Source organism: Microbispora sp. H13382 (assembly GCF_014161445.1).
GTDB lineage: Bacteria > Actinomycetota > Actinomycetes > Streptosporangiales > Streptosporangiaceae > Microbispora.
Genome location: NZ_JABBXA010000014.1, coordinates 112727 through 170397 on the forward strand (window position 1 = coordinate 112727; position 57671 = coordinate 170397).

At 67.2% G+C, this 57671-nt stretch carries 41 protein-coding genes and 1 pseudogene (2 of these 42 running past the window's edge); 25 read left to right on the forward strand and 17 right to left on the reverse strand.

Annotated elements, in window-relative coordinates; genetic code table 11:
- Both HHX41_RS25895 and HHX41_RS25900 read left to right on the forward strand, forming a co-directional pair.
- Positions 1-49: the 3' portion of a hypothetical protein gene (locus HHX41_RS25895; RefSeq protein WP_182908062.1), read on the forward strand. 149 nt of this gene lie to the left of the window's left edge; only the last 49 of its 198 coding nucleotides appear in the window; its start codon lies off the left edge, out of view; it ends in the stop codon at positions 47-49.
- A gap of 167 nt (positions 50-216) precedes the next feature.
- Entirely contained in the window at positions 217-981 is a 765-nt protein-coding gene (locus tag HHX41_RS25900; protein ID WP_182908063.1) for a hypothetical protein, read from the forward strand.
- Between the two features lie 175 nt (positions 982-1156).
- On the opposite strand, the gene HHX41_RS25905 is transcribed toward HHX41_RS25900, so the two are convergent.
- Positions 1157-1810 carry a DUF4145 domain-containing protein gene (locus HHX41_RS25905; protein WP_182908064.1) on the reverse strand — a complete coding sequence of 218 codons (654 nt, stop codon included), beginning with the start codon at positions 1808-1810 and terminating at the stop codon, positions 1157-1159.
- 382 nt (positions 1811-2192) lie between these two features.
- Here HHX41_RS25905 and HHX41_RS25910 point away from each other — a divergent pair, with 382 nt between their 5' ends.
- From HHX41_RS25910 to HHX41_RS25930, 5 genes are all read left to right on the forward strand, one after another.
- On the forward strand, positions 2193-3200 hold the full coding sequence (locus tag HHX41_RS25910; RefSeq protein ID WP_182908065.1) for a hypothetical protein: 1008 nt from the start codon (positions 2193-2195) through the stop codon (positions 3198-3200).
- A 7-nt stretch (positions 3201-3207) separates the two neighbouring features.
- Positions 3208-3321 (forward strand): helix-turn-helix domain-containing protein, encoded by a 114-nt coding sequence (locus HHX41_RS25915; protein ID WP_182908066.1) that lies wholly within the window; start codon positions 3208-3210, stop codon positions 3319-3321.
- A 154-nt stretch (positions 3322-3475) separates the two neighbouring features.
- Positions 3476-4261 carry a hypothetical protein gene (locus HHX41_RS25920; protein ID WP_220504418.1) on the forward strand — a complete coding sequence of 262 codons (786 nt, stop codon included), beginning with the start codon at positions 3476-3478 and terminating at the stop codon, positions 4259-4261.
- Positions 4262-4576: 315 nt separating this feature from the next.
- Entirely contained in the window at positions 4577-4993 is a 417-nt protein-coding gene (locus HHX41_RS25925; RefSeq protein WP_182908068.1) for a hypothetical protein, read from the forward strand.
- Between the two features lie 362 nt (positions 4994-5355).
- Positions 5356-6846 (forward strand): gamma-glutamyltransferase, encoded by a 1491-nt coding sequence (locus HHX41_RS25930; protein WP_182908069.1) that lies wholly within the window; start codon positions 5356-5358, stop codon positions 6844-6846.
- Positions 6847-7111: 265 nt separating this feature from the next.
- Here HHX41_RS25930 and HHX41_RS25935 read toward each other — a convergent pair whose 3' ends face one another.
- The 3 genes from HHX41_RS25935 to HHX41_RS25945 all read right to left on the reverse strand — a co-directional run bounded on the left by HHX41_RS25935 (position 7112) and on the right by HHX41_RS25945 (position 9571).
- Positions 7112-7837 carry a hypothetical protein gene (locus tag HHX41_RS25935; protein WP_182908070.1) on the reverse strand — a complete coding sequence of 242 codons (726 nt, stop codon included), beginning with the start codon at positions 7835-7837 and terminating at the stop codon, positions 7112-7114.
- A 696-nt stretch (positions 7838-8533) separates the two neighbouring features.
- Entirely contained in the window at positions 8534-8896 is a 363-nt protein-coding gene (locus HHX41_RS25940) for a hypothetical protein (protein WP_220504419.1), read from the reverse strand.
- Positions 8897-9010: 114 nt separating this feature from the next.
- Positions 9011-9571, reverse strand: coding sequence for a flavoprotein (locus HHX41_RS25945; protein WP_182908071.1), 561 nt, complete (start codon positions 9569-9571; stop codon positions 9011-9013).
- A 111-nt stretch (positions 9572-9682) separates the two neighbouring features.
- Between HHX41_RS25945 and HHX41_RS25950 the strand changes: the two genes are divergently transcribed.
- The 7 genes from HHX41_RS25950 (at position 9683) to HHX41_RS25980 (ending at position 14622) form a co-directional block, all read left to right on the forward strand.
- Positions 9683-10933 carry a helix-turn-helix domain-containing protein gene (locus HHX41_RS25950; protein WP_182908072.1) on the forward strand — a complete coding sequence of 417 codons (1251 nt, stop codon included), beginning with the start codon at positions 9683-9685 and terminating at the stop codon, positions 10931-10933.
- 58 nt (positions 10934-10991) lie between these two features.
- Positions 10992-11285: a hypothetical protein gene (locus HHX41_RS25955; RefSeq protein ID WP_182908073.1), complete on the forward strand. Its 294-nt coding sequence runs from the start codon at positions 10992-10994 to the stop codon at positions 11283-11285.
- A gap of 189 nt (positions 11286-11474) precedes the next feature.
- The gene (locus HHX41_RS40975; protein WP_259401304.1) at positions 11475-11627 is read left to right on the forward strand and encodes a hypothetical protein; all 153 of its coding nucleotides are present in this window, start codon (positions 11475-11477) and stop codon (positions 11625-11627) included.
- Positions 11628-11671: 44 nt separating this feature from the next.
- Complete coding sequence (locus HHX41_RS25965) at positions 11672-12418, forward strand: hypothetical protein (RefSeq protein WP_182908075.1); 747 nt, start codon at positions 11672-11674, stop codon at positions 12416-12418.
- Between the two features lie 69 nt (positions 12419-12487).
- Positions 12488-13405, forward strand: coding sequence for a phosphotransferase (locus HHX41_RS25970; RefSeq protein WP_220504420.1), 918 nt, complete (start codon positions 12488-12490; stop codon positions 13403-13405).
- Positions 13402-14052, forward strand: a complete 651-nt coding sequence (locus tag HHX41_RS25975) for a bifunctional 2-polyprenyl-6-hydroxyphenol methylase/3-demethylubiquinol 3-O-methyltransferase UbiG (RefSeq protein ID WP_182908076.1) — start codon at positions 13402-13404, stop codon at positions 14050-14052. The genes HHX41_RS25970 and HHX41_RS25975 overlap by 4 nt, the downstream gene beginning before the upstream one ends.
- Positions 14053-14070: 18 nt before the next feature.
- A complete protein-coding gene (locus HHX41_RS25980) occupies positions 14071-14622 on the forward strand; it encodes an HAD domain-containing protein (protein ID WP_182908077.1) in 552 nt (183 codons plus the stop codon).
- 250 nt (positions 14623-14872) lie between these two features.
- Here the strand turns inward: HHX41_RS25980 and HHX41_RS25985 are convergent, their stop codons facing one another.
- The gene (locus tag HHX41_RS25985) at positions 14873-15391 is read right to left on the reverse strand and encodes a DUF2199 domain-containing protein (RefSeq protein ID WP_182908078.1); all 519 of its coding nucleotides are present in this window, start codon (positions 15389-15391) and stop codon (positions 14873-14875) included.
- A 569-nt stretch (positions 15392-15960) separates the two neighbouring features.
- Here HHX41_RS25985 and HHX41_RS25990 point away from each other — a divergent pair.
- The 7 genes from HHX41_RS25990 to HHX41_RS26020 all read left to right on the forward strand — a co-directional run bounded on the left by HHX41_RS25990 (position 15961) and on the right by HHX41_RS26020 (position 32517).
- Positions 15961-20217, forward strand: a complete 4257-nt coding sequence (locus tag HHX41_RS25990) for a neuraminidase-like domain-containing protein (protein ID WP_182908079.1) — start codon at positions 15961-15963, stop codon at positions 20215-20217.
- 13 nt (positions 20218-20230) lie between these two features.
- A complete protein-coding gene (locus HHX41_RS25995) occupies positions 20231-26365 on the forward strand; it encodes a SpvB/TcaC N-terminal domain-containing protein (RefSeq protein ID WP_182908080.1) in 6135 nt (2044 codons plus the stop codon).
- Between the two features lie 344 nt (positions 26366-26709).
- The gene (locus HHX41_RS39830) at positions 26710-26907 is read left to right on the forward strand and encodes a hypothetical protein (RefSeq protein ID WP_220504421.1); all 198 of its coding nucleotides are present in this window, start codon (positions 26710-26712) and stop codon (positions 26905-26907) included.
- 659 nt (positions 26908-27566) lie between these two features.
- Positions 27567-28490 carry an NlpC/P60 family protein gene (locus HHX41_RS26005; protein ID WP_182908081.1) on the forward strand — a complete coding sequence of 308 codons (924 nt, stop codon included), beginning with the start codon at positions 27567-27569 and terminating at the stop codon, positions 28488-28490.
- Complete coding sequence (locus HHX41_RS26010) at positions 28487-28702, forward strand: helix-turn-helix domain-containing protein (RefSeq protein ID WP_182908082.1); 216 nt, start codon at positions 28487-28489, stop codon at positions 28700-28702. The genes HHX41_RS26005 and HHX41_RS26010 overlap by 4 nt, the downstream gene beginning before the upstream one ends.
- Positions 28703-29113: 411 nt before the next feature.
- Positions 29114-31519, forward strand: a complete 2406-nt coding sequence (locus HHX41_RS26015) for an aminoglycoside phosphotransferase family protein (RefSeq protein ID WP_182908083.1) — start codon at positions 29114-29116, stop codon at positions 31517-31519.
- Positions 31516-32517 (forward strand): aminoglycoside phosphotransferase family protein, encoded by a 1002-nt coding sequence (locus HHX41_RS26020; RefSeq protein WP_182908084.1) that lies wholly within the window; start codon positions 31516-31518, stop codon positions 32515-32517. Before HHX41_RS26015 ends, HHX41_RS26020 begins: the two co-directional genes overlap by 4 nt.
- Before the next feature lie 66 nt (positions 32518-32583).
- On the opposite strand, the gene HHX41_RS26025 is transcribed toward HHX41_RS26020, so the two are convergent.
- The 10 genes and pseudogenes from HHX41_RS26025 to HHX41_RS26070 all read right to left on the reverse strand — a co-directional run bounded on the left by HHX41_RS26025 (position 32584) and on the right by HHX41_RS26070 (position 43930).
- Positions 32584-34677: a DEAD/DEAH box helicase gene (locus tag HHX41_RS26025; protein ID WP_182908085.1), complete on the reverse strand. Its 2094-nt coding sequence runs from the start codon at positions 34675-34677 to the stop codon at positions 32584-32586.
- Entirely contained in the window at positions 34674-35999 is a 1326-nt protein-coding gene (gene brxD, locus HHX41_RS26030) for a BREX system ATP-binding protein BrxD (RefSeq protein ID WP_182908086.1), read from the reverse strand. Before brxD ends, HHX41_RS26025 begins: the two co-directional genes overlap by 4 nt.
- Positions 35996-37564 (reverse strand): hypothetical protein, encoded by a 1569-nt coding sequence (locus tag HHX41_RS26035; RefSeq protein WP_182908087.1) that lies wholly within the window; start codon positions 37562-37564, stop codon positions 35996-35998. Before HHX41_RS26035 ends, brxD begins: the two co-directional genes overlap by 4 nt.
- Entirely contained in the window at positions 37565-38440 is an 876-nt protein-coding gene (locus tag HHX41_RS26040) for a PP2C family serine/threonine-protein phosphatase (protein ID WP_182908088.1), read from the reverse strand. It lies immediately after the preceding gene.
- A 31-nt stretch (positions 38441-38471) separates the two neighbouring features.
- Entirely contained in the window at positions 38472-39143 is a 672-nt protein-coding gene (locus HHX41_RS26045) for a VWA domain-containing protein (protein ID WP_182908089.1), read from the reverse strand.
- Between the two features lie 10 nt (positions 39144-39153).
- Entirely contained in the window at positions 39154-39684 is a 531-nt protein-coding gene (locus HHX41_RS26050) for a hypothetical protein (RefSeq protein ID WP_310742175.1), read from the reverse strand.
- Entirely contained in the window at positions 39681-41477 is a 1797-nt protein-coding gene (locus HHX41_RS26055; RefSeq protein WP_182908091.1) for a hypothetical protein, read from the reverse strand. The genes HHX41_RS26050 and HHX41_RS26055 overlap by 4 nt, the downstream gene beginning before the upstream one ends.
- 180 nt (positions 41478-41657) lie before the next feature.
- On the reverse strand, positions 41658-42257 hold the full coding sequence (locus HHX41_RS26060; RefSeq protein ID WP_182908092.1) for a hypothetical protein: 600 nt from the start codon (positions 42255-42257) through the stop codon (positions 41658-41660).
- Positions 42258-42268: 11 nt separating this feature from the next.
- A pseudogene (locus tag HHX41_RS42390) lies at positions 42269-43289 on the reverse strand (ADP-ribosylglycohydrolase family protein).
- Positions 43290-43291: 2 nt separating this feature from the next.
- Entirely contained in the window at positions 43292-43930 is a 639-nt protein-coding gene (locus HHX41_RS26070; RefSeq protein WP_182908093.1) for a DUF4352 domain-containing protein, read from the reverse strand.
- Positions 43931-44136: 206 nt separating this feature from the next.
- Here HHX41_RS26070 and HHX41_RS26075 point away from each other — a divergent pair, with 206 nt between their 5' ends.
- Together HHX41_RS26075 and HHX41_RS26080 are read left to right on the forward strand one after the other, a co-directional pair.
- Entirely contained in the window at positions 44137-45993 is a 1857-nt protein-coding gene (locus tag HHX41_RS26075) for a serine/threonine-protein kinase (RefSeq protein WP_182908094.1), read from the forward strand.
- A gap of 56 nt (positions 45994-46049) precedes the next feature.
- Positions 46050-47903 (forward strand): N-6 DNA methylase, encoded by a 1854-nt coding sequence (locus HHX41_RS26080; protein WP_220504422.1) that lies wholly within the window; start codon positions 46050-46052, stop codon positions 47901-47903.
- A gap of 119 nt (positions 47904-48022) precedes the next feature.
- Here HHX41_RS26080 and HHX41_RS26085 read toward each other — a convergent pair whose 3' ends face one another.
- A complete protein-coding gene (locus HHX41_RS26085) occupies positions 48023-50683 on the reverse strand; it encodes a DEAD/DEAH box helicase (protein WP_182908096.1) in 2661 nt (886 codons plus the stop codon).
- Between the two features lie 165 nt (positions 50684-50848).
- Between HHX41_RS26085 and HHX41_RS26090 the strand changes: the two genes are divergently transcribed.
- Entirely contained in the window at positions 50849-54277 is a 3429-nt protein-coding gene (locus HHX41_RS26090; RefSeq protein WP_182908097.1) for a helicase-related protein, read from the forward strand.
- A 103-nt stretch (positions 54278-54380) separates the two neighbouring features.
- A complete protein-coding gene (locus tag HHX41_RS26095) occupies positions 54381-56255 on the forward strand; it encodes a DUF262 domain-containing protein (RefSeq protein WP_182908098.1) in 1875 nt (624 codons plus the stop codon).
- A gap of 149 nt (positions 56256-56404) precedes the next feature.
- On the opposite strand, the gene HHX41_RS26100 is transcribed toward HHX41_RS26095, so the two are convergent.
- Positions 56405-57671, reverse strand: partial view of an MBL fold metallo-hydrolase gene (locus HHX41_RS26100; protein ID WP_182908099.1) — the 3' portion only. The gene runs 782 nt beyond the window's last position; the window shows 1267 of its 2049 coding nt (coding positions 783-2049); the start codon falls outside the window, past its right edge; its stop codon occupies positions 56405-56407.

A 57671-nucleotide genomic window follows, 5' to 3' on the forward strand; every position in this document is an offset into this window, starting at 1 on the left:
TCGTGTCGCGGTCAACGGGTGCCTCACCCTCTCCGTACGGGTGGGCTGATGCGCAGCCGGCTCACCGGTGAGGGTTTCGCCGAAGAAGAACTGATCGACGAGCAGGAGCTGTGCGCACGGTGGGGGCTGTCTAAGGCAGCTCTGGGGCAGCGGGTGCGACGTGGAGATCTCCCTGGCCCAATCCGTACACGCCCGAAGAGGTGGCTGCGGTCTGAGGTGGACGCCTGCCTGCCGCAGGCCCATCTGGTCGACGATGCTGTAGAGGACGCCAGGCGTGAGCTGGCCGAACCTGTGCCGCATGATGCCCAGGGCCGCTTCACCTCTCGAGGTCCGACCTCCTCAAAGGAAGCTGCTCAGCCCGCTGTGCTGGCGCGGATGGAAGTCTGCCTCCTTGCGCGTGAGCTGGTCGACCAAGCGGCCCGACTAGTGATCGTCCAGAGCGCCTGTACCCCTGAGGAGGCGACTGACGAGGAGTACTTGGCCGAAACTATCCGGCAGGTGAGCACGATCATCGAGGACCTGCAGAACCGGGCCGTGGCTTATCTCGACAAGCAGGGATGGGACCAGGCCAAGATCGCGCAAGCTCTCGATCAGCAGGGCCGTCTGATCGCTTCCCGTCGTACGCCGCCACGGCCTCGCATAGAGCCGAAACAGCTCGACCACTGGCTGGCGCGATACCGGGCGGTACGGGCGGATTCCGATTGGCCCGAAGCGGAAAGTCCCTCAGCTGGGTTGCGCCGTGTCGGCATCCACGCCGAGTTACGGCATCTCGATGCTGACCCGAGATCTCCAGCGGACGAGCTGGTTCGTGTGCATAAGAGAAGGGTCGAACTCTACGCGGAGCTCATCAGGAGCACTAAGAAGAGTAAGAACCCGGCAGAGTACGAGAACCTGCTTAAGGCGATGAAAAATGCCAAAGAGGCAGTCAGGGAGGCCCAGTTGGACCTTCGTCATGCTCGTCCCTCGCCAGAAGTCGACTGAACAGGTCATCGCAACCGACACCCGCCCATGTGACCCCTGGCCGGGCGACGTCATCCCCCGGGGGACCGCCGACTCGCCAAATGAGACGACGTCTAACCATGGCTAATAGTACAGGTGTACGCCCTGGCCGAGAGCGCCAGGGCGTAAGCCCTTGCCCCCATCTCCTGCGGAACGACTAGACCTTGGGCTGGACTTGCTGTGCACTACGTCGCGCCGACTGTGCGGCCACCTTGCCAGGAGCGACAAAGACGCCATCAAGGACCATATCCATAAGTTCCAGGATCGCTTCCGCTTCTTGAGAGCTGAGCGGATCATCTACTAGGTCACCGTGGGCAACCTCATTTCCGGCGAAACGAACTTCATGCGCTGCATCTTTAACGTGCTCGTAGATGAAGCCCCGCTCGTAAAGCACATCGATCTTGTCCTTTAGTGACCCTTGAGTGATGCCCTTGGCCTTCGCTGTGGACTCAACAACCGCACGAGCCAGGGCAACGGCCCCCCGGTAGCTCTTCACGGTTAAACAAGCATGTGCCTCTACCGCGACCGATGCGATACGTACAGGGACGTACTGAGGATAGGTTCTGAACAACGACTCGGTTGGGTACCAGCCGGCCGCAACGAAGGTTTCGCTGCCCGAGCTCGTAGCTTCGGTCACAAAGCCCTGTGCAAGGCTGGGGGCGTTGCAACCGGGACAACGGAATACCCGCCACCCCATCGTCGTCTGGTCGCCAAGCTCGTCGGCGATGACCTCGCTGACGAGCGGCTCGTGGGAAACGGGGATCATGACGGCCTTGTGGCCGCACCACCCACACACTGCCATCTGACTCATGACGGCGAGCATAGAGGCGGCACGACTCGCACGCCTCGGTTCCCCGCGGGAAGGTATTGGGAAGGATCAACCGGAGTTAACGGCTGACGGCCGGACACAGCCGGACGCCGTCAACTGATCCAGAATGCGGAAAAGCCCAGGTCATCGGCTGATGATCTGGGCTTCCGTATGGCGCGGCCGAGAGGACTCGAACCCCTAACCTTCTGATCCCTAGGGAAGGGCAGGCTCCATCGTCGATGGCTCGCCGCCCTGCTCGACTGGTAGATGCGCGCCGGTGGGGTGTGATCGTGTAAGGCGGCGTTGCTGTACACCACCTTCGCGGACGCAGCCGAGCACAGGAAACTCATTGAGGCCGTCCACCGGGGCTGTTACGTTCTGCTTCGTGATTGTCCTCGACAGCAACCAACTGCGACACGTGTTGCCAGGGAAGCCCCTTTACGGATTGCTGTCGGCTGTCGCTAGGCGTGCCGGACACACGCTTGCGACGACAGACGTGGTGCTCGCGGAAGTCGTAAGGCAGCGAAGGGAAGATCTTGGCGCGGCGCTGAAAGCGTGGACCGAAGCGGGGTTCGAAGCGCGGAGGCTGATGATCACGGATAGGCACCAGATAGGGGGCCTTGCAGTGCATCCTCAACAACTGCACGGCCGCCGCCGACGGATCACGTATGAGCAGTCCGCGGAGCTAGAAACACGGCTCCGGGCCGCCTTCCTGGTGTTGAACACCCTTCCCGAGGATGCCTTGTTAGCGATCCTTATGGAAGCGCAGCATCTTCCTCCATGCGAGCATGGCAGGGGGGCACGCGACGCTACGATCTACCTCACCACCCTACGGGCCGCTGTAGCGCCGGAGATTTCGGCCTCGGGGGAAGCGTTGCCGCTCATGTTCGTATCCCAAGACGGAGACTTCTCCCGTTTCGATCTCCCCGAGGGCCGGGAGCTCGACGCACTGCGGGAGGTCAGGGTACTTCATCAGAGGACGGTCGTCGCAACCCTCAACGCGCTTGGATTCCCCAAGTCCTCAGCTAAAGCGGACGATGTGGTAGCTCGCCCAGAGTTCCAGCAAGCCCTCATCGATGCGATCACAAATTCGCCGATCATGCCTCCCCGCCTGCTTCGACAGGCCCAGGAGGCCGCAGAGGTTCGCATCCGTCGGCTAGCTGGCGGACCGGCTGAGTCTTGTACTGGCGACGGAGTCACAGTGACCAGCATGACTGGCGAATGGTCGATCAGGTTCGTTGAACAGGTGATGCCGCCGAGGCTAGACGGGAGGCCGGGAGGATACCGAGGGTTCCCGATGAGGGCCGAAGGCACGGCGCTCCTCGTCGATGGCCCGCCGCACCCTCCGAGCGTAGAGCTGAACTCGCTTGTGCTGTCGTTCCCAGATCGGTAGGGAAAGAATGGCCGAGCGGGGCATGTTCGCCACTGCCGCGTTAGTGCCGTTGCTGGCCGAGCGGCAGATCACCCTGTCACGCGAGCAGGTCTACCGACTGGTGACGGGCACCTCGGAATAGCGCATCTGGGGGCTTGCGGCAAGACCCAGGTTGTGCCGCAGAAGCGCTGGCTGGGATCCCTGCAGCCGGTTCGGCGACATCCCCTCCTCGGCTTCAAGGGAACTGGGCCTTCGCGACGAAACCGCAGCTCGCCCAGCGGATCGCGGCCCGCGCCGTGGCGGCGGGCGTTCCCATCGCGTGGGCGGCGGGCGATGAGGTGTACGGCCGCGATCCCAAGCTGCGGGCCTTCCTGGAACAGCAGCAGATCGGGTACGTGCTGGCGGTCGGAGTGGACTTCCCCGTCGCCACAGCCGCCGGCCCGCACCGCGCCGGCCATCTGGCCGCGCTCGTGTCCGCCGGCTCCTGGGAGCGGCGCTCGTGCGGCGCGGGGTCCAAGGGGCCGCGCGTTTATGACTGGGCGATGGTGGCCACGACCAGCGCACGGCATGTGCTGCTGATCCGGCGTTCGGTCAGCGACCCCTCCGAGTTGGCGTTCTTCTACAGTCACGTGCCCGAGGGCCGCGCGTTGATGCTGTCCGTCCTGGTGAAGATCGCGGGCGTCAGATGGGCTGTCGAGGAGGACTTTCAGCAGTCCAAGGGCCAGGTTGGGCTCGATCACGCCCAAGTCCGCCGGTATCGGTCCTGGCGGCGGCACGTCATCTTGGCGATGGCCGCGCTCGCAGTCCTGGCCGTCGTCGCCGCGGTTGAGCGAGGTCGTCATCCCGTTCCCGTCGTGCCGTGTACCAGCACCGACGCCCCGCCCGGCGACTACGGGCTCATCGCGCTGACCGTGCCCGAGGTCCGTCGCCTGCTCACCGTATTCACACAGCTCACAGCCGTAGTGACACCACGGATCGCTGCCCTGCGGCGGCAATTCGAGTTGCAGTGGAGCATCTGGCGACGCCGCCATCAGGCCCGTGCCCGGTGGCACCACTACCGCAGGCGCCTTGCGCTCACATAGCCCGAGATCACAGAGTTACACGACGCACGTCGATCGGGGGCCAGATCACAAAGTACTGCTGTCGTACTAGCCGCTGATGAAGCGTTCGGTGGTGGCGTGGCGATCCCCCTCGCCCCATCCGGCGATGTCGTAGCCCTCGCGTGTAACAGTCGACCGGCATTGAAGTATAAGGTGATCCCCAAAATCATGCTTCGCCCTTCGTCGTGACCATGAGAGGAAAGAGGAAACCCAATGGGTTGGTTTAGCGATTGGTTCTCAGGTCGCCCTGTGCCAGGGTCGCGACGGTCTGCCTCGGCTCCGCGTACACGTATACACATGAAGATCGACCCAAACGCGCAGCCAACGCGCGAGGAAGAGCAGATGCTGGCTCGCGTCGAGGCTAGCAATCAGCGCCACCGAGCCGCTGATGCCGCATCTCTCGTAGACGGGCGCCACTACACCGAGTGGGTTCCTCTCCTCGATCAGTACCGGACGCAGAAACGCGATGATGACGCACTAGCCCTGCTCGCACGGATCTTCCCCGCGGTTGAGGCGCAGGCCCGGATACTCGGAGGGTCCCCTGCGCCTGGATACTACGAGCGCGCGGCGATCATTCACCGCCGGAAGAAGGACTACGCAGCCGAAGTGGCGATCCTTGAGCGATACGTCACACTTTGCCCGCCTGGCTTTGTTCATGAAGGGTTTGCTACTCGTTTGGACAAGGCCCGCAAGCTACTCTCGGGCCAGAGGTGAGGTGATCAGACTGTATTAAGCTGGACGGCCAGTCTCGCCTAACCAGCTTGGTGCGGCGCTCGTTCCAGTGAAGCAATTGGTCAAATGCTTCTTATCGCGCCGATAGTGCTGGCCTGACCATGAGGTAGCCCGGACGGTCGTGCGCCGTTCGGGTATCGCGTTCTGCTGTGAGTTTGACATCGCATAATCGATGTCTCTGTTTGGGAACGCATCTGCCCCGACGTAACTATTCGGAGATGGTGTGGAGTCGTCAGAGTGGTATAGCGGTTGAGCTTGGATGGTCTAGAGATCCCCCACGGGTTCACCGAATACTTACGCCCCGACAGCCGTCTGCGCTGCTCGTCCGTGACAAAGTGATCACCATGAAGAGCTCGATGGGGCCTCCACAAGGTAGCCATGACGGTGTGCTGAAGTACGACGATGCCTTCGATGTTCCGATCTTGGTGCGCTCGGCGCCGGCCCGGCGACCGTTCCCGCAGTGGCGGAGGGCGAGTACGCCCTGGCCGACGCCGGGTGCGGTGCCTCCACCAGGTTGGTATCTGGTGACCGCCTTGTGGAGAGAGATCATCAAGCACAGTACCGAGGTTGGTCGGGACATCGTTCCCTGGCTCAGAGAGGTGCCGCAGCTGGCCGGGCAGGAATTACTCGCCCGGATCTCCCCGTTACAAGCTTACCTATCACTGACCGACGCAGGGCAGGTTCCGTTTCCTGGCAACACAGGTCGCAGGCTGAAGACCAGCGTCGTCTACGATCACGGCACCGAGCGCAGCGCCAAGAGCGCTTTCGGTTATCGGATCGGAATGACCATGGCGCAATGGGCATGCTGCGGACTGATGGGATTGGGCGAGACCACACACATCGAGTCGGCTCAGGACCCGGCGTTCACCGCGCTCGCCAACACAGCCGGGCCGTGTCCGGATTTGTGCGGCCGACATCCGACCGACTATCGGCCGTGGTGGCTAGTGGAAGCCAAAGCCGGATACAAGCTCGGCCTTGACGCTTTGGCCAAGGGGCAGCAACAACTACACCATGGCAGCAAGCTAATGTCCCAGGAACACCGGTTGATGCTGTGTGGCACCTCGCTGCACGAGCACGTCTTCATGACAATGGATGACCTGACTAGCGGGGCAGCCGATCTGTTAGATACTGGGGTCAGGCCAGATTCGGAGGACAACCTTAGCGAGGACACTGACGCGCTGCTGCGCGTAACGCAGACTCAGCTGCTGACCTATCTCCACCTGCGTTATGGCAGTAGCAGCTTGCGGTTGATTCCGCTCAGTTCGCAACGGACTGCGCGGCCACGTACCCGTCCCGGCGCGCTAACCCCTCTGGAAGACGACCCTGCCACGGCCGAGGCACGTCAGCGGCTGCGAGCGCATCCCCCTGCCAACAACCGGGAGCTGCGGCAGCGCACTGAGGTCACGGACTTCGTGGCCAGCGCTGTCGGCGCGACTGGGGTACACGTGGGGATGTCGCGACGGCTGTTCGCCGCATGCCAGCGATTATTCGAAGAACGTATCCGAATAATCGACGAATTCCCTGACGTCTTCAGCCGTCGAGGCAAGCCGAGCGTTCCTGAAGAATGGTTGGCACCTGACGACGAAGAATGGGTGCGGATTGAGCGTGAACAACGGATCCGTCACCGCGAGCGCGAATACGAGAATCGTGAGCACATCCGAGTAACGGTCAGGGATGCCTACCACCAAGCTGACCAGCTTGAGTGGCCAGAGCTTTTCGGAGGCGTCGAACCAGCCCTCGACCTCGGCGCTGAGCTGTTGGAAGGGGCAACAGCCGAAACGTACATCGGCATCCGGCCAGATGACCCCTTGCTGACCTCGTTAAGGTCCAGGTAATTGCGACTTCATTGCCCAGCGAGAGACAGGCTGGTCACGTGTTGCGAGGAACTGGAGACGGGTCTTGCGCGGCTCGCGGCCACGCCTCCCGCTTAAGGACGCCCTTCACTGTGCGGTGCAGTGGCGGGCCGGGACCGGCCGGAAGAGGCCGCACGCCCGCGCGGCCCCGAATCTGTCCAATCATCAACGGGTCTGTCCCGTCTAGCAAGGTCTGCGGTTCATCACGCTTCTTGTGCGATAGTAAGGGGAGACGAGAGGACTTGTATTATAAGCTGAGCGTGCGACCCACGTCGATGGCGTCATGAATGCTCTTGGCTAGGGTTCTCTCGACAGATTCTGCTTGCAAGGCGAGTTGCTGCATCCCTTCGGCGTCGTCTGTGTGTGCTAGTAGAGCAAGGTATCTGTCGTTGTTGTTCAGGGCTTCCCTGGCTCGTAGGGCAGCATCGGCCGCTTGCACATTGTGGGCATAGCGTTCAAGAGTAGCCACTCGCTCAGTTACCGCAGCAACAGATCGTTCGAGTGCTTGTTGCTGTGGTCGGAGGACGGCCTGTAGCTCAGCGGTCATCACCACCCCTTGGCGGATCTGACGCTGTTCGTTCTCGAGTCTGCTGTGAAGATCGACCAGCCTGGCGATTTCCCAGATCTGTTGTGGGAGGATAAGGTCGTTTGCGATAGGGTCCAGCATGTGGAGGCGTCGTACCTGCGACTCGTACACGATGCTGGCCGCCTTTAGAGCCCGGTGGAGAAGACGGCGGGATGGAGCGGTGAGTTCACTCCCAACAACAAAGTGATTACGTAGCGGGCCAAGGCTTCGATCTAGTCTATTTCCAACAAAGGTCAGATCCGTACAGGCGTCGATGATCTGATTGTGCTGTACTTCCGTGAGTGCGGGATCGATTATGAGCTGTAGTCGGCGCACGATGTACCCCCTCACCCTGGCGCGGGCGCGAGCATCGGCATCGATAGCCCTGGGCTGCTGCCTCCTGGCCACATTCACCCCTCTTATTGAATAGTTACGCGGTGGCGAAATAATGAGGAGATGACGGTATCAGAGGACCGACGGTCATGTTAAGTGATGGCCATTTGAATCGGCTCGTCAGGCCACTCAGGCAGTGCATCGAGGTCCATTTCAAGTTCCGCTGCACACTTGGCGATGTTCGTACAACCGACCTCTGATCGGGGATGGTGTGGGCCACCGACATGCCATAAGTGATCATGAGGCCCAACACGATGAGGGCCGCCGACGGGCGCGTCGAGAGCCGCGCCCGTTTCGCTGCGATAGCCGATCCATAGTGTGGTCGACGCGGTCGTGTCGGACCCGGGTGTGGGTGTCGCCGTCGCGGCTGCCGCTCGAAGCACCTACGGGGTGAGAAATACCAGGGTGCCTATCATGGCGATCCGACCACCCCCGCACCACCGCCCCCACAGTTCGTTGCCGCACCGTGCCACCCCCGCTGCGGCCTACAACAACCGGCCCAAGGCGTAACCAACCCCGTCGTCATCCTGCGGATCAGCGGCTGGCTCTTTCGCATCGGCATCGGACGAACTCACGCCCGAACCCACGTCATCTTGCTCGTCAACGATCTCCACGTCCCGCTGGTCGCCGCCACCGCCGGACAACTCCTCCGCGAGCTGACCATCGACCCCCCCACGGAGTCGCCGTGGTGCCCGGCTCTGCGGTGTCAGGTTACGGCGGCGTGACGGTTTCAGATTCATCGAGTGATTGAGCGCGTCTGTCGAGGTTCTGGACCCACTTGACCGCGACCGCTGCGACCTGGATCAGCTCAGCGCGCAGGCGGTTGGGGTCGTCCTCGGCGAACGCTTCGAGGACCTCCTCGTACAGGATGTGTCGCCAGGTCAGTAGGCCTTCGGTCGCGGCGTCGGTTACGGCCTGTTTGGCGAGGTCGGCCTCGGGCGCGTACGCGGGCCCGGTGCCGTCGGGGTGTTCCTGCAGGCCCCACATCGCGTCCTGGGCGGCTCGTTCCGCTGCCACGTCGCTCAGGACTCGTTGTAGCGACCCGGGCGCGCCGTAGTCGCCGGGCTGCATCATCGTGTCGGTGTCCCTTCTGTAGAGGCGATCCGGGTGTCGAGCCACGGAGTTGACTGACTGACGGGGTCGAGCAGTTGGATGAGAGGCGCGAGGACGGGGCAGTGAAAACCGCTTTTAGCTGGATGAAGAGTCGAAGCCTTCGCGTATGGCGTGCAGTGCTTCGTAAAGATCGTCCCAGGGGAAGGAGGCCGCTCCTGATGCGCCTGAGTTGGGGGCGGGGAGACGGTCCCAATCGAGGATCACCCGTACGCCCCACTCTTTGAGCCGGGCCACGCTGCTGGGGAAGGCGGGGTGCCTCGCGAGCGCGTGGTTGGGCCAGGGGACGGCGACGATCGGCAGGCCGAGACCGATGGCTTCGTTCAGCAGGCCCAGTGCCAAGGTGTCGCTGATGCCCTGGGCCCACTTGTTGGTCGTGTTGAAGGTCGCCGGAACGACCGCCATGGCGTCGGCCGCCGGCAGGACGTCCGGTTCCTCGGGCCGCTTGTAGTCGTGCCGTACGGGATAGCCAGTGAGCATGCTGAGCCGATCGGCGTCGATGAACTTCGTTGCAGACGGCGTTGCGATGACGCAGACCGTCCAACCGTCCGCCTGTAGGCGCTCGACGAAGGCGGGAAGGTCACCCGCCGGCCGACCTCCGCACGCGATCACGTACAGAACCGGCTTGCCTTCTGCCATCTCCCGCCGTTCCCCATTCCTCTGCGATCACCATCGGTTACTATCCGCTGACCCACGGACACGGTTACCGTGGTCGAGGCGAACACTACGTCCCCAACGTGAGGTCGTACCATGGCGACTGAGCACGTGGAAAGTGGAGAGCTGGACCAGCGCATCGGCATGCGCGTCCGAGCGCTTCGGTTGCGTCGAGGCCTCGGACTGCGCGCCTGCGCAGAGTTGTGCGGACGAACCGAGGAGTGGCTCCGCCAGGTCGAGCGCGGCGAGCAGCGCTTGGACAAGCTCTCCACGCTCGTCGCTCTGGCGAACGTGCTCGGTGTACGCGATCTCGGTCTCATTGTCGAAGACCGGCTTCAGGGCATGACGTGCGCCGTCACCGAGGGCGGCAGGATCCGGCACGAGGCCGTTCCCGCCATTCGCCAGGTGCTGTCCACGCCGATCTATCCGCCGCAGCCCGTGGACGACCTGCTCGCCGAGAGCGAGAAGCTGCGGAGTCGGCTGACCGTCGCCTGGTGGGCCTGGCACGGGTCGGCGCGGCCGTACACCGCTCTGGGCGCGGTGGCGCCCGGCCTGCTACAAGACGCACTGAACCTGCACCGAGCGGCCGCGCCCAACATGCGGCGCAGCACGTGGGCGCTTCTCGCCGAGACCTTCCAGCTCGCGCAGCGTTTCCTCTACTGCGTCGGGGAGGCCGAGCTGGCGGCCCGCGCAGCCGACCGTGCGATGGTCGCCGCCGAGGAGACCGACGATCCGCAACTGATCGCGATCTCCGCCTGGACCTCCACGATGGCCGCACTCGGGCGCGGACAGACTGACGAGGCCTTCGAAGTGGCGTCGACCGCGGCGACTTACCTGGAACCGAGGTCGAGCTCCTCGCAGGCCGTGCTGTCGGCGTGGGGTTCCTTGCACCTGTTCGCCGCCATCGCCTGCGCGAAGAACCACCGCGGCGCCGACGCCTGGCGGCACTGGGACCTCGCTCACAGGGCCGCCTCCGCTCTCGGCCCTGCTCACCACAACCCTCTGACGATGTTCGGCCAGGCCAACGTCGCCATCTACGGCGTCGCGATAGAGGTGGAGACAGGGCGGTCCAGCGCGGCGATCGACCGGGCCAAGGCCATCACCGTCTCCGCCATCCCCTCGACGAATCGGCGGGCCCAGCACCTGCTGGACCTGGCGCGAGGGCACATGCGGCAGCGGGATTTCGACGCAGCCCTCACCTGCCTCCGGATGTCGGAGACACAGTCGACGGAGACCGTCGTCTTCAATCCGCTCGCACGGCAGACCATCGGCGAGATGATCGAGGCGAGGCGCCGTCCTCCGGCTCTGTTGCTGGACCTCGCGACAAGAGCCCGCGTCATCGCCTGAATGCCACCCCCAACCGCTGGTTGGGTTTGCCCACGTGAGCCGGCCGTACGGTCGCGTCATGAGTACGCAGCTTGCCGATCTGGCGGTGGTCCGCGACGCGCTCCAGTCGCTCGCCACCGCACTCGAAGTCCGGGGCTTCGCCGCGCGGCTCCGTAGCGGTGAGGGGTCCTCGCTCCACCTCTTCGTGATGAACCCTGAGGCTCCCGTCCTCACGGAACACATCATGATCGTGCCGGATGCGGAGGGGGAGTGGAGCTTCTGGTTCCCCTGGCCCGAACGGATCGCCCTCGTCACGAACGTCACCGAGGCCGCCGACCGCATCGAGCGTGTGCTGGCCGAGGTCGACCGTTAGCCGGAGCACACCCGTATGGTCTCGCACGGTGCACCTCGCGGCGCTCCCAAGGACGCGCAGCTTCCCGCGCCGTTCCACGGCGTCCACGTCGCGCCACCGCAGACAGGCTGCGAAAGGCTCGTGTGGAGGAAACCGACGGCGCGGTGCACACACCTGCGGGTACGACGGCACACCTGTGAGTGCCAGCCGGTGATCTACGAGCTGTGCGTTTCCGGCGGCCTGGTGTTCATCCGCCGCACCGTCCGCAAGCCGACCGGTCTGTCCGTACGCGAGACGGAGTGGCTCCTGACGGCCAGAGCCATGGAGCTCTGGCAACGCCTGCTCAGTGGGCAGGCCCGATAGCTCCCCCTCCACCAGGAAACCCACGTCAGAAGGAGAGTGCCTCAATGACTCTGAGCGCCCAGCTCGACGCGTTCGCCGTCGAATTGCCGGTCGCCTTCGACCCGCGCTGGAACCGTATCCCCGGGATCACCGTCGACGGAGCCACCATCACGGTCGACCCCGAGAAGTACTTCTTCCGGTTCGAGAACTCCACCTGGCTCCTGTGTGACTGGAACCTCGTCGCCGGCCAGCTTCTCGGCATCGAGGAGTCCGCGGAGACCGCCGTCGAACAGCTCGCCCTGGAGTTCGTGCAGGAGCACGGCTTCTCCACCTCCGACGCCGGCCGGGTGCTGGCCACGGCCTGGGAGGTCTATAGCTACCTGTTCCGCGAGGAGCACCTGCCCACCCTCGGCCTGCCTCAGATCACCGCCGGCCACCTGCGGATGCTCCGCGAGGCCGCCACCTTCATGGCGCTCAACAAGGTCGAGCTGGACGGCCACATCTCCAACGTCGGCCCGTGCTGGTTCTTTCCCGCCGCGACCTCCGTCGTCTACGAGCTGAACGAGGAGGAGGGCGGCATGCTCGACGAGGTCTACCACGGCACCTGGTTCAACGAGTACCGCCGCATCGAGTCGATCAAGGCGCACGCCGCGCTCGGCGGGCGGCTGGTCCACGGCTGCCAGTCCGTGCCCAACCAGTCCGGCGGCGCCTGCGTGCCGTACGGCGCCTCGATGCAGACCTTCCGCACCGAGCTGACGAGCTTCCGCGAGGAGTGGCTCGCCACGGTCTACGCCTGCCGCACCGCCAGCTGACCCTTCCTGTACGGCCCGCGCTTCGGTGAGCGTGGGCCGTACGCCCCAGATGCCGAAGGAGAAACCCTCGTGGACGAGCTGACCGTCACCCGGCTGTGCGCCGAGCTGTGCGCCAAGGCGAGGTTCCCGGGTGAGCCGAAACGTGAGCCGATGCGTGCCTGGTCGCTGTCGGCGGTGGAACGCCTGCACTTTCCCGACGGCTCCACGGCCATCTTCAAATTCGCCGCCGAGCCGTTCACCGAAGAGGACCGGGCCCTCAAGCTGGCCGCTGTCCATGGCGTGCCCGTCCCCGACCTGTACGCCTCCGCCGTCAGCGGCGGCATCCTCGGCATGCTGATGCAGGACCTTGGCGAACCGGTCCGGGAGGCAGCGGACGACGACGGGGTCAAGGCGGCGGTCGTCCTCCACCAGGTTCGCCCCTCGGAGATCCTGCCGACGACCCTCGACGCCGACGAACTGGGGGCCCTGCCTTTGCGCGCGCTCGCACACCTGGACTATCTGCGGCAGGTCCGGCGCTGGAAATCCACTCTCGACATCGCCGAGATGCTCTCCGCCCTGGACAAGGTTGCTCCCGCTCGTGCTCAGGGGGCGGAGCTGGTGCCGTTCGGGCTGTGCCACTCGGAGTTCCATCCCAGCTCGTTGCATGTCGGGCGGGCGGGATGGCGGCTGCTCGATTTCGCCCGCGCCTTCAACGGCCCCGGCCTGCTCGACCTGGCATCCTGGCCCGGAACTCAACAGCCCCCCAACGTGCAACGGGTCCGTCGGCTGATCGAAGCCTACGTCGCCGCTGGCGGATCGCAGGAGGCCTTGGCGCCACGGGGTGGACTGTCCGCCGAAGCATGGGCCCTCGGCTGGCACCGGGTCTGGATCGTGGAGTGGTTCATGGACCAGACCGTGCACTGGATCAACGACCCGACCAGCGATCCGGTCTACATCAAGGCGGTACGGCGTCACCTCCGCGAAGCCGTACGACTGCTCGCGTCATGAACCGCCAGGCATGGCAGGAGCACGCCCGGCAACGTCAGGCCGTCGAGCCGGCACTGCCGGCGGCGGCTCCGTCTCGCATGTACTGGACGCCGGAGCCTCGCGGCGGGCCAGGCGCCGAGATCCTGGGACACCTCGCCTGTGCGCGCGTCCTCGAGTTGGGGTGTGGCGCGGGCCATCACCTCGCTCACCTCGTCGGAGTCCATCGCTCCACCGGGGTCGGCGTCGACATCTCGGAGAGACAAATCGAACGGGCGCGCACGCGCTATGGGCACCTGCCGGGGATCTCTTTCGTCGCCGACGACGCGGTTGAGTTCCTGGCGACGCCGTGCCATCCGTACGACGTCTGCTACTCCGTCTTCGGCGCCGTGGGACTCACCTCGCCGAATGTGCTCGTGCCGTTGATCGCGCGGGCGCTGCGGCCTGGCGGAGCGTTGGCCTTCGCCGTTCCGCATCCCAGACGCAGTGACCGGGACAGCACGTTGTTGTTGCCGTCCGGCGGCAGAATGCCGATCCGCCGCTGGGAGCCGAGTGCGCTCGGATGGGTCGCGCTGATGTCGGCAGCCGGTCTCCGGGTCAAGGACCTCCAGCACCTGGGTGAGTCGCCGGCAGGCCCGAACACCTTGCTCGTTGTTGCCCGTAAATCATGACGGTTCGAGGAGGCTGTCGTGCCCGAGGTTTATCTGCTCATCGACGTGGATGGCGTGCTGATCCCGTTCCCCGACAGCGAGGAGAACGGACCGGCTACTCACGTGAGGCACAGCGTCGTCCCCACCGGCTATGACGCGGGCTCACCCGTCCCCATATGGCTGAATCCCACGCACGGCCCCATGCTGGCTGAGCTGGTCAGCGAGTTGGCTCTGACACCGGTCTGGTGCACCAGCTGGCGTTGCGACGCCAGCCCCTTGATCGGCGCCAAGCTGGGCCTGGAGCCGTTCCCGCATGTCGAGCTGGCGCGTCAGGACATCACGACGAGCCACCCCAACGGCTACCTCTGGAAACGGGACGACGTCTCAATCTGGCTCGGCACCGCTCAGGCCGTCTGGATCGACGACGACTTCACCCCTGCCGACCACGCCTGGGCCGCAGCCCGGACGGCAGTGGGTATCCCCACCTTGCTCGTCCAGCCGGCTCCCAGGGTCGGGCTGCTGCCGGCGCATCTGGAGACGATCCGATCGTGGATGACCGAACTCGTCAGCATGCCCTCCGGCCCTTCATAGCTCGAGGCCTGCGCGATTGATACGAGCGTCGCGTGACCAGGGCGAAGTGCGTCCAGCAGCCGGGCTCGCGGTACTGGAATACACGCAGCTCGTATCCCGCCTCCGCGCCGTCACCGTTCTACCGATGAGTGAAAGGTGCGCCACCCTGGGCCAAGCAAGTCCGTGGCTTGGTCCCGGGTCTTGCGCACGGCGACAGCATCGGCCGCGGCGCCGTGCCCCCGTTGGCCCATCCGGGCCGCGGTGGGTGACCCTACTTCTGATGACCGGGGTGGAGGAGCAACTCGGCCAGTTCCCGGACGCGGGCGGAAGTAATGCCGGTCCGCTGCTCGACGGCGAGGGGATGGCCGGTGGGCTCCAACTCGACGGCCGGGCGCAGCCCGACCGGACGAGTGTGGAGGTTGGCCTTGAGGTTGAGCGTCGTCGGTTCGTAGACCGGCAGCTCGGAGGAGAGCCAGCCGAAATAGGGAGGTTCGGACTCCCGGCCCGGGGTCTCCCACATCCGGCTCATCCGGGCGAAGTTGTTCCGGCTCAGTGAGACCCATACGCCCCAGGTGAAAGTCTCGTCCGTGTCAATGACGGGGATCTCGATGAGGCCGTGGACGAAGAAGTGCTCTCCTTCGATCACACACTGGTCGGAGGAGAGCACGCTGTCGGGCACGCCGGTCATCTCAGGGCTCCAGTAGGCGGGCGCGGGCATGTGGTAGCTCAGCGGGAGCTCGTCGTGGTGCCGGCCGCAGCAGGAGCAGAGGAAACCGGAATCAATCGACACGGGCGTCAGCGTAGCGAAACCGCGGGATCGGAAGTCTCCTCTATGCCATTCGCGAGGTGGTTTCGGGTTCTGGCGAGCGCGGCCCCGGTTAGCCGGCACACGAGAGTTATAGGCCAGGGCATGCCGTTCCCGTACTGCCGGAGACGGACTGTAGTGGGAAAAATCCAAGGGGTATCGATCTTCAGGGGAGCTTATGTTGTGACGGTCATGGGATGGGTGTACTTGGACCGAACTGGGCCGTCCGAGGACTTCACCAGCGGGCCGGCCGATATCGGTTGTCGGTGGAGGCACCGGTCATGCAGGCCGTGGAAGTACTCGTGCCTGGCGTGTCCACCGTGACCCGACACCGGCCACTGCTTCGACCAAGAAGCCCCGGACATATCCGCAGTTCACAACCGCAGACGGAGTATTGGCACCCTTCAACCTTGCGATGGTCACAGCCGCCGCTCTGATCGCGTAGCAACAGAGCGCGAAACCGTATTTCCGAGCGGGACACCATCGTTCACGGGGCGATTCGCGGTTTCTGGGTTAGCGTGGGGGAACTCACGTATGGCCGATCGGAGCCGCAGATGAGCCGCAGGACACTGGACGAAGCCGGTCCGGAAGACTCGGATCCCGCTGGCGTGGCCGCGCGGGTGGAGGCGGCGCTGGGGCGGGCCCCGGTCAACAGGGGCAGCGCGTGGTTCCCGGCCGGCGCGGAGGACGCGCCTGGTCACGAGGCATGTGACGGCTGCGAGTCGGCCACGGGCCCCGCCGCCTACCTGTCCGATCTGCTCGACCTGCTTCTGGACGCATTCACCGACACGGTCGGCTTCCATAGCCTGGAGGAAATCGAGCAGCGGTTCGCGCGCCCCTTCGGCGATCTGGTCATCGGGTGCCCCGACGCCGTCGTGCCACAGGTGGAGATTGCGGTCGAGGTGCTGGAGAGGCTGGTGACCAGGCCGCCGTTCCCCGGGTACGACCGCGCCACGATCTATGGCTTCTTCGACACCGCCGATCAGCGCGGTCGGTGGCTGTACCCGTTCCCGCACGTGCTCTCCGACCTGCTGGACGCCTACCTGGCCGAGTTGGGGATCTCCCGCGCCGACCTGGACAAGGCGATCACCAAGGCGTACCCACTGCCCGGCGACTCGCCCGCCGACCTCGCCCCGCTCGGCGCGCTGCTCGGCCCGCTGCACCTGACCGAACCCGAGTTCAAGGCTGGTCTCGGCATCGTGAACCGGAACTGGCGGCCCGGCCTCGCCGCCGTGGACTGGCTGGAACGGCAGGTCGCCGCGCTGGCGACGTACGGGCTCGACCCGGCGGACCCCGAGCGGGCGGCCGGCTTCCGCGAGGCCGCCGAGCGGGCCTCGGCGGCGGTGAGGAGGGTCAGGGGCTTCCTGTTTCCCGCGGTCCGCGCGAACCTGATCAGGTACGCGCTGCGCCATCTTGAGGCCCACCCCGACCCGACCCTTCCGGTCGCCGACGCCGACCAACTGGGCGACTTCCTGCACATCGATCTGTCGGCCGATCCATGCGTGAGCACGACCCGCGTCCGGGACGCGATCGAGTCGCTGCAGTCCTTCCTCATGGCCTTCCAGCTCGGCAGGGAGAATCCGCTGCTCACCAACATGCTCGGCGACGACTTCGCTGAGCGCTCGCGCTGGCTGCGCGGTTACGAGCAGTGGCACGCGGCACAGAGCGTGTTCCTGTACCCCGAGAGCTTCCTGCTGCCCGGCCTGCGGCCGTCCGCCGGCGGGCCGTTCGGCGAGTTCCTCAGCACGGTGAGCACAGCGGCCGTTACCTCGGAGTCGGTCCGCGCGGCCGCGCACGCCTATCGGGACGCGACGGCGCCGCTGCTCGCGGGCCCGCCCGCGCGTTTCCTGCTCGACCACCCGCTTGACCAACCTCAGGGGTTCGCGCTGGAGGACTTCAGAAGCTTCCAGGCCGCGCAGTACACGGCGGTGGCCGAGCCGGTGCGCGCCGTGCTGGACGAGTGGTACTTCTGGCTGCCGCTCGCCGGCGCGCGGGCGCTGGCCGAGGCGGGCTGGCACGAGGACGCCGCCGCCTGGCTGCACACCGTGTTCTACCCGTACGCGGGCGCGTTCGCGTCGGTCCCGGGGCGGAACGTGCCGAGGCTGGTCTGGGTTGGCCTGACCGAGCCGGGCGACGAGTCTCGGCGCACGGAGGAGTGGTTGCGTGACCCGTTCTCGCCCTTTGCGGTGGCGGCCACGCGCGACGGCGCGTACCTACGACACGCGGTGTACCAGTACGTGGAGAACCTGCTGGCCTGGGCCGACGCGGAGTTCGCGCAGGACACCGGCGAGTCGGTCAGCCGGGCCAGGGAGCTGTACGAACTGGCTGGCGACGTGCTGGCGGCGGGCGAGCTGCCGCCCGAGGACGCCCGCGAGCGCGCCTGGCGGGCGCTGGAGTCGGAGATCCTGGCCGCGTTCGCCGCGCCGGAGCTGCGGCGGCTGCGGCCGGTGCTCGCCGGGCTGCGCGCCGACGGCGTCGTGCCAGAACCGCCCGACTTCGACGACTTACGCGACGCGCTCCACCGTGACGTGCCGTTCGAGAGCGCCTACGCCGACGTCCTGGCGGTGTCGCGGCGGATCCTGGCTCGCGCCCGTCCGTCCCGTACGCTCTCCCAGGCGCGGGCCGAGTCGGCCGCGCCGATCGCGCGGGTGTCCGGCGCGGCCGAGCTGGCCGTCGCGGCGGCGCGCCGGCTCGGCTTCGGGTTCTGCGTTCCGCCGAATCCCGCGGCGAGCGCGCTGCGCTGGCGAGCCCTGAGCAACCTGGACAAGATCCGCACCGGCCGGAACATCGCCGGTGTCCGCAGAGAGCTGTCGGAGGACGTCCTGCCGACCGCGCCGCCGCCGTTGTACCGCTTCAGCCATCTCATCGAGCGGGCCCGCTATTACGTGTCGGTCGCCCAGCAGCTCCAGGCCCAGTTGCTCGCTTCCTTCGAGCGGGGCGACGAGGCACGCTACACCATGCTCAAGGCCAAGCAGGATCTCCAGGCGGCGCAGGCGGCCCTGCGCCTGCGCGCCCTCCAGCTCCAGACCGCCGTCCGCGAGCGGGAGCTGGCCGTACGCCAACGCGATAAGGCGGCCGACCAGCAGTTTTACTACGCAGCGCTGCTGAACGCCGGGTGGAACCTCTTCGAGCAGCGGCAGGTCTACTACGAGCACTCCGCCACCTCGGGTTACGACACGGCCGCCGCATTTGCCTGGGCGGACTGGCTCTCGCTGAACGCCTCCTCACCCTTCTCTCAACGCGCCGCCTCCGACGCGGCGATCGCCACCGAGTACGGCACTGTGGCCGCCTACGAGCGGCGCGAGCAGGAGTGGCGGCAGGCTCGCCGCCAGGCGGAGTACGACCACAGACTGGCCGCCGAAGGCATCCTCGTCGCCGGCGACAACCTGGGCGTGGCCGACCAGCAGTACCGGATCGGCCGGCTTGAGGAGCAGTTCGCGACGCAGGGGCTGAACTTCCTCAACGAGAAGTTCACCGGCCGCGAGCTGTACGACTGGATGGCGCGGGTGCTGGCCGGCTCCTACCGGCAGCACCTGGACCACGCGACGGCGCTGGCCAGGATGGCGCAGCGGGCGCTGGAGTTCGAGCGCCAGGAGTCCATCACGATCATCGCTCCGTTCTACGGCAACAGGGGGAAGCGCGACCTGCTGTCGGCGGAGCGGCTGCTCGGCGACATCAACCGGCTCGACCAGCACCGGCTGACCACCGAACAGCGCAGGCAGGAGCTGACCAAGACCATCTCACTGGCCCGCTCGGCCCCGATCGAGTTCGAGAGCCTGCGCCGCGACGGTGTGATCACATTCGCGACGCCGATGGCCTGGTTCGACCGTGATTTCCCTGGCCATTACCTGCGGCTGGTCAAGAGCGTGAGCTTGACGGTGGCCGCGCTCACCTCACCGGTCGAGGGGATCAGGGCTACTCTGTCCAACACGGGCGTCTCGCGGGTGATGACCGGCCCGCCGTTCACCGAGCCGCGAACCGTCCACCGGTTCCCCGAGTCGATCTCCGTGAGCGTGCCCGTGAGCGGCACTGGGCTGTTCGAGCTGCGGCTGGATGATCCGATGCTGCTCCCGTTCGAGGGCGGCGGGGTGGACACGGCGTGGACGTTGGAGCTGTCGCGGACGTTCGACTTCGACACGCTCTCCGATGTGTTCCTGACCATCAGATACACCGCGCTGGCCGACGCTGGCTACCGGCGGCAGGTCGTGGCTGGCATGGGCAGCACGGCGGAGACGACCCTGGTGAGCCTGCGCCACCGTCAGCCGGACGCCTGGTACCACTTCCACAATCCGGTGTTCGGGGGGGACGAGCGGCCGTACGAGCTGCGGTTCGAGGTCGGGACGGAGGACTTCCCGCCCGCTCTCGACCTGACCGGGCTGCGCCGGCTGACCGTGGACTTCGCGCACACCGCCGCCGTGACAGCCCCGGTGGAGCTCGAGTTCGCGCCGTACGGCGAGCAGGTCGCCTATCTGGCCGACGCGGACTATAAGTCGCAGCCGGCGGGCTCTCCTGCCCCGGCCGGCCACGGCCCCCTGCCGTTCGGCGCGTTCACCCACCGGCGCGACGCCGGGGGCGCGGTGACCGAGCAACGCACGGCGCTCGGCGACCTCCGCCCGTTCGGGTGGTGGATGATCCGGTTGAAGAACGGCGGGGCCAAGCTCAGCGGCAAGCCGATCCTGCCGGCCGACTACCCCGGCTTGTTCCTGGACGCCCAGCCCGTTCCCGGCCAGTACCTGCTGGAGACGGGCCCACTGCGCAACGTGACGCTCGCCTTCAGCTACGACGCATCGCTGCGCCACACGTTCAGCTGAGAGGAGAGCGGGCGTGGCCGGATCCGGTGTGGCCGAGCAGGTGCTTCCGCTGCCCCGAGGGGGCGGCGCCGTCCGGGGAATCGGCGAGACCTTCCAAGCCGACGCGCAGAAGGGCACGGGACGCTTCAGCGTCCCGATCACCTTCCCCGCTGGCCGCGGCGGCTTCCAGCCGAGGCTCGCCCTGACGTACGGCACGGGCGAGCCGAACGGCCCCTTCGGCTTGGGCTGGAGCCTGAACACCGCGGCGATCAGCCTGCGGACGGCCAAGGGCATCCCGCGCTACCGCGGTACCGACGAGTACCTGCTGTCGGGTGCGGAGACCCTGGTCCACGTGGGCGACGAGCCGCGGGGCCGCCGCTACCGGCCGCGCGTCGACGGGCTGTTCGCCCGGATCCTCCAGATCGGCGATCACTGGGAGGTGACCGCCAGGAACGGCCTGACCAGCCTGTACGGCACCGACGACACCTGCCGGATCCGCAACGGCGACCGCCCGGACGAGGTGTTCGCGTGGCTGCTGAGCGAGACCCGCGATCCCAACGGCAACCACGTCGGCTACGCCTACCGGCGCGAGGACAACCAGCTCTACCTGGTCGCGATCCGCTACGCGCGCTACTCCGTCGAGTTCGAGTACGGCGAGCGCCCCGACCCGTTCTCCACCTATCGCAGCGGATTCGAGATCAGGACGACGCGGCGCTGCGAGCAGATCCTGATCAAGGCAGACGACGTTCTGATCCGCTCCTACCGCCTGCGGTATGTGACGGACGACATGCCGCTCAACCTGGTCTCACTGCTGGCCGGGATCACGATGACCGGTCACCGGACGGACTCGCGGGGCCGGGTGCTGACCCGGTCCATGCCGCCGCTGACGTTCGGTTACACCGCCTTCCGGCCGGGACACGCCAGCTTCGAGACGTTCAGCGCGGACGGCGGGGACGGGCCGGACCGGGCTCTCGACCATGAGGAGTACGAACTGGTCGATCTGCACGGCGGCGGGCTGCCCGACGTGGTGCACACCTCCGCCGAGGGCGTGCGCTACTGGCGCAACCTCGGCGAATGCCGGTTCGCCCGGCCGCGCCCGATGACCGACGCCCCAGCGGGAATCACGCTGGCCGACGACGGCGTCCGGTTCGCCGACATGGACGGGACCGGCTCGGCCGACCTGCTCGTCACCAAGGGCCCGCTCAACGGTTACTTCCCCACGGAGTTCGAGGCCCGCTGGGCGACGATGGTCCGCCCCCGCCGCGCCCCGGCCATCGACCTGACCGACCCCGCAGTGGCGCTCGTCGACATGGACGGCGACGGCCGGGTGGACGCCCTGGACACCGGCGGCCACCACATGGTTGTCGCCTACAACCGGGGCGCCGACGGCTGGGCCGAGGAGGTGACCCACGTCGCCCGCGGCCCGCTGCCGGACTTCACCGACGTCGTGCTCTCTGCCCCGGACCGGCGCGTGCGGCTGGCGGCCATGAGCGGAGACCTCCAGGACCTCGTCACCATCCACGACCGGCGCGTCGAGTACTGGCCCAACCTCGGTTACGGACGATGGGGCCGGCGCATCACCATGCGGGGGTCTCCCGAACTGCCGCGCGACTACGACCCCGCGCGCCTGTTCCTGGCCGACATCGACGGCGACGGCTACGCCGACCTCATCTACGTCGGCTTCGACGAGGTGCGCTACTGGATCAACCAGAGCGGCAACGGGTGGAGCGAGCGCCAGGTGGTCCGCGGGACGCCGGCCGTGCGTGACATCGACGTGATCAGGACCGCGGACATGAAGGGGACCGGCACCGCCGGGTTGCTCTGGACCGCGGATCGGCAGGGCGGCGGCTACCGGTATCTGGATTTCACTGAGGGGACCAAGCCGTACCTGCTGAACGTGGTCGACGGCCATGTGGGGGCCACGACCAGGATCGAGTACGCGCCGTCCACAGCGTACTTCTGCGCGGACCTGGCAGCGGGGCGGGCGTGGGCGACGCGGCTGCCGTTCCCCGTGCAGGTCGTGGCGCGCGTAAAGACGGTGGACCGGCTGTCTGGCGGGAGGCGGACGATCGCCTACCGCTACCGCGACGGCCACTGGGACGGGCGCGAGCGCGAGTTCCGCGGGTTCGCGCGGGTCGACCAGACCGACAGCGAGACGTTCGAGGAGCACCCGAGACCCGGCCCGCAAGCGGCAGCGGACGGGGTCCCGCGCGAGGCCGGACGCCACTTCTCGCCGCCCACGATGACCAGGACCTGGTACCACGTCGGCCGCGGCTCCGGGCGGCCGGCCGAGGCGCGCGCGCTGTGGGGCGCGGTGCTGCGGACAGAGCTGGCCGAGCTCGGCGCCCCCGACCGTCCCTATGTGATCACCGAGCACCGCTATCAGGTGCGGACGGTCGCGCCAGATGTGCACGTCCCGGTGCAGGGCGAGAGCGTGACCCGCCAGACCGAGCGCTCCGACACCGCCAGGGTGACCCGCCTGATCTTCGAGCACGACGATCACGGCAACGTGACACGCCAGATCAGGGTGGGCGACGCCGCGGACCCGCTGGTCGTCGTCACCGACACCGCCTACGCCGATTCGCCGGGCGGCCACGTCAAGGACCGCCCGGCCGAGACGCTGATCCGTCTGCCGTCGGCCGCGGACCGCGCGATCCTGCGGGACTATCTGGACGGCGGGCGGGAGCCGGACTGGACGGCGTTCTGCACGGTGGACGCCGAGGTGCTGGGCCGCACGAGGCACCACTACGACGGAGTTGACTACGTCGGACTGCCGGTCGGCGAGGTGGAGCGGGGCAATCTGACCCGTACTGAATCGCTGGTGCTGACCGACGCCTCGATCGCGGCGCTCTACCCCGACCCGGCGTCGGGCGGCCACCCGCGCCCGCCGGAAGCGCTCGCGGACCTGGCCGGGCTCGGCTACGCGCGCGAGGCCGACGGCTGGTGGGCGCGTACCGTGCGCAACCGCTGGGACCGGCGGTTCGGCCTGATCGTCGGCGTGCTGGACGCGATGGGCAACGAGACGACGATCGACTACGACGAGGACCACCACCTGTTCCCCGTCCGGGTCACCGATGCCGCCGGTCACGCGGTCTCGGTGGAGTCGATCGACCTCCAGGCGCTCGCGCCGCGGCTCGTGCGCGACGCGAACGGGAACCTGACGGAGTACGCGTTCGACCCGCTCGGCCTGCTCACGGCGACGGCGGTCAAGGGCAAGCCGCTCACCGGCGGCCGGTGGGAGGGGGACACGCTGGGCCGGCCCACCACCCGGTACGCCTACGACCTGCACGCCTTCGACCGCGACGGCTCGCCGATCGCGGCCGCGGTGTGGCAGCGCGCCGAGCACGGCGGCGACCGGCTGGTGCGGAGCCTGGAGTACTACGACGGCATGGGCCGGTCGTTGCAGCGCAAGGTCACGGCGGAACCGGCGGCGCCGGGCGGGCCAGCGCGGTGGGCGGTGAGCGGGCGGCAGGTGTACAACGACAAGGGCTGGCTCGTGGAGCGGTACGAGCCGTTCTTCAGCACGACGTCCGCCTACGAGCCGGTCACCGGTGCCGGCGTGCCGACCGTGCTGGGATACGACCCGCTGGGGCGGCCAACCGTCCAGGTGAATCCGGACGGCTCGTTCCGCCGGGTGGTCATCGACGGCCCGTGGCGGACCGAAAGGCACGACGAGAACGACACCGGGGCCCGGCGCTACGAGGCCGACGGCAGGCTGGTCGAGCGGACGAACGCGGAGGTGGCCGCCCTCAAGATCGGCGATCACTTGGACACACCCAAGGTCGAGATTGCCGACGTCTGGGGACGCCTGACCGAGTCGATCGAGGACGGCCAGCCCACCCGGTACGCCTACGACCCGCTGGACCGGCTCCTGACGGTCACCGACCCGTACGGCAGGCAGGTGCTGAGCTATGGCTACGACCTGCTCGGCCGCCGGGTGCGCACCCGGCACCTGGACGCGGGGACGCGGATCGTGGTTCTGGACGCCGCCGGCTCCGTGGCCGAGTCCGGGGACTCCAAGGGAGCGCGGACGATCACCTCGTACGACGTGCTCGGCCGACCGGTCCAGGTCAGGGCGCGGGACGGCGCCAGCCGCCCGTTCACGCTGCGCGAGTGGCACCTCTACGACCGACTCGATGGCGTCACCGCCGAGCAGGCGCGCCGGGCCAACCAGCTCGGCAGGCTGGTGCGCAGCTACGATGGCGCCGGCCAGATCACCGTCGAGAGCTATGACCTCAATGGCGAGCCTGCCAGGAAGAACCGGCGGATGCTCCCCGCCGCCCTGTTGCCGGCGCACTGGCCAGACAGCGGCCAGGAAGACCTGCTCGAACCCGGCCCCGGCTACCCGGTCGGCACAGGCTACGACGCTATGGGCAACCTTACCGAACTGGCCTACCCGGACGGCTCGGTGGCCCGCTACGCCTACAACGAGGCCGGCCTGCTCGAACGGATTACCCTCGGCGATCGCGTGTGCGTCGCCGGCGTCGACTACAACGCCCGCGGCGAGCGCACCGTGATCCGCTACGGCAACGGCGTCGTCACCGGCTACGCCTACGAACCGCTCACCTGTCGCCTGCTGCGGCTGACCACCCGCGACGCCCTGGGCGGCACGATCCAGGACCTGGAGTACGCCTACGACCCGATCGGCAACGTCATCGGCATCATCGACCACGTGCCGACCGGCCCGGGACACGTGAACAACACCAGGGAGCACAGCTACGACGCGCTCTACCGGCTCACCTCCGCCGAGGGCGCCTCCTACCGGCGGCACTACGACTACGACCGGGTCTCCAACATCGTCGCCGAGTCGAGCCTGGATCCGCCCTGGACCAGTGTCCACACCTACAGGCCGGGCACGAACCTGTTGCTCACGCGGGACGCCACCGCGTTCGACCACGATGCCGGCGGCAACATGACCCGGATGGGCACGCTGCGGCTGGACTGGGACCACGCCGACCGCATGGTGGGTGCGGGACAGACAAGCTACGCCTACGACAGCGCCGGCCTGCGGGTGCGAAAAGTCGCCGAGGCACGCGAGACCAGATACCTCGACGGCGTCTTCGAAGAGCGCACCGACAGGACGGTCGCCCACGTGGTCGACGCCGGCCGGCGGATCGCCGTGGTCACCACGACCGCCGGCCATGCGTCGATCACCTTCCACCACGGCGACCATCTGGGTAGCACCAACGTGACCACCGGCGAGGACGGCAGGCCGACCGGCCAGGAGGAGTTCGCCCCGTACGGGGAGACCAGCCTGGGCGCGGGCGACACCTACCGCTACGCGGGCAAGGAATTCGACGAGGAGACCGGCCTCTACTATTTCGGGGCGCGCTACTACTGTCCCCGCCTCGGCCGGTGGATCAGCGCCGACCCGCTCGCCCTCGTGACGCCCGACGCCTCGAACCCGTATCTGTACGTGCGCGCGAACCCGATCAAATTCACCGACCTGATCGGGCTGGAGGAGAAGAACTTCACCATCCTGCTCTCGCCCTCCGCCCTGCAGCGCAACGACAGCAAGAAGGAACGCCGGGTCGCGGAGACCATCGCCCAGCTGTCGACGTCGTATGCGGAGCGCCACCTCTCCGACGCGGCCATCATCGTGGTGGACGACCTGCCCGGCGCGGTCGCCAAGCTGGCCGGGCAACTGGGGCCCGACGACACGATCGGCCGGGTGGTGATCATCACCCACGGTCTCGAACTCACCAACAGGCAGGGACGCACGGTGGAGAGCCGGGTCTGGTTCCCGCTGAACTCTGGCAAGGAGCATGCCTGGCAGAGTCCGCAGAGCCTGGCGGCCGCCGCGCGGTCACCCGACCTCCGCTTGGACCTGCGCACGTTGCAGCAGAAGAGCACGGACCAGACGACGATCTCCTTCATCGGCTGCAATATCGGAACGTCGAAGCCCACCCTGACGGCCGTGGGACGGTTCTTCGGCGGGCGCGGAGTGTGGGTCGAGGCGCCGGCCACGGGCGCGGCGCTGGAGGAGCGGACCGCTGACACCGTGTTCCGGCTGAAGATCGGGACGAAGACGTACGTGGACTACGACAGCGTGGAGGGACGCCGGCTGATGACGAGAATCCAGGTGGATGACGCGCCGCTGGACACCCGGCCGGCCGTGTCCGACTCTGTGCTTCGCAAAAAGGACGAGGAGGTCCAGCTCCCTCCGTGACGGGGCGCCGCCGTCGCGGGCGCGCCTGGTGAATACCCGCAAACCGCTGCTGCGGGCTCAGGCCTGTGCCTACTCTGGTCTCGATGATCAATCGTGGAGGAACCAGCAACATGGGCAGAGCGCGCGGGAAGAAGCCGGCACGGGCCGGCCGCGCCGGCCCGGCCCAGCGGCCGGAGGCGCCGAGGCGTCCGATCACGGCCGGTCGAAGGGGCTGGCAGGCATCCTCAGCGCCGTGCTCCTAGGGCCTGTATCACAGTCGGTCAGAGCCATTCGTTGATCGCGGCGATGAGGACCGTGGCTTCGTAGCGGACGGCGAGTTTGTCGTAGCGGGTGGCGACAGTGCGGTGGCGTTTGAGCCTGTTGATGCCGCACCCCCTGAATCCCGTTTCTCCTCGGCCGACATTTCCTCCGCTCCCGGCCTCGTCGGCAAGGCGATCCACATGAGCGAGGCGCCTCTCGATCGCGCGCGCCAGGTGTTCGCTGACTGCGGTTTCGATCCGATCGAATTGCGAGAGCGCATGCTACGGCAGCAGGCCTCTTGATCCGAGGTGACCTCTGGTGTTTCTCGGAGGCCACCTCAGGACGTAGTGGTTCAGGACAGTTGTTGCTGGAGGCAGCCAGACAGACCGGCGTCCTGATGAGGCGGCATAGACCGTCGCTCTGAAGCGGTTATTTGCTTCTGTGGCGGATGGTGCGAACTGGACGTGTGGACGAGGAGGATGTCGATGACGGAGTACCGCTTCAACGCTTTCCGATAGGCCAGTCCCGCCCGCGGGTTACGCCCGCCTCACAGGTGGCAGCCGGACCCGTCCTGACTTCGGCGCCGCCCGGCTGGCAGTTCTATAGTGCCCGCGAGTGCGCCCTTGGGATGCGCATCTCGGCGATGACTGAGACCCCGGAGGGGCAGCGGGCGTCGCTCCCTGCCACTACCTCGCTGGCTTGCTTCCCTGCCGCCCGCCGTCCCTATTGGATCTTGAGGCTGCCGACCGTCCGCCGCATGGCCAGCGCCGGCCAGATCCCGGCGCTGCGGACCGGCAAGGACTACCGCTACTCGTGGAACGCGGTCCTCGACGTGCTGCGACAGCCCCATCCGATAGCGGGGGGCAGTGGGAATGAGGAGAGTAGGCCGGGCGCCGGACGGCTGGCGACGCAGCAGGCTCGGGACCGAGCTGCGCGGGAGTTGTGACACCGGCCGGTCTCGATGACCGTGCGGCTGCTCGTGGCGGCCGCCGGTCTGCTCATCGCGATACCGCTCGGGCTGATCCTGGCGTTCACCGCCTTGAGCGGCTCCTTTGGCTGCACCCAGGGGCAGGACGGTGACATCCCGCCGAACTACCTACGGCTGTATCAGCAGGCCGGGCAGAAGTATGGCGTCCCCTGGCAGGTGCTCGCGGGGATCGGCAAGGCCGAAAGCGACCACGGGCGCGGTACCGGTGTCGGTATCCGGGATGGTGCGAACCACGCCGGCGCGATGGGGCCCATGCAGTTCCTCGGTTCGACCTGGGCGGCGTACGGCGTAGACGGGAACGGCGACGGGCGGACCGACGTCTACGACCCGGCCGACGCTATCCCGTCGGCGGCGAAGTACCTGAAGGCGAGCGGAGCGCCGGCGGACATGTACCGGGCCATCTGGCGCTACAACCACGCCGACTGGTACGTCCGCCGGGTCCTCGACTTCGCCCGTGGCTACTCTTCCGGCTCGGCTGGCGTGGGGGAGGAGCTATGCGCGATCCCTGCGGCGCCGAGTGCCGTGGCGGGCCGTGTCCTCGCCTACGCGCGGATACAGCTTGGCAAGCCGTACGCGTGGGGAGCTGAGGGGCCCGGTGCGTTCGACTGCTCTGGGCTGACGATGCGCGCCTATCAGTACGCGGGAATCCTGCTGCCGCGTGTCGCCGCCGACCAGTGGCGCCAGGGCCCCGCTGTCACTCGCGGCCAGGAGCAGCCAGGCGACCTGGTCTTCATGCACCCGGGAGCCGGCGGGCCCGGGCACGTCGGGATCGTCGTCGCTCCCGGCCAGATGATCCACGCGCCGCACACCGGAGACGTCGTGCGCTACGCGTCCTATTCCGCTCGTCCTGACGTGGTCGGGTTCACCCGGCCGGCAAGCTTGATGGAGAAGAAATGAAGGGCCTCACCCTGGCCGAGCTGCAGCAACTGCCTGCGACGGTCGACCTGCTCACCGCCGCCCGGGCTCTCGGACTCGGGCGGACCAAGGCGTACGAGCTGGCCAAGCGGGGCGAGTTCCCCTGCCGCATCATCCGCGTCGGCGTCGCTTACCTGGTCCCCACGGCGGAGTTGCTTAAGCTCCTCGGGGTGGATCAAATCAGGGGCCATTAAGGAGGTTGGGCATCTCAAAGCTGCAATCATTCCCGTCGGCCAACCGGTTGCGGCATGCGGCGCATACGTACGCGTGCAGGAAGCCGGGCTGTACTAAGCAATATCGTACTTGGACTGGAATAACTGACTCGAAGTGGGAGGATCGCGTGTCGCGAGTAGCAGCCGGGCATGGGAGGCCTTTAGCTGGACTGAAGCGGATCGCATGAGCGCGATCGCATTTCGGTCGTGTCGGACCGATGACTTAATCGACACTTGCGTCGACGGGAGTTGACCGTTGGCGTAGCCTCGATCTTTGATGGTCCTCGGCGACCTGAGCCAAGCCCCATATGCCGGGTAAGGTCGCGGGAGTAACGCGTTTCGACGCGATGTCCGAACCTTGCAAGATTCGGTCTGTTCAGAGGAAGAGGTTGCATGGCCCTCGAACCCCGGTTTCATCGGGTCGCTGCATTGCATCGCCGCTTTGTCAACCGGGAAGGCCCGCGGGAGATCTTTGCGGAGGAGCTGGGTAAGGTCGGTCACGGTCCGCGTGTCTTGAACGTCGTCGGTGTCGGCGGGATCGGTAAGTCTCGCCTGTTACGTGAGTTCGAGCGACACGTACGTGGCACCTGGCTGGTAGCCGCGCTGGATCTCCAGATCCCCGCGCACCGCCAGCAGGAGGACGCCCTGGCGGTGCTTCGTATGCAGTTTGGTGAGCAGGGCGTACGGTTCGACCGCTTCGACATCGCTTACGCGGTCTTGTGGCAGCGGCTGCATCCGCATCTGGGGCTGACCCGTGCTGGCCTGCCTTTCGTCGAGCACAGCGAGGTGCTCACCGAGATCCTTGACAGTGTTGCGGGTGTTCCGGTGTTCGCCACCGCGCTGGGCTTGTTGAAGCTGATGGATCGTGGCGTGGATGCTCGTAAGCGACGGCGCCACCTACGCACCGATGAAACGCTCAGCCAGCTCGACCAACTGCCTGGCGCCAACCTCGTGGATGCAGTCACGTACCTGTTCGCCGAGGACCTTCGCGTAAGCCATAAGGACAGGCCATACCTGATCACGGTGGACGCCTATGAGGCACTTGGCCGACCCGAGGCGGACGTGTGGCTGCGCGACCTGGTTGCACAGCTCGACCATGGTCTGGTGGTGATTGCCAGCCGGGAACCCCTGCCCTGGCGACAGTACGACTCGGATTGGGACGAGGTCATCTGCGGCCTTCCGCTGGAAGGGCTGCCGATGCAGGCGCGGATGGAACTGCTCACCGATGGTGGTGTCACCGACCCTCAACTGCGGGAGGTCATCGCTAAGGCCAGCGTAGGCGTGCCGTTTTACTTGCATCTGGCGGTCGATAGTGAAGGCAAGGGACGCGTGGTCTCACAAGACGAGATCATGCAGCGCTTCCTGGATCACGTCGACCAAGACGAGCGCCGCTACCTGGACCTGCTCAGCACCGCGCGAACGTTCGACTTCGAGCTGTTCAAGCAGCTGGCCCAGGCATTTCACCTCCCTGCAAGTCGGCTGGCCTGGGAACGGTTGGTGGCGTACTCGTTTGTGTATCCGGCGGTTGACGAGCGATTCCAGCTGCATCAGCTCATGGCCAACGTCTTGCGGGTACGGTTGTCGCCTGCCATTACTAGCGACGCCCATCAGGTCCTGCATCGCTTGTGGAACGAGCGCGCCCGTGATAATAACGCCCCAGACGCGCTGCGCGAGGCGGTCTACCATGGCCTGCGCGCCGGAACGCTGTCCAGCGATCAGCTGCTCGAGTACGCCGACCGAATCACAGCCTGCGGAGGCTCACAGGGTATGGCGGGGTTGGTCGCTGATCTGTCCGATTATCTTGCGGACTACGAGTGCGATGACGCTCTGGAACAGACAGCCCGGTGTCTTGCCGCAGAATCGGCCGTATTGCTTGGCGATGCCGAAAAAATCAAAAGCCTCACCCCTTCTGGATCATGGTCGCTGACCACCATGGCGGGCGCTCGCCTGGCCGTGGCCGCTGGGCATGGTCGCCGTATCGCCGGTGAGACCTCCGAAGCGCTCAACATCTACACCAGCGTATGGGAAGGCCGACAGGGCCCGGAACGCCATCCCGCCGGGCTGTGGAGCGCGGACCTGCACATGGCCCAGGGCCGGTTCGGCACGGCATCCCGCCTGGCCGAGGAACTGACTGCCGCCTGCCCCGCCGACTTGCACGCCGTTAGGGGTGACATTGCACGACTAATGCATCTCGCGGCGCGATTCAGCTACGACTTCGGGCAAGCCGATCTATATCTCCGTGAAGCGGAAACCTATTATCGTCAGGCCGACACGATCGTGGGTGCGGCCTTAATCGCGACGAACCGCGCCGAGCTGCTCGCCTGGACCGACCCTTTCGCCGCGGTCAATTTGGCACAAAGCGCGGTTGAGGCCAATCTCGACTTGGGAGCCCTGCATGAGGTTGGTAAGGCCTATACCGCACTCGGACAAGCGCACCTGGCCATCGGGCGCCACAATGACGCGAACAGGGCGCTTGAGCAAGCCTGCCAGGCTCTGGAGAAGGCGGGTTACCGGTCAGGACGCGCAAGAGCCGAACTAATCAGGGCCGCCCTAAACGCAAGGCTGGACCGCGTCGACGATGCGGTGGCCTCGGTGAACTGGGCTGTCAACGAACTGCTCGTGGTCGAGGTCTACCCGACCCTGCTCATGGCGGCAGCCTACCTTCTCGACGTCATCGGTGGAATCGACGCCAAGGTGAGCCGCGCGGCCGAGGAAGCCCGAACAAGGATTGAGGCGTTGGATTCTTTGGAGATCCTCGAAGCACGGATGAAGCACCACGTCCGGGGGCTCCTGGTATGAAAGAGATCTACCAGGCGGCTCTCGAGTCCCGCGACGGCGCAAGCGGCTTCTACAACGACAATGTCAAGGTCGACACCGAGACCGGACCCGTAATCGTGCGTATCCCCATCGGGGGTGCGGACTCGATGGATCTGCGGATCTGGCCGGAACAAGAGGTCTTGGCCGCCATCGCCGCACATGTAAGTCACGTGCCACGGCTGCTGTACGCGTCACCAGACCCCACCTTCCAGGTGCATGAGTTCATCGCGGGAGACCTCGTCGACGACATCGCCCCACGCGGTCGACGAGTCCCCCCGGATGTGCTCCGCGACGTCGTCGAGTTGTTCGTCCAGCTCGCCGGCGTTCCTCTGCAGGACTTGCCGCAGCTCCCACCGTCCTGGCCCGAAGATGCTGACACTGCCAGATTCGCGAGGATCCTGTCCGACATCACTCAGCGGGTCTACACCAGATTCCGGGAGCAATACCGATCATTGTTCTCCGCACTCGGCATCCCTAATGACCCGCTCGCCCCGATCTTGACGCGTTGGTCCGAGCTCACCCCTCGCCCGTTTGGCCTGATTCATTCCGATGTCCACCGCAAGAACATGATCCTCAGCATGGGGCATGTCGTATTCCTCGACTGGGAACTCGCCCTGTGGGGTGACCCCGTCTACGAACTCGCCGTCCACTTCCACAAGATGGCCTACCAGGACGACGAACGCCAGGCCGTACTCGATCGATGGGCAGACGCGATGCCCTCCCGGTACATCCGAGGTTGGGAACACGACCTCGACATCTACCTCGCCCACGAGCGCGTGAAGTCGGCTGTCGTCGACACCGTCCGATACACGCAGCTAATCACAGCCGGATCCCTTGACCCGCTTGGCAAGCAACACCTGCTCGAGAAGCTGACCGCCAAGATCAACGCCGCAGGTCGGCTTTGGCAGCATTACAAGTCGTTGACGCCGGGCCAGGTCGAGACGATCCTCCGCAGTCAGGGTGCCGTCGCAATCACTTGAAGCCGCGGAGGCGCAGGTACTGGCTGAACTGTTGCGAGTAAGCCGACGAACCGTTCCGGCCGGGGATCACTGGACCATGAGATACACGGGCTCGGTAAGCACGACAGCCGCTGCCGAGAAGTCGGCCAGACGGGTCGCGAGCGTCTCGACGGCGAGTTCGCGGGGGAGTAATGCGCTGAACTTGAGCCCGTTCAGCGCCCTGTCGTCGATATTGGGGTGGCTGAGCTCACCGGCGAGGTCCTGCCGCCATCCGGTACCGGTCAGGTCGTTCCTCAGCCTGACGTGCAGGTCGTCCACGCGCTGGGTCGGGTCGGCGAGCGCGCCCAGCGTGGCTTTGATCACGGCATTGGCGCGGAATCCGGCCCAGGTCCACCACCGCAGGTCGCCGTCGTCCCGCACGATCACTGTGCCGCCGGGATGGACGAGATTACGGCTGTCTTCCCGTATCCGCGTGAGTCCGCTCACCGCCCGCCGGGTGAGCTTCACCGGAGGGTCGGCGCCCAGGGCGACGTCCCGCTTGGCTCGCGACAGGGCGAAGGAGCTGCCGCCGGACATCGAGGTCGCCCAGCGTGCCTTGCCGCCGCCACCTTCGACGGGCTGGACGAAGCACCGCCGCCGTTTCCAGTCGATCCAGTCCACGACCCAGGTGCGGCCGGCCAGCAACAGGAGGCGCGGCCCCGAGGCGGCGGACGTCAGGAGACCGGGGTCCGTCCGGCCGATCTCGGCGTTGCCGCGCAGGACGGTGAACTCCGGCGGGGCCGTGAACACCGCGGTGAGATCCATGAAGTTCCGGCGTCCGAAGCGCTGCTCGGCCTGAGGGCCGACGAGCAGAGCGCCGCCGTCCCGCTCGAGAAAGCCCTGAGCGATGAGATGGTCGAGCACCGGGCGCGCGTGCTGCTCACGGAAAGGGCCGAGTCCGTGCCACCAGTCCGGCCACAGGGCGTCGCCTATGCGGCCCTCCTGCAGAGTGAGTGCGAGGAACTGCTGCGCGACGATGTGCCGAGGCGCGGGCGGCGGCTGCAGGGGCTCGACGTAACCCGTGCTCCACAGCAGCAGGAGCCCCGCTGAGGCGAGGAGATCCTCCGGGGTCAGGGCCAGGACGAGGCAGTTGCGCTTGACTCCCGAGCGCCTGCCCGTGCGTCCCAGGCGCTGGAGGAACGACGCGACCGACCACGGAGCGTTGATCTGAATGACCCGATCCAGGTCTCCGACGTCGATGCCCAGTTCCAGCGTGGATGTCGAGACGATGACGCAGTCGCGGGACTGGGCGAAGGCCTCTTCAGCGCGCCGGCGCTCCTCGGCCGAGAGGGAGGAATGGGAGAGGAACGTCGTAACGCCGTGGTCGCGCAGCAACTGACCGAGCTCTTCCACCATTCTGCGGGAGTCGCAGAAGACGAGTCGCTTCTCGCCCTGATGCAGCGCCGCGATGACGCGGGCGGCGTTGGCGACGGAGCCGACGTGGTCCAGCTCCACATCGGCCGCTCCGGAATCCGCTCCCGTGTCAGGGGCGATTACTTCCGCAGGTCGGCTCCCCGCGCCCGAACCCTGGAGCCAGGAAAGCAGTTCATGAGGATTGCCCACCGTCGCCGACAGGCCGATGCGCTGGAGCGGCCGTCCGGCCAGCCGGGTGAGGCGCTCCAGAACGGCGAGCAGGTGCCAGCCCCGATCGTCGCGGGCGAAGGCGTGCACCTCGTCGACCACAATCGCCCGCAGATCCGCCAGCAGTCGGCGGTGGTCCACACCGGTGCTGATGAGGATGGCCTCCAGGGATTCCGGGGTGGTCAGCAGGATGTCGGGCGGATCCCGCAGGATCGCCTGACGGCGCGAGCCGGACACGTCCCCGTGCCAAAGCTCGACCCGCCTGCCGAGCCAGCCCGCGTACGCCTGCAGGCGTGGCACCAGGTTGTTGAGCAGGGCCTTCAGTGGGCATACGTACAGCACCGACAGGCCGGTCCAGGTCTGTTCCTCCATCATGGACAGCAACGGGAACGCCGCCGCCTCGGTCTTGCCCCCGGCCGTCGGCGCGATCAGCAGCGCGTCCTGCCCCTCGCCGATGGGCCCCAGCGCCTCCTGCTGCAGCGGCCGCAGCCGGGCCCAGCCGAGGGTGTTGGTGAGGTGGTACGTGATCGTCGGATGCAGCGCTAGGGTCGGCGAGGTCACGGCAGGTCGAGCTCCACATCGTCCGCGGAGACCGCCGGGCGGCCGCGGCGGAACGCGTTCAGCTCGTCGTCGTTCAGCTCTCCCTCCGTGACCGTCACCTGCCGGTAGTCCCGCCGAGGGTCGAAATCCTCGTGATCCGAGACCCGGTACAGCACGTCGGCGACGAGTTTGCGGAGGAAGATCCGGGGCGCCACCCCGGCTCCCAGGTGTCCGGCAACCGCGGTGGCCAGGTCCTTGACGTACGCGTCGTCGATGAGGTCTCTGATCCGCCGCTCGGCCGGATCTCCCTGGGCGTACAGGTCGCGTACGGCGCAGCCCAGCTCGACCAGCTTGTCCCGGTCGAAACCGGTGAGCCTGATCTGCACTGCGCGGGCGGTGTCGAAACGCGCGTCGGTTTTGAAGTCGGAGTGCAGCCGCTGGGCCAGGGCCGGGGACCGTTGCACTCCCTGCTGACCGTCGTAGAAGGCGGGAGTGCCGGTGATGACGAGATAGAGGCCGGGGAAGCGGCCCTTGTCGATCTCGTCGATCAGCTGCCGAAGCGTGTTGAGGCTCCGTTCGCGGTTGTCGCTGCGCATCCGCTGCAGGGTCTCGACCTCGTCGAGCACGACCAGCAGCCCCGGGTAACCGCAGTCGCGCAGCACCACGAGCAGGCCCTGCAGGAAGTGCAGGGCCGCGGTCGAGTCGACGTCCCCCTTGAGCCCGGCATAGCGGCGGACGCTGGATGCGACGTTCGGCTCACCGCCCACCCAGGCGAGCAGGCCGTCGGCGGTCGCGTGGTCTCCCGACAGCCGGGCGCGGCGGTAGAAACGGAGCGCGGTCGCGAACGCGGGTGCGTTCTTGGCGGTCTCGGCCAGCCGTGACTCGATGAGGTCCTCGACCGCCGTGCTCATCGCCCTGCGGTCGTCCTTCGCGACCCCGGTGTCGTCCTCGAGAGCGAGAAGCCATGTGTCGACGATGTCCCGCAACGCGCTCGGCGGCGAACTCGCGGTGCTCAGCCCACCGACCAGCGACCGGTAGACGGTCTCCAGCCGATGCAGGGGCGTGGTCCGGTCCGAGACCTGGATCTCACTGGTCGCCATCTTCTTCCGCTTGGCCCTCTCGGCCAGCCAGCGGGCGAAGAACGTCTTGCCCGAGCCGTACTCGCCGCGGACCGCTTTGAATCCCGCGCTTCCGGCAATCACCGCCGTCAGATCGTCGTCGAGCGCCTTCTCGAACCGCTCCATGCCGACCGCGAACAGATCCAGGCCGTTGCGTGGCACAGTCCCACGGCCGAGAGCGTCGATGATCTGCCGCCGCCTTGCCCGGCTCACCTTCGCCGTCACGGTTCATCCTCCTCGAGGAACTGCTCTTCCAGCAATCGCACGTTCAGCTCGACAGTACGGTCGCGGTCCTTGAGCATGATCACATCGGTCTGCTCCACGTTGAGCAGGTTCTTCAGCGCCCGCATCAGCAGGACTGTCCTGTCCGCGGTGTCTGCGAGCAGCACCGCGATGTTCGCCACCGAGTCGCGTCCGGTGCCCCCGGCGAGGTGGTCGATGAGACGGGCGACCTCGTCGTCATCGACGCCGCCGCCTCGGGGAGCCAGCCGCCGCTGTTCGGCATAGGTATCCGAGGCGACCACCCGCTGACCGAGGGTGGGCAGAGCTGTCGTTGCTGCAAGAGGTGCAATCGGCTGGGCAGGTGTTTCGGGCACCGGTGTTGGGGGAGGGGCGGTTGGTGCGGGCTGGGAGCGCACCGGTCCCTGCGCCACGGGGAGGCTGCAGATGGCCTCGCCCAGTCGGGAGACGCGCGGCTGGGGCGCGGGCTGACGCCTGTTTCCGTCCCCTGCGGGCGTCGTCGGTCCGCTCAGGGGTGAGACCGGCGTCCAGCTCCGTTCCGTGGACGGCAGGGACGGTGGCTGCGGCAGGGACGGGCTGCTTCCCGGTGCCGGCCTGCTGACCGGCACACTGACACGGCCCGCGCCGGGCAGGTGGATAGGGGCGTCAGGCCCGGAGTGCACGGACTGCTGTGGCCGAGCGGGGCGGGTCACCGCGATGCGCTTGCGGCCGACGAGAGCCTGGACCCACTCGGCCGCGATTGGACGGGTGCCGCGCGGGCCCTGCGCGCGGATGAAGAGCTCCCTGACCGCGGTGACCACATGGTCCGGCAGGCCGGGGAGCAGCGCCGGCTCGTCACCGGGCCGCACGGACGCGGTCCGCGAGAGCACCCGCCCGATCAGCAGCGCGAGCTTGTACCGGTCGGTGTCCAGCTCCGGCCCGCTGGAGGGCTGGTAGGGATCATTCCAGTCCGGCGTGTGCGCCTGCCGTAATACCGGTTCCGCTCCGTGCCGGCGCAGGCCGTCGCAGTCGAGCATGAAGACCTTGTACGGGTGGCCCGGGCGCCATAGGAGATTCCGGAAGGAAAGGTCCCCGACGATCCATCCATGAGTGTGCAGCAGGTCGATCAGCTTGGCGGCCAGCGTGGCGATCTCGAGGCGGCCGTCGATGTCCGGCTGGTGCAGGTCCTGCCAGGCCCAGTTCGGTTCGTACAGCAGATACTGCAGCTCGACCAGCTTGGGCTTGCCGCCGATCGTGCCGTAGAAGTCCTTGGGCACGTGCGGCATGAGGAAGCCGGTCACTTGACCTCCATTCACCACCCTCGCGACAGGCCAGGCGCACTGGCTCAGCAGGGCGCGCACCTCCGCGGCAGTCTGGCGGTGACCGAACTCGACGAGTTCCGCAAGAGCCACGCCGTTCACCTGGCCGGCCTGTGGCATGTACTCCTTGTAGACGAGGTTCTCCGGTCCGAGCACACGGGTGACCACTCCTTGGCCGCCCTTGTCGAGGGGGTCGGATTCAAGGGGCAGCGTGACACGGTGCCGGTCGAGCGGATGGGGGGTGAAGGCCATTCAGACCCTCCAGATGCACACGGCGGTCCGGTCGTCGTCGTGCGTCTTCGCCCGGAAGCTCATCTGCCAGAAGAATTCGGGCAGGGACGGCGGCCGGCTCCACCAGCTCGCCAACTGGGAGCTCACCTGCGGCCCCCGCATCGGCTTGGCCAGGCCGTCGGTGCACAGCAGCAGCAGGTCGCCCGGATACAAGTCGGCATAGCCGACCTCCACATGCTCAATGTCATGGGGCAGCGCGTGGGTCGCCGAGGTCGCGACCCCCGTGTCGGCATCCTCCTCGCCGAAGCACGATGTCCAGACGCCCCTGTGCAGATACCACGCCATGCAGTCGCCGACCCGGACCAGCACGGCGCGATGCAAGGACGCCTCGGGCACCTCCTGGACCCTGGCGGCGAGGAACGTCGTCGACAGCTCGTCCGGCGGCAGTCCGCGTTCCGCCGCCCGGTTGCGGATCTCGCCGGCGACGCCGTCGACGAAGTCCCGGGCGTCCTTCACGTAGTCAGGGTCGATCGGCAGCGCGGAAAGATACGCCTGCGCGACCTCGCAGGCCGTGGCCGCTCCGACATGTGAGCCCTCTTTGCTGCCCAGTCCATCCGCCACGCAGGCCAGCAGCGTGCGGTCGCCGTCGTGCCAGAGCCCCATCGCGTCCTGACGTACGGTGCCGAAGTAGCGGTGCGCGTCCCCTCGGATGGACGCGGCACGCACCTCCAGCCCGGGCAGCGCGGCGCCGTCAATCTCGGTGTCCGGCCGTCGCACGGCCGGCAGCAGACCCGGCTGTGAGATCACCCGCGGCTCACGGCCGATGACGAGCGGCTGGGGGAATCCGGGCACGGTCTCCGCCGTCGAGGGCGACTCGTACCCCTGGACCTGTTCCATGTGCGGTTCCTCTTCTGGCTATGGTTCGCGATCAGAGCGGGTCGGGGGCGAGGACCGTATAGCCCGGCACCTGGTCGGGGATGATGAGCTGGGCCGTGCCCGAGGGGTTGGAGGATGAGGCGACGGCCGACTGGACCACGGAGTTGAGCAGCTGCCGCGCGAACTCGCGGAGAGCCTGTGCGGGTGACATGTCGCCGTTGGCGATGAAAGCCCGGAACGTAGCCACCTGCTGCAGAGTCGTCGGATCCACGTCGCCGAAGCCGAAGGCCAGGATGGTCGGGTGAGCCCGGAAGCCGTGGCTGACCAGGTCCTTGTGCTCCACGTGCCAGTCGTCCGTCGGGAGCCCGTCCGTGAGGAAGAACACCGTGGGGCGGTACGGCGCGTGCCCGGCCTGCTTCAGCCCCGCGATGTCCTGCTCGATCGTACGCTTGAGCAGCGAGAACGCGGCGCCGTAGCTGGTCGCGCCGCGCGGGGACAGCTGTGGGATGGAGTGCACGTCGTTGAGGTCGGCGAGTGGGAGCAGCACCTCGGCGGTGCTGCTGAACCCGATGATGCCGAGCCTGGCCCGGTCCGCCACGACCGGATTGCTGGCGATCTCCTGGTAGATCAGGGGAAGCTCCTGGTTGATGGCATCGAGGGGCGGTCCCTGCATGGAGTACGACTCGTCGCAGACCAGGTAGAAGGGGAGTACCTGTTCGCTCATCAGGTGGTCCTCAGCTTTGAGTGATGGGGGAGCAGCCGCCGGAGACGAAGTAGATCTCCATGGAGATCGACCCGCTCGGGGCGGCGAGGTCATGGAAGTTGCGGGTGGCCGCGGTCTGGAAGATGCCGGGGAACGCCTTGCCCGCGGCCGCGTTGATCCGGGTCGCCAGGTGCACGCCTTCTCCCGCGCCGCCGTTGGCGCCGAAGGTCAGCACCATGCCGGCGTGCCGTCCGGCCAGGCGTTTCCTGTGCTTGAGCAGCTCTCGCCTCACCGTGCCGAGCAGCTCGGTGTCCGAGGCGCCGGAATTCACCCGGAAGGAGATCTTGGTGGGCTTGGCGGCCACCCCGGCGGCGCGGGTGACGCAGGGCGATGGGGACGGGCTCGGCGAGGGCGACGCGGTTCCCTTACCCGCGAGGGGCTTTGCCGGAATGGGTGGTGGCGCCTGCGCGCCCAGCATGATGATCGTGAGCCCCAGCAGGAGGTCGGCGAACAGCCAGCCTGCGAGGAGCAGCGATGGGGCCGAACTGCGACGACTGATCACGGGTGCCATCCTTCGACCCGCTCGCCCCTGTTCCCTACGGTGCCCGAGGTGGCGCCCGTGTCAAGGGGTGCCGGGCCATGCGGGTCATTCGCAGGTCCGGTCGGGACCGGCGTGTGGGCCGGCCCGGCCGCGGTGTCGGCGCCGGAGAATTCCGCGGCAGTGCTGACAATGCCGGCGGTTACGGCCGTGGCGGCCTGCCGTACCGCCTCGTCCAGCCGGGTGATGGCAGCCTGCAGCGCGGTGATCTCGGGGCCGGTGACCTCACGGACGGCCGCCGGAACCTCCTGGAGAGACCTGGCAAGGTCCGCGGGCAGCCGGTCCAGGGCGTCCCGCGTTTCTTCCAGCAGCCGTACGGTGCGACCGGCGGTGTCCGAGACCATCTCGATCCTCGCGGCATGCGCGCTCGCGGTTCCGGCCCAGTCGTCGAGCGCCTCCCTGATGTCGGCTCCGGCGCCGCCGAGCACGGCGGAGAGGGTGCCGCTGCCGCTGGTGAGCGCATGGCTGATCCGGTCACCGCTCTCGGTGGCGGCGGTCTCCACCCGGCCGACGGCGGAACCGATACCGGCCGTCGCGCTCACCAGCTCGCCGACCCGCGCGTCCAGGCTCGCCGCCGTGTCGCGTACGGCCTGCCCGGTCGAGCTCGCGAGGTCGCGGACGACCTGGCCGGTTGAGTCCGCCAGTTCCCGCACGGCCTGGCCGGTCGAATCTCCCAGATCCCGCACCACCAGGCCTGTCGAGGCCGCGAGATCCTTCACGACCTGCCCCGCGGATGTCGTCAGATCCCGGACGACCTGTCCTGTGGACGACGTCATTTCGCGTACGGCCTGTTCGGTCAGCGTCGCCAGCTCGTCGACGGACTTCCGTACGCCGCTGGTCGAATCGAGGATGACGGTGCTGAGCCGGTCTCCGACGCGGTCCACCGCCACGTCCGTCTTCTCGCCGACGGAGTCGATGGCGTAGGCGGTGCGCTCGACCGAGTGCAGCAATGTCTCCGCGGCAGAGGAGACCGCGGCCATGTGCTTGTCGAGGGTCGCGATCGAGTCTCGCACCTCGGCGACGCCCGCCGTCAGCGCATCCGTGGCCTGGCCGGTGGCCTCCAACGCCTTCTCGAGTTCCTCCACCACCTGCGTGTGAACCTTGCTCATGGTCCTGCCGACCTTGTTCAGCTCGCTCGCGCTCTTGGTCAGCTCGGCCTGGAACCGGGCCGGCGAGGCCAGCTTCACCTGACCGAGGTGCAAGGTCGCTCTGGTGAGTGCGGCCAGCAGGCGTGAGCGAAGGGCGACAACCTCTTCCTCGGCCTCCTGCTCGATCGAGCGGCGCAGGAGCCTCTCCCACAGAGTGATGACGATGAGCGCGCCGATCACCCCCAGGGTCATGAAGGCGATGCTGTCGAACCGCAGCCAGCCCGGCAGCCTCCCGTCGAAGCCCTGCTGCCACATCTCCAGGAACGGCCGGCGCGCCGCCTCGACGCCTGCCGCCGCGAGGGTCTCGCCGTACGCAGTCGTGGCCATCTTGAGGCCGAACCAGGTGGTGACGATGGGGAGGAAGACGAGTACAGGCTGTACCACATCGATGATCTTGTGGGCCCTGTGCCGAATGCTTGAGTCAGCCGGGATCGAACGGACCGACTCTCCGGGCGGGAAGGCGGCGAACAGGTCCACCTCGCACCACAGCTCGGCCTTGCCGGGGTCGTCCAACGCGTCTGCCAGCTCTGTCAAGTGGTCCGCGCGCGCGGACAACGCGGGATGTCCGGCGAGCTCACGGAGTTCGGCGGCAAGCTCCTGATCCGTCACGGAAGACCGACGTCCTCTCGTCAGATTCGGGTCAGCGTCAAAGGGGATTCCGGGTGGACCGGTCCAGACGCGAGAAATCGGCGTGATCTTCCCGATTTCGTGGTGCAAGTGTCAACTATTGGCCGTGCAAATGGTTAGAAATGCCTATGCGATCAGTGAGGCGAAGGCGGATCCCGGCCCTCAGCTCCGGGTGAGGGTCCAGGCGCCGTCGGCGTGGACGGTGACGAGACGGGTGCCGACGGGCAGGAGGGCCTTGCCCCTGTACCTGCCGATCTGGTTGAAGAGCAGGTCGCCGTAGGAGCCGATGCGGATGTTGGCGTGCACGATGAAGTTGGCCTCGCCGTTGTGCGCGGCGCGGACGGTGTGCAGGCCGCGGGTGGGGGAGAGCTTGAGGACCTGGTCGCCGGTGCCGCGGATCGTCGCCGAGCACCAGCAGCGTGCCTTGGCCAGGGGCAGGAACGTCGCCGTCCAGTATCCGTCGGCTTTGATCTCCAGCCCACTCGTGCCCCTGGTGCCGTAGTCGTTGTAGAGCACTGTCCCCGTGTAGGGCCCGATCTCGTTGACCAGGTACTCCCCGGCCCTTCCGTGCGGGTCGACCGCGTGGACGATGAAGTTGGACTCGCCGTCGTGGGTGAAGCGGATCAGGCCTGGCTTCTTCGTGGCGTGGATGCGGACGACGTCGTCACCCTCGCCCCGATAGGTCGTGTCGGCGTGGGCGGCAGCGGGCGTGGCGAGGGCGGCGGCGGTCAAGGCCAGTACGGCGAGCATGCGGCGGAACACGGGCGTTCTCCTCAGAGGGGGTAGCGGTCGGTCCAGTAACTGTGTGAGGTGGGTTCTGTCAGGAGGTCGTAGGTGATCTTCACGAGGGTCTTGCGGCCTTCCACCGTGTCGAGCCACTCAGGGGGCAGGAATCTGAACCCGTGCTGGGCGCCGAGGATGCTGCCGCAGATGGCGCCGGTGGAGCCGGAGTCGCCGGAGTGGTTGACCGCCAGGAGGAGGGCCGTTCTCGGGTCGGATTCGGCCAGCGCGCAGTAGACGGCGATCGCGAGAGCCTCCTCCGCGACCCATCCCGCCCCGAGCGATTCGACCGCCTCAGCCGTCGGCTCGGGCCCCGCGGCCAGGTGGACGGCGGCGCGCAGAGCGCTGACGGTCTCTTCGTGCGCGGGGGTGCCGTTGAGGCGGTCGAGGGCCTGCTGTACGGCCTGCTCCAGGGATTCGCCGCGAACCAGGTCGTGGATGATCGCGGCGAAAGCGCCGGCGGACAGCGAGGCCGTAGGATGCCCGTGCGTGAGGTAGGAACAGCGGGCGGCCGTCTCGAACGGGTCGAACACCGACAGTCCGAAAGGCGCGGAACGCATCACGGACCCGCAGTCTTTGGAGAGCGGGTTGATCTCACCGACGGCGCCAGGGGCGGGGACGTCCACGTGCCGCCCGCCGGCGTACAGCCCTGACAGGCAGGCCCGGCGCCCGCTTCGCGTACAGCCAGCCCTCTTGTCTGAGCCACCCGTTGCGGATGCTGTCGTCCGCCGGCGGCGGCCCCGGGAACTGCTGAGTGTCGAGCCAGCGGAGATAGGCGTTCCGGACGGCTCCGACGGGGTCGATGTGATGAAGGCGTGCGCGGATCAGCCCTTCTGCCGTGAACAGGGTCATCTGGGTGTCGTCGGTGACCTCGGTCGTGACCATGTCGCGTAGTCCGTCCGGCCCGTGAGCGGCGCGGATCTGAGTTAGGGACATGACCTCGACGGGGTTGCCCAGAGCGTCTCCGATGGCGCCGCCGAGCATGCAGCCCATGACGCTGGAGTAGTAGCCCATGCTCACTGGGCCAGGGAGACGGTCACACCATCGGAGAACATCGAGTCGTGCAGCTCGACCGCCTTGAGCTTGATGTCTCTGGGCACGTCGAACAGCAGGATGCCGTTCACCGCGTTCCCAGGGTTGATGTTGTTGAGGAACGCGTTGGAGCCCTTGAGCCCGAGCGCGGCGGCTCCCGAGTCGGCGTCGAACGTGCGGCCCTTGGCGTCGCTGAGCTTCTGCGCCGAGTCGCTGAACATCTGCGCCTCGTCGCCGATGTTCTTCACGGTCAGGTGGATCAGGACGTACTGCCCCTGGGCCTTGGAGACGGTGAAGCCCTCCCCGACCTGGGACAGTCCCTTCTCGACCTTGCTGACCTTGAACGCGAACTTGCCGTCCTTGACCACGTCGCCCAGCCCGGGGGCCTGAGGCTTCCTCGGCTTGTCGGTCTGGGTGGTGTGCTCGGGCGTCTCGGCCCGGCTCACCTGGGTGTCATTCTGTCCGCCGCTCTTGAGGGCCGTTCCAAGGACGATCAGGCCCATGAGCACGGCGCCGCCGATCAGGAGCGCTTTCAGGCAGCCGCCGCCCTTCTTCTGCACGACGACGGTCTGGGGGTAGGGCGGCGGGTAGCCGTGCGGCGGCTGCTGGGGGTTCGAGTGCATGGAGAGGCCTTCTTCGTCGTTGCCGGCCGAGGATCCGCGGCGGGGGTGTGAACGAGGACTGGCGTAAGTAAAGCACGCTGTGAACCAGGCACACAAGTTAGTTCGAGGTTGCATGAGACATGCTCCTGTGTCATGTTTCTTGCGGCGCATAGAGCGGTGAATCCGCTCGAACTGGATGCGCCTTCTGACATCAGCACGGAGGGTGCGTGCAGCCGCTGTTGACGGGCGATCCCCACCGGATCGGCCCATACCTGGTGGTCGGCCGTCTCGGTGCGGGCGGCATGGGGATTGTCTACGCGGCCGTGGACGGCTCCGGCAGGCGTGTCGCGGTCAAGCTCGTCCATGAGGCCCTGTCGGTCGATCTCGAGTTCCGGCGCCGCTTCAGCAGGGAGACCTCCGTACTCGCCGGAGTCGAGGGAGCCTGTCTCGCCCGTGTGCTCGACTCCGACCCCGGCACTGAGCGCCCGTGGCTGGCCACGGAGTTCATCCCCGGGCCCACGCTGGAACAGCACGTGCAGGCCGAGGGGCTGCTGACGGGCGACGCCCTGTACGGCCTGGCCGCCGGGGTGGCGGAGGCGCTCGTGGCCATGCATGCCGCCGGGGTCGTGCACCGCGATCTCAAGCCGCCGAATGTGATCCTCTCGCCGCAGGGTCCCCGGCTCATCGACTTCGGCATCGCCAAGGTCCTCGACTCCACCTCGATGACGCACACGGGAACGCTGATCGGCTCGCCCGGGTGGATCAGCCCCGAGGAGTACGGCGACGGACATGCCGGCACCCCGGCCGACGTCTACGGCTGGGGCCTGCTGGTGCTGTACGCGACCACGGGTGAGCCGCCGTACGGCACCGGCCGTCCCGAGGTGCTGGCCTACCGGGTACGCGAGGAGACCCCCGACCTCCAGGCCGTGCCGGAGGACCTGCGTGACCTCGTGGGCCGGGCACTTGCCAAGGGTCCCGCAGAACGGCCCGCCGCGGCCGACGTCCTCGCGGCGGTGACCGAGATCTGGCAGTGCGAGGAGCCCGAGACGGAGCCGGGCGACCTCACCTCGTTCATCCAGCGGACCTGGGTGCTCCCTGCGCACGAGACGCCCGACTGGCCCGAGGTCCGCGTCGCTCCCGCTCCGCCGGCCAGGCTCCTGCAGTCAGAGGAGCCGGTGACCGGACCGGCGACGGTCGAATCCGCTGCCGCACCGGCAGGTCCTGCGCCTGTCTCCGGAGCCGACGCCGCACCGGTGACGGTCGCCGGTCGGCGATCCGGAGCGTCCTGGATCCACGCCTACATCGCAACCGCGGCCGCGGTCACCCTGATCGCTGTGACCGCCATCATCGCCGCGTCCGCCTCCGAGCAGGCCGCCCCCGTCGTCCCGCAGGCAGCGCCTGCTTCCCAGGGGTCGGCCCCCGTCACGTCAGCCCCCGTCACGTCAGCCCCCGTCACGTCGGCCACGGTCACTGCGACGCCGACGGAGAGCCGGAAGGAGAAGCCGGAAGCCGCGGGCAGGAGGGTGTCCTTCAAGGGCGTCTCTCTGACGCTCCCCAAGGGCTGGCGGATGACGACCGACGGCGACGATCGGGCCTGCGTGGAGTCTCCCCGGTCAGGGGGAGTCGACGGTCCCTGGAACTTCTTCTGCCGTCCCGATTCCATGGCCATCGAGCTCACGTCCACCGAAGATGGCTGGCCGGGCTTCGGTATCGAGGACTCCGAATTCGGCTTCATGTGGGGCGAGCACGTGCCCTGCCTGACGGGAGGGGGCGTGCTCCGCGATCCCTACGGATCGAACTCGGAGGACGAGGGAGAGGCGGGGCTGTACTACGGCATCGATCCCTACGCCTCACGGCTCGTCCACTCCGGGCTGGCGAAGATGCGTGACGGCAGGAAGGCGTACTACCGGGAGTGGCAGGTCGCCTGCGAGGTCAACCTCGCGTACACGATGATGATCTGGTATCTGCCGCAGTCGAAGGTCGCCTTCTACGTGCTGAGCGCCCATCCAGAGGACGAGAAGGGCTACAAGAAGATCATCGCTTCGGTGGACCTCAGGGGCTACAAGCATGCGGCTAAACTGTGAACGCCATACACGTAAGTCCCGGAGATGCTCGCGAGCCGGGAACGATGAGGAGGCCGATGATGGCGGGGGACGAGGCGACCGTCACCGCGGCCGATATCGCCAGAATGGTCGGCGTCGGCCGCGCAGCCGTGAGTAACTGGCGCAAGCGGTACGAGGACTTCCCGACACCGGTCGGCGGCACCGCGACCAGCCCCACGTTCTCGCTCAAGGCCGTGGAGGAGTGGCTTCTCCACCAGGGCAAGGTCGAGGAGGTCCCGCTCAGGGAACGCGCCTGGCAGCAGATCAGGAACGCCGCCGACGACCTGCACCTGGGAGCGGTGGTCGCCGAGGCCACCGAGCTCCTACTGGGCCAGGGGAAACGCCGTCTCGTCGCTGCTCCCGCCTGGCGGCTGCTGCAGGAGCTCGCCGAGGAGCAGGGGAGTGCCGAGGCGGCCCGGTTCCTTCTCGACCGCTACGCCGACGTTCACTCCCGCCGCCTGTTCGAGACGCCGTTGGAGATCGCGCAGTTCATGGCGAGGCTGGCCGGCCCGGACGTCCGATCCGTCCTCGACCCCGCGTGTGGTCTCGGGACACTCCTCACCACGATCCGCGATCTGGACCACGCGTACGGTCAGGAGGCGGACGACACCGTCGCACGTCTCGCCCGGACACGTCTGGCTCTGGCGCAGATCGAGGGATCGGTGGGGACCGGTGACTCCCTGCGCTGCGACTCCTGGCCCGATCTCGTTGTGGATGCGGTTTTGTGCCACCCACCGTTCAACGAGCGCAACTGGGGATACGACGAACTGGCTAGTGACCCCCGCTGGGCGTACGGCCTGCCGCCCAAGGCCGAATCAGAGCTCGCGTGGGTGCAACATGCCCTGGCACACCTGAAACCCGGCGGCATCGCCGTCTTACTGATGCCCGCCGTGGCCGCCAACCGCCGGTCCGGCAGGCGGATCAGGAGCAATCTCCTCCGGCAGGGGACGCTGCAGGCGGTCATCGGCCTGCCGTCGAGGATGGGGGTGGGCACGGGCCTTCCCCTGCACCTGTGGGTTCTCCGCAAGCCGGCCGGGGGCGACCCGGTTCCATCCCACGTTCTTATGGCCGAGGCCGAGCCGGAGACCTTCGACGAGATCGCCGACCGCTGGCAGCAGTTCCGTTCCGCCCCCGGGCAACGGGCGGAACAAGCAGGGCCGGTGTGTGCCGTCCCCATCATCGAGTTGATGGACGAGAACGTCGACCTCACCCCCGGCCGGCACGTGAGCATGGAAGACCAGGCGTCGGGACAGCAGTTCCCGGCGGTCCGCGAGCAGCTGCTCCAACGCCTGGAGCGGTTGACCACGATGGTCCCCGAAGCCGTTCCCGCTCCGGCCAAGACGATGCCCTCGGTCGATCTCGCCGAGGTGGAGCGGGCCGGGGCGATCAAGGTGTTCAGTTCGGGGCGGTTCGACATATCCGGATCGGGCGACCCTGTCATCACCGACCAGGACCTGTTTTCCGGAGCCACACCGCAGTCTCGCACCCAGCCGGACGACCGCATCGTCACAGAACCGGGTGACGTCGTCGTAGCCGCCAGAGCAGGCGAGTTCGCGGTGAGAGTCCTCACGGAGAAGGGGATCGTGCTCGGCCCGCGACTGACTCTCCTACGACCCGACCCACAACGGATCGACGCGTACTTCCTCGCGGGCTTCCTGAAGGCGACCTCCGCTGGGCCAGGCAGCGGTTCCCAATCGAGCATCAGCCGATTCGACCCGCGCCGGGTGCTGGTCCCGCGTATGCCCATCGAGGAGCAGCGGCGCTACGGCGAGGCCTTCCGGAGAGTCTTCGAGTTCGAAGACGAGCTCCGGAACCTCGACATCGCCGGCCGCGCCACCGCCGCCGCCATCGTCAAGGGCTTCGGCACGGGCGAGCTCGCTCCTCCGGCCTGACTTGCGGCGAACGAGAAGAGGCGGGCTGCTTTGGGGCGGATCGTCGCACGCATCTCCCAGCATTCCCTCCCAGCCTCGATTTCGCACTGAGCACTGCCAGTAGGAGCGTAGGCGAAGGGTCAGGTCCCGGCAGAGGCGCGCCCTGCGAGGCGTCGGCGCTCAGCGGCCACGACCTCTCGGGCGAGTTCAGTCTCGGACAGGTCCACCGCCTCGGGGGCGGAGTCGGCCATGTCGCTTACCCGGGCGAAGTCGTCGAACAGCCGCTTCTTTCCAGCTACCAGTTCGACGATTCGCTGATCGACGCTGTCTTCGGACAGTAACCGGTGGACCTGCACCGTCTGCACCTGACCCATCCGGTGTGCACGGGCGATGGCTTGGGCCTCGGTAGTGGGCTTGAGCTGGGGCTCGCAGATGACGACGACGGACGCGGACTGAATGTTGAGCCCGACGCCGCCGGCGACGATCTGAGCAACGAGCACAGCCCCATGCGTGGCCGACGAGAACTGGTCTACCATCTGCTGGCGTTGGTTTGCCGGGACCGACCCCGTCAGGGGCCCGAACACCGGGCCCGGCAGCGACCGGGCTAGCAGGTTCAGGATCTCCCTGAAGTAGGAGAACACGATGATCCGCCGCTCGTTCTCCTCCGCCTCGCGGACGATCTCGATAAGCCTTTGCACCTTTTCAGACCGGGCCCCCTGGAGCATGGCCGCCTGGCGCATCTCCATGAAGTTCCCACGCTCAACAGCCACCCGGTAACAGGAGGCGTCCGCTGCAGACATGGGAAGCCATTCATCGATCTCGATGAGCTCTGGGAGTTCGGTAAGCACGTCCTCCTGGTTTCTGCGGAGGTAGGCCGGCGCGATCTGCCGCCGGAACGTCCGGGGGGACAGATCCGTGGCGTCGACGGTGAGGTCAGGGCGTACATAAGAGGCGAGATTGCGGAACTCGTCGACCTTGTTCTCCAGCGGCGTGCCGGTGAGCAGGATCGCACGGTCCGAGCGCGCGATGAGGTCGTTGGTCCTGATGGTGCGCCGCGCCTGTGGATTTTTGATCAAATGAGCTTCATCGACCACGACGCACGCCAGATCGCGAAGCTCCTTGAGCGCAGGCTCCCACCACGCCAGGGTCTCGTATGTCGTGACGGCGACCCCGCCATCGCGTACCCACGCCCGGGCCGCGCGCTCGCGATCCGGTCCGTGGACGCGGTGCGCCCGCAGCCTCGACTTGCCGGTCACCTCGCGAATCCAGTTGGTGACCACTGCGGCCGGGCAAATCACCAGAAAGTGCGTCTCACCCCGGCTACGGAGATGGGCGAGCACGGCGAGGGCCTCGACGCTCTTACCGAGTCCCATCTCGTCCCCGATGATGACCTTGCGCTGTACAAGTGCGAATCGGGCCGCGAAGCTCTGGTACCCGCGCAGTGACGCGGTCAGGTGTTCACCGCTCAATGCCTGGTCGCGCACCGCCTTGATGATCTCCTCTGGGAGATCTCCGTGCACCGCGTTCTCGTCCTCGGTGATGAAACCGAGCTCGGAGAGCATGGCGAAGTAGTCGGCGGGCCGAGAGAGGAAGTCGTCCCACGGGTCCGCGTTGACGCTGCCCGGGCTGGACGGCGACGGCCCACGGAGCAACTCGGCGCGCCGCCTGACGATCTGGATGCTCTCGCGAAGTCCGGCCGCCGGGAGCAATCTGGTCGGAATCACGAGAAGGTGAGTGGTCCTGCCTCCGATGACCGTCCGCAGCGGATCGAGCTCGGCCGCGCGCTCCAGGTCGGCTGACGCGCCGCGGGTCTGACGGCACGCGTCCCATTCGGCGAGGCGCCGTAGCAGGTGGGTGGTCTCCGGACGACGGCTGTTGATGTCGATGCGTACAGGCGTCTCGTCGTACGTCGTCTGCCAGAGCGTCTGTGCCGCTCCGAGCATGCGCCGTGCGGACATCTCTCCGACGCCGGGCAGCGTCTGCAGAGACATGCCGCAGTTCAGCACCTCCTGCACCGTGTTGATGCCGGCCTGGGAGAGTGGACTCAGCCGCAGGCGCTCACGGGTGGCCGCTTTCAGCGCGTCCATTGGCATCTCCTGCAGGAGCCGCTGAGCCTCCGCGCGCCGGACCTTCTCGCCTGCATCGCGCGCAGCCAATCGGTACGAAGCTTCACTCGCGACGGCTCTGGCGATAGCGGCCAGCGCCTCGGACAGGCCTGCGACGGCCGATTGGTCCACGATCTCAGGATCCGGGCCGGTGCGCCCGGCGACGAGGTTGAGGCGAAGGGCCGGGTTGAGCAGTGCGTCGAATCCGATGCCGGGCGCGCCGACGGCCGTGGTGAAGGTCCCGAGCTGCTCCAGACGCTCTGGTCCGCCAACCCTGGTGAACACCGCATGTCGGAGCTGCAGGAGTTTGGCCGCGGTGTCCGCCGACTGCTTCCTCGCCGATCCGGTGAAGAAACGACGCACGTCGAGCACGGGACCGACCTCGGCGATGGCGCGGGGTGCGTCCTCGGTGAGCAGCCGCAGCATCGCCTCGTCGCTCGCTGTCATCGCAGGGAGGTTCGCGCGTCGCCACAGGTGCATGACGATGCCCGTGTCATTCGTCTCGAGCGGAACCACGCGCCACGCGGGCTGGCCCGCTCGCGTGATCTCAAGGCTGCGGGAGTGCAGGTGCCGCTCGCTGTCGGCGGCGGCCTGATGGACGGCATGGTGCCAGGCCCGCAGGTCTTCGGCGCGCTGTCCCCACTGCTTGAAGTCCGCCACGAGGCGACGAATCTGTTCGCGCTCTGTCTTGTTCATGCCTCGCCACACGGGTTCGATCAGTTAGCGTCAGGCGATGGTAAAGCACCCGCCCATGGTGGGGAACTGGATCTCAAAGGGACAGTAGGGGTACCGACGCTGTGTAGTCGGTATTTATCGCTGATCGTCGATAAGGTCTGCAGACCGACGATCTGGAGGTCATTGGTGAGGCTTGAGGATCTTGTGTCCGGCGTCCGGGTGTCCGGGGTGGTGCCCGGCGAGACGGTCTCGGTAATCGCCGCGCAGTGGCACGGTTCCGACGCGCTGGAACTGACCTTCAAGACCCTCGACGGAGGGCTGCGTCAGCAGGTGCTCTTCCGGACCGATGAGGCGAAGCTGAGCCTCTCCGACGCGGGCAGCCGGCCGTTCGACGCGGACCCGGAGGAGTTCCGGCTGGTCGCCGAGGCGCAGCGGATCTCCTTGGCCGGTCTGTTCGATCCGATGCTGGCCGTGGCCACCAGTGCCGTGGAGCCGTTGCCCCACCAGATCCGGGCCGTGTACGACGAGATGCTCAACCGCACGCCGCTGCGGTTCCTCCTGGCCGACGATCCGGGTGCCGGTAAGACGATCATGGCTGGTCTGTACGTCAAGGAGCTTCTGCTCCGTGACGACGTGAAGCGCTGCCTGATCGTGGCGCCCGGCGGGTTGGTCGACCAGTGGCATGACGAGCTGTTCTTCAAGTTCGGCCTGCGCTTCGACATCCTGACCACGGCCATGGCCGACACCGCGCTCGGTTCGAGCGTCTTCGAGCAGTACCCGCTGCTCATCGCGCGAATGGACCAGCTCGCGCGCAATGAGTATCTGACCGCGCAGCTCGACGACGCCGAGTTCGACCTGGTCGTCGTGGACGAGGCCCACCGGATGGGCGCGCACTACTTCGGCGGCAAGCTGACCAAGACTCGCCGCTTCCAGCTCGGCGAGAGGCTCCGCGACCGCACGCGGCACCTGCTGCTGATGACGGCCACCCCCCACGCCGGCAAGGAGGAGGACTTCCACCTTTTCCTCACACTGCTCGAGCGTGACGGCTTCGAGGGCAAGTTCAAGACGGGCGTGCACAGTGCCGACACCACCGGGCTCATGCGACGCATGGTCAAGGAGGATCTGCTCACCTTCGAGGGCAAGCCACTCTTTCCCGAGCGGATCGCTCAGACCGTGCCCTACGAGCTCACCGAAGACGAGCAGGACCTCTACGAGCGCGTCACCGATTATGTGCGCGAGGGGATGAACCGAGCCGATCGCCTGGACGACAAGCGTCGCAACACCGTCGGCTTCGCGTTGACGGTGCTCCAGCGGCGCCTCGCCTCCAGCCCCGAAGCGATCTACCAGTCCCTGGTCCGACGTGCCGGACGCCTCAAGCGTCGCCGGGACGACCTGCTCCATGGCCGCGGTGTCGCCGGCGAACCCGCCCCGATCGACCCGGCCGACTGGGACGACGACGAGCACAGCGCCGAGGAGGTCGAGCGCATCGAGGAGGAGCTGCTCGACGCTGCGACCGCGGCGCGCACCATCGAGGAGCTCAACGCCGAGCTGGCGGACCTCGACCGGCTCATCCATGTAGCGCTCCGGGTGCGCAATCTCGACGCCGACCGCAAGTGGGTCGAACTGCGCAAGATCCTCGACGACAACGACCTCATCCATCCTGGTGCGGAGAAGCCACGCAAGCTGATCATCTTCACCGAGCACCGCGACACCCTCGACTACCTTGCCCGCAAAATCCGTTCGCTCTTCGGCAGGCCCGACACCGTACAGGCCATCCATGGCGGCGTCCGGCGTGCTGACCGGCGAGCTATCACCGAGGAGTTCACCAAGAGCCCGGCCTGCCAGGTGCTTCTGGCCACCGATGCGGCCGGTGAGGGGCTCAACCTCCAGGCCGGCCACCTGATGGTCAACTACGACCTGCCGTGGAACCCGAACCGCATCGAGCAGCGCTTCGGCCGCATCCACCGAATCGGCCAGACCGAGGTGTGCCGCCTGTGGAACCTCGTGGCCGCAAACACGCGCGAGGGCGAGGTGTTCGGGCGTCTGCTGCAAAAGGTCGAGGAGCAGCGCAAGGCCTACGGCGGCAAGGTGTTCGACGTCCTGGGGGCGGCCTTCGACGAGACGCCGCTGCGCGAGCTGCTGATCGAGGCCATCCGCTACGGCGACCTCCCCGAGACCCGGGCCAGGATGGAGCAGGTCATCGACGATTCGGTCGCCCACGGCCTCAAGGAGCTTCTCCACGAACGCGCGCTCACCCACGACGTGCTGTCGGACGCGGACCTGGCCCAGATGCAGCGCGTCATGGAGGAGGCGCGCGCTCGACGGCTGCAGCCGCACTACATCGAGTGGGCCTTCCGTTTCGCATTTCAACGCCTCGGCGGCCGGCTCGCAAGACGTGAGCGCGGCCGCTACGAGATCGCGCACGTTCCCGCGGCCGTCCGCGCCGTAACCAAGCACGGTCCTGTCGCCAGTCGTTATGAGCGGGTCACGTTCGAACTCGACCGCGTCGACGTCCCGGACAAGCCCCGTGCCGACCTGCTCGCCCCCGGGCACCCGCTCCACGGTGCCGTCGCTGAGCTCACCATCACGCAGCTCCGCCCCATTCTCGAGCGCGGGACCGTTCTGGTCTCCGCGGACATCGAGGAGCCGAACCTGCTGGTCGGCGTCGTGGAGGAGGTCGTCGACGGCACCGGGGCGTCGATCGCCCGGCGGTTCGGATACGCCTATGTCGACGCCGCCGGCCAGGTCAGGCCCGTCGGCCCCGCGCCGTACCTCGACTGCGTGGCCGCCCAGCACACTCCCACCGCCGAGGCGGTCACGAAGACGGCCTGGCTCGCCGAGGCCGAGTCCCGGGCCCGAACCTGGATCATCGGTCACCAGCTCAAGGAGTACCTCGCCGAGGTGGCACCCCGCCGGCTCGCCGAGCTCGAACGGACCCGGAAACGAGTCGACGAGCGACTGACACACGAGTCGAACCGGCTCGTCGGCGAGGCGATCGCCGCGCAGGAGAAGGAGCGGGCCGGTGTCAAACCGAAGGAGAGCTCCGACGGTCTCCTCCGCAAGGCTCAGGACCTCCAGGCCCGGCGGCAGATCCGTCTGGCGCTGCTGGAGCAGCAGGTGCAGCTGGCCACCAAGCCGCCACGCATCATGACCGCCGCGCTGGTGCTGCCGCTGTCCATGGTCGCGACCGAGATCGCGGCGGACGCTCCCATCCATGCGAGGGGGACCAAGGCCGTCGAGCGGCGCGGTGTCGATCTGGTGCTCGCGACCGAGCGTGCTCTCGGCCGGGAGCCGCGGGAGCGGGCGTTCAACAACCCCGGCTACGACGTCCTGTCCCTGCCCGCCGACGGCGGCCCCTCGATCCGCATCGAGGTCAAGGCGCGGATCGAGGGAGCCGGGGACTTCTACGTCACCCACAACGAGATCATCACCGGCAAGAACGCCGCCCCCTACTACCGGCTCGCTTTGGTCACCGTCAGCACGGTCGGCCCGGAACACGATCAGGTGCGGTACCTCGCCGATCCCTTCGCCGGTGTCGACCTCGGTGACCTTGCCGCGACCGGCGTTCGCGCCGACTGGCCGAGGACCTGGGCGGCCGGCACCACGCCCTTCTGATCCACGCCGCCGCCCCCTGGTGGGGCGATGTGGCCGACGTAGCCCAGACCGCCCGGCTGGAGAAGGTGCCGGGCGACGTTGATCACCCGGAGGACGAGAATTAATGGGGTTCCAGACGCCGCTCTATAGGCTGGCCGACTATCTGAATTGGACCACCAGCGGGGCAATTCAGCTGCCTGACTTCCAGCGTGGCTACAAGTGGGAGGACGAGCGGATCCGCCAGTTGCTCGTCACGGTCCTGCAGAGACACCCCATGGGGGTGGTGATGCTGCTCAAGACCGGAAACGACCAGATCCGGTTCAAGCCGCGTCCGATCGAAGGTGTGGAGCTTCCCGCCGGTACCGAGGCGGGGTCCTTGCTCCTGGACGGGCAGCAGCGACTGACGTCGCTGACCCAGGCGCTGACCGGGGACGGCGTCGTGTCCACCAAGGACAGCCGTGGCAAGCTCATGGACCGCCGCTACTACATCGACATCAGGCTCGCTCTGCAAGGCGAGGACCGCATCGACGAGGCCGTCATCTCGGTGCCCGGCGACGGCGTGGTGCGCACCAACTTCGGCAAGGACGTCGTGCTCGATCTCTCGGACGAGGACAAGGAGAGGACTGCGGGCTACTTCCCCTTCCGCCTTCTGTACGATCCGCTGCAGGCGGCGACCTGGCTCATGTTGCTGCCCGACACCTCTCTGATACCGGAGTTCATGGCAGAAATTGTGCAGCCGGCGGCGACGTACAACATTCCGGCCATCGAGTTGGACGTGAAGACAAGCAAGTCGGCGGTGGCCACCGTATTCGAAAAGGTCAACACAGGTGGCCTGACCCTCAACGTGTTCGAGCTGCTCACCGCGACCTTCGCCGGTGACAAGGACTACTACGACCAGCACGGCGAGGACTTCCGCCTCAACGAAGACTGGCTGAAGACTCAGGAGGTCTTCGCTTCGCATCCGGTGTTGCATGCCGTGGAGAACACCGACTTCCTTCAAGCGGTCACGATGCTCGCGACGCTGAAGCGCAATCACGCCGACACTTCTGACCGCCCGCCGGCCGTGTCGGCCAAGCGTGAGGACGTCCTCAAGCTTCAGCTCACTGAGTACCTGGAATGGGTGGAGCCGCTGCGCACGGGCTTTGTCTGGGCGGCCACATTCCTCGCGGATCTGCATATCTTCGATCAGCGGTCGGTTCCGTACGCCAAACAGCTCGTGCCGATGGCGGCGCTGCGGGTCGTGTTGGGCGACTCCATCGATCTCCACGGGGTCCGTGAACGGATCGCCCAGTGGTACTGGTGCGGCGTCCTGGGCGAGCTCTACGGCAGCGCCAACGAGACTCGATTCGTCCGGGACCTGGAGCAGGTGCCGGACTGGGCGTGCGGCAAGGACGGCGCTGTGGTGCCACGCACGATTCAGGACGCGGCGTTCGTGGAGTCCCGGCTGCACTCGCTGCGGACGCGAGGGGCGGCGGCGTACAAGGGCATCCACGCACTCGTCATCGCAGACGACGCGGCGGACTGGATGTACGACAAGAGGTTCGACAAGGTCCAGTACGTCGACATGAACGTCGACATTCATCACATCTTCCCCTACAAGTGGTGCCTCGACCACGGCGTCGAGGACGAGCGCCGCGAAAGCATCGTCAACAAGACACCGCTGTCCGCGGCCACCAATCGCAAGATCGGGGGCGTCGCACCGTCGAAGTACATGGTCGCCATCGAGAGGGCCGCCGGCATATCTTCCGACAAGCTGGATTCCTTGATCTCGTCGCACCGCTGCGATCCGAAGGCGATGCGCGCGGACGATTTCGACGCCTTCTTCGTGGCGCGGCGTGAAGCACTCGTCAAGCTGGTGGAGAAGGCCATGGGCAAGACCGTGCAACGGGACGCTTCCGAGGGCGAGATGCAGGAGTCCGCAGACCGGTTCGACGCTGCCGACATCGCCGTCGTCCCAGATGAGGAGGGGCCCTATGGCGATGAGCAACTCTCATCGTAGGGGCAGCAAACGGTACCGCCTCCGCCTCGCTCCTCAGTGTCTACCATTGCTCAATATTGGTCATAAATCGGAGATATGCCGCTGGTCGGACCTGGACCCGCGGTGGTCACAGTCCTCGATCGGTTCGCCGCGTGGGTAGAGGCCGCGCGTCAGTCGCTGCCCCACCGGCCGGTCGTCGCCAAACTGTGGCCCCGGACCTCCAGAACCTTGGCGAAGTCCCGCTGGCGGTGGCGTAGGCCGTGAACAAGCATCACCTCGCGGGCTCCCACCTCGCTGGCGATGTCGAGGAGTCCTCGTCTGTCGGCGTGGGCGGACAGGCGCATCATCTCAACACGGGCGCGCAGTGGGATTTCCTTCACCGCACCGTGATCGTTGACGGACAGGTGCGATGCCTGCTCCTCGACGAGTCTGAGCAGCCTGGCGCCAGCAGACTCCTCGTCCTGGTAACCGGAAAGGAACAGTGCACTGCGGGGCTCCGGCAGGATCCGGGCAGCCCACTGGACCGCAGGGCCTCCGGTGAGCATGCCCGACGTCGTAATCACGACACCAGAGGTGAACAGGTCCAGGTCACCGGGACGCTGCGCGCGGGCCACGCTGTCGCCGAAGATGCACAGAGGAGACGGCCGGTCCGCTGTGATGCGCTCGAACGACGACGTTACATCGGCTGCCATCCCGTCGAGCAGCACGGGCACGTGCGGAAGGTGCTTGCGCATGATCATGGCGAGTTCCTGCGCCCGCCCCAGTGCGAAGGCCGGGATGAGCACGCGCCCGCCGGTCGTGTACACCTCCTCAATGGCCCGGACCAAGTCCCTGACGCGGGTCTCCCGGGAGTCGTGGTCCTCCGCGCAGCAGGTGGACTCCATGACGAGGAGATCCGCCTCGCGTGCCGAGTCCGGGACGGAGTAACCGTCCACAGTCTCTTGACGAAAGCCGGAGATATCACCGGTGATGACAACACGTTCGCCACCGGCCTGCACGACGACTCCCGCAGCACCGAGAATGTGGCCAGCCGGGAACAGCTCCACAGTGAGGTCGCCAATCCTGACTACGGTGCCAAAAGGGACTTCCTCACATCGCTGTACGGCCGCCTCGACCGCATCGCGCCGGTACAGGACTTCGCTGTCCGCGCCCCATCGGCGGTGGAGCCGCTCCCGCTCGCTCATGAGCTTGGTCGAGTCGGCCCACATTCGGGGCATCAACTCGGTCGTCTCCGGAGTGGCCATGATCCGCAGATTTGGAAGGCGTTCGACCAGGGCGGGGACGTAACCGCAGTGGTCGGTGTGGGCGTGCGTGACCACGACGGCATGAACCGGCCCTGTAAGAGCCTGTTCGATGTCGCGCGGCGGAAGCGCCGGATCGCCGGGCCGTAGTCCGGCGTCGACCAGCAGGCGGGTCGTACCTGCCTCGACGAGTACG

What these genes read in the sequence shown, in the direction of transcription:
- HHX41_RS26095 (WP_182908098.1), top strand. Translation starts at nt 54,381, where the DNA reads ATGGGGTTCCAGACGCCGCTCTATAGGCTGGCCGACTATCTGAATTGG.
- HHX41_RS26035 (WP_182908087.1), bottom strand. Translation starts at nt 37,564, where the DNA reads ATGGCCTTCACCCCCCATCCGCTCGACCGGCACCGTGTCACGCTGCCC.
- HHX41_RS25940 (WP_220504419.1), bottom strand. Translation starts at nt 8,896, where the DNA reads ATGATGCAGCCCGGCGACTACGGCGCGCCCGGGTCGCTACAACGAGTC.
- HHX41_RS25915 (WP_182908066.1), top strand. Translation starts at nt 3,208, where the DNA reads ATGGCCGAGCGGGGCATGTTCGCCACTGCCGCGTTAGTGCCGTTGCTG.
- HHX41_RS25990 (WP_182908079.1), top strand. Translation starts at nt 15,961, where the DNA reads ATGAGCCGCAGGACACTGGACGAAGCCGGTCCGGAAGACTCGGATCCC.
- HHX41_RS26015 (WP_182908083.1), top strand. Translation starts at nt 29,114, where the DNA reads ATGGCCCTCGAACCCCGGTTTCATCGGGTCGCTGCATTGCATCGCCGC.
- HHX41_RS26005 (WP_182908081.1), top strand. Translation starts at nt 27,567, where the DNA reads ATGACCGTGCGGCTGCTCGTGGCGGCCGCCGGTCTGCTCATCGCGATA.
- HHX41_RS26085 (WP_182908096.1), bottom strand. Translation starts at nt 50,683, where the DNA reads ATGAACAAGACAGAGCGCGAACAGATTCGTCGCCTCGTGGCGGACTTC.
- HHX41_RS25945 (WP_182908071.1), bottom strand. Translation starts at nt 9,571, where the DNA reads ATGGCAGAAGGCAAGCCGGTTCTGTACGTGATCGCGTGCGGAGGTCGG.
- HHX41_RS26010 (WP_182908082.1), top strand. Translation starts at nt 28,487, where the DNA reads ATGAAGGGCCTCACCCTGGCCGAGCTGCAGCAACTGCCTGCGACGGTC.
- HHX41_RS25930 (WP_182908069.1), top strand. Translation starts at nt 5,356, where the DNA reads ATGAAGAGCTCGATGGGGCCTCCACAAGGTAGCCATGACGGTGTGCTG.
- HHX41_RS26040 (WP_182908088.1), bottom strand. Translation starts at nt 38,440, where the DNA reads ATGGAACAGGTCCAGGGGTACGAGTCGCCCTCGACGGCGGAGACCGTG.
- HHX41_RS25955 (WP_182908073.1), top strand. Translation starts at nt 10,992, where the DNA reads ATGAGTACGCAGCTTGCCGATCTGGCGGTGGTCCGCGACGCGCTCCAG.
- HHX41_RS25925 (WP_182908068.1), top strand. Translation starts at nt 4,577, where the DNA reads ATGAAGATCGACCCAAACGCGCAGCCAACGCGCGAGGAAGAGCAGATG.
- HHX41_RS26020 (WP_182908084.1), top strand. Translation starts at nt 31,516, where the DNA reads ATGAAAGAGATCTACCAGGCGGCTCTCGAGTCCCGCGACGGCGCAAGC.
- HHX41_RS26080 (WP_220504422.1), top strand. Translation starts at nt 46,050, where the DNA reads ATGATGGCGGGGGACGAGGCGACCGTCACCGCGGCCGATATCGCCAGA.
- HHX41_RS25950 (WP_182908072.1), top strand. Translation starts at nt 9,683, where the DNA reads ATGGCGACTGAGCACGTGGAAAGTGGAGAGCTGGACCAGCGCATCGGC.
- HHX41_RS25965 (WP_182908075.1), top strand. Translation starts at nt 11,672, where the DNA reads ATGACTCTGAGCGCCCAGCTCGACGCGTTCGCCGTCGAATTGCCGGTC.
- HHX41_RS25975 (WP_182908076.1), top strand. Translation starts at nt 13,402, where the DNA reads ATGAACCGCCAGGCATGGCAGGAGCACGCCCGGCAACGTCAGGCCGTC.
- HHX41_RS26070 (WP_182908093.1), bottom strand. Translation starts at nt 43,930, where the DNA reads ATGCACTCGAACCCCCAGCAGCCGCCGCACGGCTACCCGCCGCCCTAC.
- HHX41_RS25905 (WP_182908064.1), bottom strand. Translation starts at nt 1,810, where the DNA reads ATGAGTCAGATGGCAGTGTGTGGGTGGTGCGGCCACAAGGCCGTCATG.
- HHX41_RS26045 (WP_182908089.1), bottom strand. Translation starts at nt 39,143, where the DNA reads ATGAGCGAACAGGTACTCCCCTTCTACCTGGTCTGCGACGAGTCGTAC.